The 53,943-nt window shown below is 65.0% G+C and carries 51 protein-coding genes, 1 tRNA gene and 1 pseudogene (1 of these 53 cut by a window edge); 36 read left to right on the top strand and 17 right to left on the bottom strand.

Going from position 1 to position 53,943, the window contains the following annotated elements:
* Positions 1–152: 152 nt before the first annotated feature.
* Positions 153–590 (bottom strand): MerR family transcriptional regulator, encoded by a 438-nt coding sequence (locus F0311_RS14435; protein WP_150462616.1) that lies wholly within the window; start codon positions 588–590, stop codon positions 153–155.
* A 52-nt stretch (positions 591–642) separates the two neighbouring features.
* Here F0311_RS14435 and F0311_RS14430 point away from each other — a divergent pair, with 52 nt between their 5' ends.
* The gene (locus F0311_RS14430) at positions 643–1,614 is read left to right on the top strand and encodes an oxidoreductase (RefSeq protein ID WP_150462615.1); all 972 of its coding nucleotides are present in this window, start codon (positions 643–645) and stop codon (positions 1,612–1,614) included.
* A 289-nt stretch (positions 1,615–1,903) separates the two neighbouring features.
* On the opposite strand, the gene F0311_RS14425 is transcribed toward F0311_RS14430, so the two are convergent.
* Positions 1,904–2,536 (bottom strand): LysE family translocator, encoded by a 633-nt coding sequence (locus F0311_RS14425; RefSeq protein WP_223881381.1) that lies wholly within the window; start codon positions 2,534–2,536, stop codon positions 1,904–1,906.
* Between the two features lie 111 nt (positions 2,537–2,647).
* Here F0311_RS14425 and F0311_RS14420 point away from each other — a divergent pair, with 111 nt between their 5' ends.
* Positions 2,648–3,100, top strand: a complete 453-nt coding sequence (locus tag F0311_RS14420; RefSeq protein ID WP_150462613.1) for an Lrp/AsnC family transcriptional regulator — start codon at positions 2,648–2,650, stop codon at positions 3,098–3,100.
* A 142-nt stretch (positions 3,101–3,242) separates the two neighbouring features.
* Here the strand turns inward: F0311_RS14420 and F0311_RS18160 are convergent, their stop codons facing one another.
* The 3 genes from F0311_RS18160 to F0311_RS14405 all read right to left on the bottom strand — a co-directional run bounded on the left by F0311_RS18160 (position 3,243) and on the right by F0311_RS14405 (position 6,860).
* The gene (locus F0311_RS18160) at positions 3,243–3,413 is read right to left on the bottom strand and encodes a hypothetical protein (RefSeq protein WP_191089943.1); all 171 of its coding nucleotides are present in this window, start codon (positions 3,411–3,413) and stop codon (positions 3,243–3,245) included.
* Positions 3,414–3,561: 148 nt separating this feature from the next.
* Positions 3,562–6,180 (bottom strand): DEAD/DEAH box helicase, encoded by a 2,619-nt coding sequence (locus tag F0311_RS14410; RefSeq protein WP_150462655.1) that lies wholly within the window; start codon positions 6,178–6,180, stop codon positions 3,562–3,564.
* 11 nt (positions 6,181–6,191) lie between these two features.
* On the bottom strand, positions 6,192–6,860 hold the full coding sequence (locus F0311_RS14405; RefSeq protein ID WP_150462612.1) for an MBL fold metallo-hydrolase: 669 nt from the start codon (positions 6,858–6,860) through the stop codon (positions 6,192–6,194).
* 82 nt (positions 6,861–6,942) lie between these two features.
* Between F0311_RS14405 and uvrA the strand changes: the two genes are divergently transcribed.
* From uvrA to F0311_RS14335, 14 genes are all read left to right on the top strand, one after another.
* Positions 6,943–9,828, top strand: a complete 2,886-nt coding sequence (gene uvrA / locus F0311_RS14400) for an excinuclease ABC subunit UvrA (RefSeq protein WP_223881369.1) — start codon at positions 6,943–6,945, stop codon at positions 9,826–9,828.
* Positions 9,829–9,860: 32 nt separating this feature from the next.
* Positions 9,861–10,589: a lysophospholipid acyltransferase family protein gene (locus F0311_RS14395; protein ID WP_150462610.1), complete on the top strand. Its 729-nt coding sequence runs from the start codon at positions 9,861–9,863 to the stop codon at positions 10,587–10,589.
* Entirely contained in the window at positions 10,582–12,465 is a 1,884-nt protein-coding gene (gene uvrC / locus F0311_RS14390) for an excinuclease ABC subunit UvrC (protein ID WP_150462654.1), read from the top strand. The genes F0311_RS14395 and uvrC overlap by 8 nt, the downstream gene beginning before the upstream one ends.
* Positions 12,466–12,474: 9 nt before the next feature.
* On the top strand, positions 12,475–13,365 hold the full coding sequence (gene rapZ, locus F0311_RS14385) for an RNase adapter RapZ (protein ID WP_150462609.1): 891 nt from the start codon (positions 12,475–12,477) through the stop codon (positions 13,363–13,365).
* A gap of 14 nt (positions 13,366–13,379) precedes the next feature.
* Entirely contained in the window at positions 13,380–14,405 is a 1,026-nt protein-coding gene (locus F0311_RS14380) for a gluconeogenesis factor YvcK family protein (protein WP_150462608.1), read from the top strand.
* Positions 14,406–14,472: 67 nt separating this feature from the next.
* A complete protein-coding gene (gene whiA / locus F0311_RS14375) occupies positions 14,473–15,450 on the top strand; it encodes a DNA-binding protein WhiA (RefSeq protein ID WP_150462607.1) in 978 nt (325 codons plus the stop codon).
* A gap of 355 nt (positions 15,451–15,805) precedes the next feature.
* Positions 15,806–16,429: a superoxide dismutase gene (locus F0311_RS14370; protein WP_150462606.1), complete on the top strand. Its 624-nt coding sequence runs from the start codon at positions 15,806–15,808 to the stop codon at positions 16,427–16,429.
* Positions 16,430–16,615: 186 nt separating this feature from the next.
* Positions 16,616–17,623 (top strand): type I glyceraldehyde-3-phosphate dehydrogenase, encoded by a 1,008-nt coding sequence (gap, locus tag F0311_RS14365; protein ID WP_150462605.1) that lies wholly within the window; start codon positions 16,616–16,618, stop codon positions 17,621–17,623.
* A 121-nt stretch (positions 17,624–17,744) separates the two neighbouring features.
* Positions 17,745–18,989 carry a phosphoglycerate kinase gene (locus F0311_RS14360; protein ID WP_150462604.1) on the top strand — a complete coding sequence of 415 codons (1,245 nt, stop codon included), beginning with the start codon at positions 17,745–17,747 and terminating at the stop codon, positions 18,987–18,989.
* Positions 18,990–19,031: 42 nt separating this feature from the next.
* Complete coding sequence (gene tpiA / locus F0311_RS14355; protein ID WP_150462603.1) at positions 19,032–19,844, top strand: triose-phosphate isomerase; 813 nt, start codon at positions 19,032–19,034, stop codon at positions 19,842–19,844.
* Positions 19,845–19,922: 78 nt separating this feature from the next.
* Positions 19,923–20,174: a preprotein translocase subunit SecG gene (gene secG / locus F0311_RS14350; RefSeq protein WP_150462602.1), complete on the top strand. Its 252-nt coding sequence runs from the start codon at positions 19,923–19,925 to the stop codon at positions 20,172–20,174.
* Between the two features lie 21 nt (positions 20,175–20,195).
* Positions 20,196–21,392 (top strand): serine hydrolase, encoded by a 1,197-nt coding sequence (locus F0311_RS14345; RefSeq protein WP_150462601.1) that lies wholly within the window; start codon positions 20,196–20,198, stop codon positions 21,390–21,392.
* Positions 21,393–21,666: 274 nt separating this feature from the next.
* Complete coding sequence (locus tag F0311_RS14340; protein ID WP_150462600.1) at positions 21,667–22,164, top strand: hypothetical protein; 498 nt, start codon at positions 21,667–21,669, stop codon at positions 22,162–22,164.
* The gene (locus tag F0311_RS14335; RefSeq protein WP_150462599.1) at positions 22,157–22,477 is read left to right on the top strand and encodes a transcriptional regulator; all 321 of its coding nucleotides are present in this window, start codon (positions 22,157–22,159) and stop codon (positions 22,475–22,477) included. The genes F0311_RS14340 and F0311_RS14335 overlap by 8 nt, the downstream gene beginning before the upstream one ends.
* A 103-nt stretch (positions 22,478–22,580) precedes the next feature.
* On the opposite strand, the gene pgl is transcribed toward F0311_RS14335, so the two are convergent.
* From pgl to serB, 6 genes are all read right to left on the bottom strand, one after another.
* A complete protein-coding gene (gene pgl, locus F0311_RS14330; RefSeq protein ID WP_150462598.1) occupies positions 22,581–23,399 on the bottom strand; it encodes a 6-phosphogluconolactonase in 819 nt (272 codons plus the stop codon).
* Positions 23,400–23,460: 61 nt separating this feature from the next.
* On the bottom strand, positions 23,461–24,930 hold the full coding sequence (zwf, locus tag F0311_RS14325) for a glucose-6-phosphate dehydrogenase (RefSeq protein WP_223881380.1): 1,470 nt from the start codon (positions 24,928–24,930) through the stop codon (positions 23,461–23,463).
* Positions 24,931–25,041: 111 nt separating this feature from the next.
* Complete coding sequence (locus F0311_RS14320) at positions 25,042–26,691, bottom strand: glucose-6-phosphate isomerase (protein WP_150462596.1); 1,650 nt, start codon at positions 26,689–26,691, stop codon at positions 25,042–25,044.
* Between the two features lie 58 nt (positions 26,692–26,749).
* The gene (tal, locus tag F0311_RS14315; protein WP_150462595.1) at positions 26,750–27,889 is read right to left on the bottom strand and encodes a transaldolase; all 1,140 of its coding nucleotides are present in this window, start codon (positions 27,887–27,889) and stop codon (positions 26,750–26,752) included.
* Positions 27,890–27,921: 32 nt separating this feature from the next.
* On the bottom strand, positions 27,922–30,030 hold the full coding sequence (gene tkt / locus F0311_RS14310; protein ID WP_191089942.1) for a transketolase: 2,109 nt from the start codon (positions 30,028–30,030) through the stop codon (positions 27,922–27,924).
* Between the two features lie 108 nt (positions 30,031–30,138).
* Positions 30,139–31,152: a phosphoserine phosphatase SerB gene (gene serB, locus F0311_RS18575; protein ID WP_223881368.1), complete on the bottom strand. Its 1,014-nt coding sequence runs from the start codon at positions 31,150–31,152 to the stop codon at positions 30,139–30,141.
* Between the two features lie 49 nt (positions 31,153–31,201).
* On the opposite strand from serB, the gene F0311_RS14300 reads away from it, so the two are divergent.
* The 4 genes from F0311_RS14300 (at position 31,202) to F0311_RS14285 (ending at position 33,446) form a co-directional block, all read left to right on the top strand.
* Positions 31,202–31,987: an ABC transporter ATP-binding protein gene (locus F0311_RS14300; protein WP_150462593.1), complete on the top strand. Its 786-nt coding sequence runs from the start codon at positions 31,202–31,204 to the stop codon at positions 31,985–31,987.
* Positions 31,988–31,989: 2 nt separating this feature from the next.
* Positions 31,990–32,886 (top strand): sulfite exporter TauE/SafE family protein, encoded by an 897-nt coding sequence (locus tag F0311_RS14295; protein ID WP_223881367.1) that lies wholly within the window; start codon positions 31,990–31,992, stop codon positions 32,884–32,886.
* 107 nt (positions 32,887–32,993) lie between these two features.
* The gene (locus tag F0311_RS14290; RefSeq protein ID WP_150462592.1) at positions 32,994–33,251 is read left to right on the top strand and encodes a type B 50S ribosomal protein L31; all 258 of its coding nucleotides are present in this window, start codon (positions 32,994–32,996) and stop codon (positions 33,249–33,251) included.
* A 107-nt stretch (positions 33,252–33,358) separates the two neighbouring features.
* Positions 33,359–33,446 (top strand) — tRNA-Leu (locus tag F0311_RS14285).
* A 58-nt stretch (positions 33,447–33,504) separates the two neighbouring features.
* Here the strand turns inward: F0311_RS14285 and F0311_RS14280 are convergent.
* The gene (locus F0311_RS14280; protein ID WP_150462591.1) at positions 33,505–33,915 is read right to left on the bottom strand and encodes a rhodanese-like domain-containing protein; all 411 of its coding nucleotides are present in this window, start codon (positions 33,913–33,915) and stop codon (positions 33,505–33,507) included.
* A 93-nt stretch (positions 33,916–34,008) separates the two neighbouring features.
* Here F0311_RS14280 and F0311_RS14275 point away from each other — a divergent pair, with 93 nt between their 5' ends.
* Entirely contained in the window at positions 34,009–34,476 is a 468-nt protein-coding gene (locus F0311_RS14275; RefSeq protein ID WP_150462590.1) for an Lrp/AsnC family transcriptional regulator, read from the top strand.
* A 109-nt stretch (positions 34,477–34,585) separates the two neighbouring features.
* Here F0311_RS14275 and F0311_RS14270 read toward each other — a convergent pair whose 3' ends face one another.
* Positions 34,586–34,774, bottom strand: coding sequence for a DNA-3-methyladenine glycosylase I (locus F0311_RS14270; protein WP_223881366.1), 189 nt, complete (start codon positions 34,772–34,774; stop codon positions 34,586–34,588).
* Positions 34,775–35,059: 285 nt separating this feature from the next.
* Between F0311_RS14270 and F0311_RS14265 the strand changes: the two genes are divergently transcribed.
* Complete coding sequence (locus tag F0311_RS14265) at positions 35,060–36,640, top strand: HNH endonuclease signature motif containing protein (protein WP_150462589.1); 1,581 nt, start codon at positions 35,060–35,062, stop codon at positions 36,638–36,640.
* A 174-nt stretch (positions 36,641–36,814) separates the two neighbouring features.
* Positions 36,815–38,104 carry a M20/M25/M40 family metallo-hydrolase gene (locus F0311_RS14260; RefSeq protein WP_150462588.1) on the top strand — a complete coding sequence of 430 codons (1,290 nt, stop codon included), beginning with the start codon at positions 36,815–36,817 and terminating at the stop codon, positions 38,102–38,104.
* A 1-nt stretch (position 38,105) separates the two neighbouring features.
* On the opposite strand, the gene F0311_RS14255 is transcribed toward F0311_RS14260, so the two are convergent.
* Entirely contained in the window at positions 38,106–38,312 is a 207-nt protein-coding gene (locus tag F0311_RS14255) for a DUF5703 family protein (protein ID WP_150462587.1), read from the bottom strand.
* 94 nt (positions 38,313–38,406) lie between these two features.
* Here F0311_RS14255 and F0311_RS14250 point away from each other — a divergent pair, with 94 nt between their 5' ends.
* Together F0311_RS14250 and mshC are read left to right on the top strand one after the other, a co-directional pair.
* On the top strand, positions 38,407–38,670 hold the full coding sequence (locus tag F0311_RS14250; protein WP_150462586.1) for a hypothetical protein: 264 nt from the start codon (positions 38,407–38,409) through the stop codon (positions 38,668–38,670).
* 59 nt (positions 38,671–38,729) lie between these two features.
* Complete coding sequence (gene mshC, locus F0311_RS14245) at positions 38,730–40,010, top strand: cysteine--1-D-myo-inosityl 2-amino-2-deoxy-alpha-D-glucopyranoside ligase (RefSeq protein ID WP_150462585.1); 1,281 nt, start codon at positions 38,730–38,732, stop codon at positions 40,008–40,010.
* Between the two features lie 13 nt (positions 40,011–40,023).
* Here mshC and F0311_RS14240 read toward each other — a convergent pair whose 3' ends face one another.
* Complete coding sequence (locus F0311_RS14240; protein WP_223881379.1) at positions 40,024–40,905, bottom strand: PAC2 family protein; 882 nt, start codon at positions 40,903–40,905, stop codon at positions 40,024–40,026.
* A 124-nt stretch (positions 40,906–41,029) separates the two neighbouring features.
* On the opposite strand from F0311_RS14240, the gene F0311_RS14235 reads away from it, so the two are divergent.
* The 11 genes and pseudogenes from F0311_RS14235 to tatC all read left to right on the top strand — a co-directional run bounded on the left by F0311_RS14235 (position 41,030) and on the right by tatC (position 52,533).
* Positions 41,030–41,728, top strand: coding sequence for an HAD family hydrolase (locus F0311_RS14235; protein WP_223881365.1), 699 nt, complete (start codon positions 41,030–41,032; stop codon positions 41,726–41,728).
* A complete protein-coding gene (locus tag F0311_RS14230; protein WP_150462582.1) occupies positions 41,725–42,789 on the top strand; it encodes a tRNA (adenine-N1)-methyltransferase in 1,065 nt (354 codons plus the stop codon). The genes F0311_RS14235 and F0311_RS14230 overlap by 4 nt, the downstream gene beginning before the upstream one ends.
* Positions 42,776–44,299, top strand: a pseudogene (gene arc / locus F0311_RS14225) (proteasome ATPase); the annotation flags it as partial. The gene F0311_RS14230 and the pseudogene arc, both read left to right, overlap by 14 nt.
* Positions 44,300–44,331: 32 nt before the next feature.
* A complete protein-coding gene (gene dop, locus F0311_RS14220) occupies positions 44,332–45,981 on the top strand; it encodes a depupylase/deamidase Dop (protein ID WP_150462580.1) in 1,650 nt (549 codons plus the stop codon).
* Positions 45,982–46,010: 29 nt separating this feature from the next.
* Positions 46,011–46,214 (top strand): ubiquitin-like protein Pup, encoded by a 204-nt coding sequence (locus tag F0311_RS14215; RefSeq protein WP_150462579.1) that lies wholly within the window; start codon positions 46,011–46,013, stop codon positions 46,212–46,214.
* 3 nt (positions 46,215–46,217) lie between these two features.
* Positions 46,218–47,720, top strand: coding sequence for a Pup--protein ligase (pafA, locus tag F0311_RS14210; protein ID WP_150462578.1), 1,503 nt, complete (start codon positions 46,218–46,220; stop codon positions 47,718–47,720).
* Between the two features lie 33 nt (positions 47,721–47,753).
* Positions 47,754–49,028: an FKBP-type peptidyl-prolyl cis-trans isomerase gene (locus F0311_RS14205; RefSeq protein WP_150462577.1), complete on the top strand. Its 1,275-nt coding sequence runs from the start codon at positions 47,754–47,756 to the stop codon at positions 49,026–49,028.
* 5 nt (positions 49,029–49,033) lie between these two features.
* Positions 49,034–49,438, top strand: a complete 405-nt coding sequence (locus tag F0311_RS14200; protein WP_150462576.1) for an FKBP-type peptidyl-prolyl cis-trans isomerase — start codon at positions 49,034–49,036, stop codon at positions 49,436–49,438.
* A gap of 13 nt (positions 49,439–49,451) precedes the next feature.
* Positions 49,452–51,398, top strand: a complete 1,947-nt coding sequence (locus tag F0311_RS14195) for a helix-turn-helix transcriptional regulator (RefSeq protein WP_150462575.1) — start codon at positions 49,452–49,454, stop codon at positions 51,396–51,398.
* A 44-nt stretch (positions 51,399–51,442) separates the two neighbouring features.
* Entirely contained in the window at positions 51,443–51,697 is a 255-nt protein-coding gene (gene tatA, locus F0311_RS14190) for a Sec-independent protein translocase subunit TatA (RefSeq protein ID WP_150462574.1), read from the top strand.
* Positions 51,698–51,774: 77 nt separating this feature from the next.
* Positions 51,775–52,533: a twin-arginine translocase subunit TatC gene (tatC, locus tag F0311_RS14185; protein ID WP_150462573.1), complete on the top strand. Its 759-nt coding sequence runs from the start codon at positions 51,775–51,777 to the stop codon at positions 52,531–52,533.
* On the opposite strand, the gene F0311_RS14180 is transcribed toward tatC, so the two are convergent.
* Positions 52,511–53,365, bottom strand: a complete 855-nt coding sequence (locus F0311_RS14180) for a transglutaminase family protein (RefSeq protein WP_150462572.1) — start codon at positions 53,363–53,365, stop codon at positions 52,511–52,513. The two genes, tatC and F0311_RS14180, sit on opposite strands and share 23 nt — an antisense overlap.
* Positions 53,362–53,943, bottom strand: partial view of an alpha-E domain-containing protein gene (locus tag F0311_RS14175; protein WP_150462571.1) — the 3' portion only. Its footprint extends 348 nt past the window's final position; only the last 582 of its 930 coding nucleotides appear in the window; its start codon lies off the right edge, out of view — the gene reads right to left on this strand; its stop codon occupies positions 53,362–53,364. Before F0311_RS14175 ends, F0311_RS14180 begins: the two co-directional genes overlap by 4 nt.

The following is a 53,943-nucleotide window of genomic DNA, read 5'->3' as shown; positions in this document are numbered from 1 at the left end:
GATCCCTAGCAGGGCACCCCGGATAGGTGGCCGAGCGTGTCTTGAGTCACGACCGGAATGAAGCGACCAACTCCCATCCTCGCCAGCCAGTCCCAGACCAGCTACCTCAAGACTCACAGCGTGTCTGCTTCTTCCGGTTTTGCTCTTCTTGTTCACGTTACTTGGTCGTCTTGCGGGGCCGTTGGGTCCCAGAGGCCGCTTGCGTCTCCAGCCCGTAGGTGCTGCTGGTACACGTTGGTTTTCCAAGCGATGATCTCCCGGGCTTCCTCTAACGCGGCGATCTGCTTCTCGACGCGGGCCTGATGCGCGTCGAGGAGGCGGAGCCGTTCGGCCTCGTTGCCAGGACCCTGCCGGATGAGGTCGGCGAAGCGTCGCAGCTCGGCCAAGGGCATGCCAGATTCGCGCAGTCGGGTGCAGATGCCCAGCCAGTCGATATCAACGGCACCGTACTGGCGTTGCCCTCCGGCGGAGCGCTGGATCGGGCCGATCAGGAGTTGCTCGCGCTCGTAGAACCGTAAAGCGTGGACGCTCATACCAACGGCGTGGGCGACCTCACCGATGGTGTACCTCCTGCGGCTGTCCGCTTCCATGTGTCCCCTCCCTCTTGACCTAGAGGACACTCTAGCTTGCAGCATGGCAGTTATGAGCGTTCACGATCAGCATCCCCTCGGGTCCCCGTTCGATGCGACGAGCACCGCCGATGAGGTGATGAATGGCATCGACCTGACCGGACACACCGCTTTGGTCACCGGCGGGTCATCTGGTCTCGGTGTGGAGACCGCCAGGTCGCTCGCGGCAGCTGGTGCCCGGGTGATCGTACTGTCTCGACGTGCAGACTTTCCCGAAACCGCGTGGAAAGGCACGGGCCGGGTCGAGGTGATCGGCGGAGTCGACCTGAGCGACCTGGGCAGCCTCGCCCGCCTTTCGGACCGGATCGCCGCTGTCGCCAGCGATGGGATCGATCTGATGATCGCGGCGGCGGGGGTGATGGCAACGCCTTTACACCGGATCGGTCCCGGCTGGGAGTACCAGTTCGCGGTGAACCACCTCGGCCATTTCTCCCTGGTCAGCCGGCTCTACCGGCTCCTGGTACGGCGGGGTGCAAGAGTCATTGTCTATTCCTCGGCAGGACACCACGTCTCCGACATTCGCTGGGATGACGTGCACTTTCTGCGTGGCTATGACAAATGGGAGGCTTACGGTCAGTCGAAGACCGCCAACAGCCTCTTCGCAGTTCACCTTGATCGGCTCGGCGCCGATGACGGGGTGAGAGCATTCGCTCTGCATCCGGGGAAGATCATCACCGGCCTGCAGCGCGACCTGCCACTCGCCGAACAAGTCGAACTCGGGTGGATTGACCCGGACGGGAACGTCATTGGCAAGGACTTCAAGACACCAGCGCAGGGAGCCGCCACCGGTCTCTGGGCAGCAACTACTCCCATACTCGACAACCGTGGAGGTCTCTACCTCGAAGACTGCGATGTGACGCATGTGTCGGAGCCCGGTGACTCGATCGACGAGGGTGGTGTGAAGCCCTACGCCATCGACGCCGTGAGTGCGGAGCGGCTGTGGCAACTCACTGCCGCGATCACAGCGACCAGCCTTCCTCGCTGAACCGCTGCTACCCCGAGCAGAGAACGCCGCCGGGGTGGATAGTTGGGAGTGGAGGAGTGGAAGGTGGGTGAGACCCGCAGGTCAGAGACCAAATCGGGGAGAGAGAATGTGGGTGGATATTGAGGCGAAAATGGCGAGTCTGGCCGTTGTCGTGGGGCCGGTGATTCAAAGGCTTATGGCACCGGGATCGGTGCACGTTCGCGGCTCCTTGGTCGGATGAAGGCTCCGGCGAAGGCGGCGAGGGCCGCTGCGGTGAACGCCGTCGGCGCGTCGATGCGCGTCCTTGCGGTCATAACAGCCCGCTGAGCCCTTCAGCCACGAGCAATGCACCCAGTGCAACGAGTGCGACGCCCGAGAGCCGCGAAATCAGACGGGCGATCCGAGGCCTTGTGTTCAATAATGCGTGTGCACTCCGGCCGAGCACGGCATAGAAGATTCCGCAACTAGCAGCAAAGACGGAACCCAGCACAGCGAGTTGCACCGGCAGTGGCCACGACGCAGCGGAATCTGCGAACTGCGGCAGCAGCGCCACCAAGATCAGGAGCCCCTTGGGGTTCAGCAGGCTGACTGCAGTCCCTCGCAGTGCCAGCGTGCGCCAGCGGATGGTGCCTGCGGATTGTTGTGCCATTGAGTCGCCCGCAGCCCAGGAGGGTGGGTGCCTCAGGACTGACACTCCGAGGAAGACCAGATAGCCGGCGCCGAGACTCGTCAGCACCGTCAGCAGTGCATCCGACTGGGCAACGACCGCGCCGACTCCGGCCGACACGAACACGGTGAGAACGAGGTAGCCGACCACGAGGCCGATCACCGCTGGAGCCACCGCTCTCGTGCGCGCCCCGATCGCGAGGATGAACGCCCAGTCAGGTCCGGGGATCGCGATCAACATGACGGCAGTTGCCCAGAACGCCAGCAGCAGGGTCATGTTCACGGCGATCACCTCCACGATCTCTGGGATCGAGGATATCCTCGATGATCCCGAAGGTGTTCCTGTTTCTACTGCCGCAGAGCCGTATTGATAGTAGTATCTACTACTATGGACGCGATCGATAGAAATATCCTCTCTGAGCTGCAAGGTGACGGTCGTCTTACGGTCACCGAGTTGGCTGATCGCATCGGATTGAGCGTCTCGCCTACCCACCGGCGTGTGCGCGAGCTTGAACAGACGGGTGCGATTCGGGGATACCGTGCACTGGTCGATCCGGAGTCGGTCGGTTTGGCCTTCGAAGCTCTCGTCTTCGTCACGATGAAGCAGGAAGACAGAGAGACCCTTCTCGGGTTCGAGAAGGCTCTGTCCGCCGTCCCCAACGTGTTGCAAGCACAACGGCTGTTCGGCGACCCCGACTATCTCGTCCGAGTCCGCACCGCCGACCTCGCGGCCTACGCTGAGCTGGAGGACAACACGCTTGCGGCGCTGCCCGGTGTGCAGCGGCTGAACTCGACCCTGGTGATGAAGCACGTCGTGACAGACCGCGCCATCCCAGTGTGAGGTGTGGCCGCGGACTCCACTCCCGTCGATAACGGCGCCGCTGGTTGCACGCAGCGCCTCGACCGATCGCTCGCATAAGTTGCGCAGGTCCGCATTGCGGTTCCACCTCTTCACCGGGGTTCTGATGCTGGTCGTTCGAGTGTCAGCCGCTACTGTTGGCCGGGAAATCCGTGTCGATGTGCGCCGATGGTTCTCCGACGATGGCCCCTGAGGAGAGGCCAAAGGCCAGCAGCACGGCGTCCACCCGTTGGCCCATGCCGAGTGGGGCGAGGAAGGGTGTTATGTAGGTGTAGAGGATGTTGTGCGCGAGCACGAACGTCGGGGTCCCCGTCAGGTCAGGTGCCACACCGGGAATCCGTAGCACCTGGCGTAGCGGCAGGCGGCTTGAAGGCTCGGGCGATGCAAGCTAGCCCATACCACAGGCGATAGCAGCCAGCGCCAGTGTGGCTAGTCGGGCGCTCTCACAGCTCTCCCACATGGTGGACTGCGATCACAGCGGCCTCGGCCTCATCAGATGCAGCGAGGTCCACCCAGGCGCGGATACCCCAATCGTGGTTGCCCTGGTCATCATCCAGCACCTGCACCGCGTGCCAGAACCCCGGCCTCTCCGCGGGGTTCTTCTCCAGTCGGAAATACTCGGCTGAGCGGGCCTTGGCGTCCACATAGACGTCCTGGTACTCGTCGAAGAACGCATCAAGCACCTGGCTCCAACGTTCCGGGTCAGCCCACTCCGAGCCCGGAGCGTGCTCACGCTCCAGAGCAGCAAGCGCACCCTCCTTCTCCCGGGCTAACAGCTCAGCCCGGCGGAACATCGCATTGCGCACCACCACAGCGAAAGCCCGCTCATTGGAAGTGAACCCTGAAACAGGTGCGCCGGCGGCGTCGTTCTCCTGCTGCTTGCGCTCCAGCTCGGCCAGCTTGGCCGGATCGTCCTCCGCAGCCAGACGCTCCCACTCCTCCAACAGCGATGAATCAGTCTGCCGGATCACCTCGCCCAGCCACTCGATGAGATCCTCCAGCTCCTCGCTGACCTTGCCCGCAGGCACTGTCTGGCGCAGGGCACGGTAGGCATCGGTGAGATAGCGCAGCAGCACCCCTTCACTGCGGGCCAGGCCGTAGAAGTTCACCGCATCGATGAAGGTGAAGGCCCGCTCCACCATGTCACGGACCACCGACTTGGGCGCCAGCCCCTGGTCGGCCACCCAGGGTGCAGCGGTGCGGTAGATCTCGAACTGCTGTTCCAGCAGCTCAGCCAGCGGCTGCGGGTGGGTCAGCTCGTCCAGGATCCGCATCCGCTCGGTATAGTCCACCCCCTCTGCCTTCAGTTCCGCCAGCCGCTCCGACTTGATCTTCTTCACCTGGGCGCCGGTCACCTGGTACGGGGTGTCCAGGATCGCCTCAATCACGCTGATCACATCCAGGGCGTAGGTCTCTGAGTCTGGATCAAGCAGCTCCAGGGCCGCCACCGCGAACGGAGCCAGCGGCTGGTTCAGCGCAAAATCATCCTGCAGATCAATGGTCAGATCCACGGTGCGGCCATCGGCATCAGGCTCATCCAGCCGCTCCAGCACTCCTGCGGCCAGTAGCTCGCGCAGAATGTCCAGGGCCCGGCGCTGCAGGATCGCCTGCCGGGGGCCGGACTCATCCGATGACGTGATCAGCCGGCGCATCGCCCGCACCGGATCCTCCGGCCGGTTCAGCAGGTGAAGCACCATCGCATAGGTGACCTGCATCTTGGAGGTCATCGGCTCCGGCTCAGCCTCAATCAGCCGCTCAAAGGTCTTCTCGCTCCAGGAGACAAACCCCTCCAGCGGCTTCTTCTTCGGCTTAGACTTCAGCGCCTGGGCGAGCTTGGCCTCATCCCCGGAGTGCTTAGCCGCCAGTTTCCGCTCCGCAGCCAGGTTCTCGATCACGTGCTCCGGGGCCTGGACCACCACGGTGCCCTCAGTGTCGAATCCGGCACGACCCGCCCGTCCGGCGATCTGATGGAACTCACGGGCATTGAGCTGGCGCACCCGGGTGCCGTCATATTTGGACAGCCCGGTCAGCAGCACGGTGCGGATCGGCACATTGATCCCCACACCCAGAGTGTCAGTCCCGGAGATGACTTTCAGCAGCCCCTGTTGGGCCAGCTGCTCCACCAGCCTCCGGTACTTGGGCAGCATCCCCGCGTGATGCACGCCCACCCCGGACTTCAACAGCCGGGCCAGGGTCTGCCCGTAGCCCTTGGCGAACCGGAAGCTTCTCAGCTTCTCGCCCAGCTGCTCGCGCTCCGCCTTGGATAGCAGGTTCAGGCTCATCAGCCCGGCGGCCTGCTCGGTGGCGGCCCGCTGGGAGAAGTGCACCACATACACCGGAGCCAGCTTGTTCTCCGCCAGTTCCTGCAGCTTCTCCACCAGGGGAGTGGTGGAGTACTCGAAGCTCAGCGGCACCGGGCGTTGGGCAGAAGACACCACGACGACGTCGCGGCCGGTCCGCTCCGCAATACGCGCCTCAAACCGGCTCGTGTCACCCAAAGTGGCCGACATCAAGAGGAACTGGGCTGTACTCTGCTGGCCGCCCTGCCCGCCCAGTTCGATCAGCGGCACCTGCCAGGCCCAGCCACGGTGCGGATCAGCATAGAAGTGGAACTCATCCATCACCACCGGGCCCAGGTCAGCCTCCGCACCGTCGCGCAGCGCCTCATTGGCCAGGATCTCCGCGGTGCAGCAGATAATCGGCGCCCCAGCGTTCACCGATGAGTCCCCAGTGATCATGCCCACTTTATCCGGTCCGAACACCTCCACCAGGGAGAAGAACTTCTCACTGACCAGAGCCTTGATCGGTGCGGTGTACACGGTGCGCTCACCCCGGGCCAGGGCGAAGAAATGCGCGGCCAGAGCCACCATGGACTTCCCGGAGCCGGTGGGGGTCGCCATGATCACATGGTGGCCTTCGGCCAGCTCGGCCACCGCATCCTCCTGGGCGGGATAGAGCTGCATGCCTCGGGATTCCACCCAGGAGGTGAAGGCCTCGAACAGCTGTTCCGGGCTGGGCGTGCCCCAGCTTCCGGGGACCTCGAGCCGGGCAAGTGCTGCCATGGTCTGCGGGCTCACCAGCCGCGCTCGCGCCACTCGGGCAGCTTGGGCCGCTCCGCCCCCAGGGTGGTCGGATCCCCGTGCCCCGGATGGATCACCGTGTCATCGGGGAACTGGTCGAACAGGCGGGCCTGCACATCATCAATCAGCTGCCGGAAGTCCTCATCGCTCCAGGTTTTCCCCACTCCGCCGGGGAACAGCGAATCCCCGGTGAAGATATGAGTGGGGTCGTCCTCCACTCGGTACACAAAAGCCACCGAACCCGGGGTGTGCCCGCGCAGCTGGATCACCTCCAGGCTGATCCCGTTGTAGTTCACCGTATCCCCGTGGGAGAGCCGTCGGTGAACAGTGACGTTCTTCTCAGTCTCGATGGCCGCGGCGTCCTCGTTCCCTGCCGCCAACTGGACCCCGGCAGTCTGGGCAAGCTGGGGCAGTGCCCGGATGTGATCCCAGTGCTGGTGGGTGGTCAGCACCGCCTGCAGGCCGGCGGAGCAAGGGGTGTCTGAGGCCGCTTCGGCGATCATCTCCCGGATCGACTCCGCCTCATCAGCGGCGTCAATGAGCACCTGGACTCCTGATTTCTTGGCGGTGAGCAGATACACGTTATTGCTCATCTCGCTGACGGCGATGCGCCGGAGGGTCACGGCGGGCAGGTCGTGGATCAGGGAACTTTCCGCAGACATGTGCTCCAGTGTATGTGCAGCAACCTGATCCGGCGCGTGTCGAACACATATTCGACTGACGTTCGGCCGTAGGATTATGCGCGTGCCTGAAACCAGAGCTGAAGCCACCACCATCGTCGTCCAAGGGGCGCGGGAGCACAATCTGAAGAACGTGGCCGTGGAACTGCCGCGCAATGCGTTCATCGTGTTCACCGGGCTCTCCGGCTCGGGGAAGTCCTCGCTGGCCTTCGACACCATCTTCGCCGAGGGGCAGCGCCGCTATGTGGAGTCGCTCTCCGCCTACGCCCGGCAGTTCCTGGGCCGGGTGGACAAACCGGATATCGACTTTATTGAGGGACTCTCGCCTGCGGTCTCCATCGATCAGAAGTCCACCTCCCGCAACCCCCGCTCCACAGTGGGCACCGTCACTGAGATCCACGACTACCTGCGCCTGCTCTGGGCGCGCATCGGAGTGCCGCACTGCCCCGAATGCGGGGAGAAGATCGACCGGCAGACCCCGCAGCAGATTGTGGACCAGGTGCTCAGCTTGGGCGAGAAGACCAGGTTTCAGGTGCTCGCCCCAGTGGTCCGCGACCGCAAGGGCGAATTCCGTGACCTCTTCCGCGAACTGGCCGGGGCCGGGTTCTCCCGTGCCTTAGTGGACGGTGAGCTCATCCAGCTCAACGATCCGCCCACCCTGGAGAAGCAGTACAAGCACACCATCTCTGTGGTCATCGACCGGCTGGTGATCCGCGAAGGCATGCGTCAGCGGCTCACCGACTCGATCGAGACCGCCCTCAAGCAGGCCGACGGCCGGGTGGTCATCGACCTGGTGGATGTCAAAGAAGACGACGACGCCGCAGGCCCACCCAAATACCGGGCTTTCAGCGAGAACCTCGCCTGCCCCAACGAGCACCCGCTGCCGATTGACGAGATCGAGCCGCGCACCTTCAGCTTCAACTCACCCTTCGGCGCCTGTGAGGTCTGCTCCGGCATCGGCTCCCGGCTGGAGGTGGACCCTGACCTGGTGATCCCCGACGACTCGCTGACCCTTCAGCAGGGCGCCATCGCTCCCTGGTCAATGGGTGTGGAGACCCGCAAGTACTGGCTGCGGATGGTAGAGGGGCTCACCGAGGAGCTGGACTTCGACCTCAGCACCCCGTGGAAGGAGCTGCCCAAGAAGATCCAGAAGGCACTGCTGCACGGGCGGAACTTCAAGGTCAAAGTCTCCTACCGCAACCGCTGGGGCCGGGAGCGCCGGTACACCAGCGGATTCGAGGGCGTGATCTCCTATATCGAGCGTAAGCACACCGAGGTGGAGTCTGACAACGCCCGGGAGCGCTTTGAGCAGTACATGCGCCAGATCCCCTGCCCGGCCTGCGACGGACAGCGGCTGAACCCCGCCGTGCTCTCCGTGCTGGTGGCCGGCAAGTCCATCGCTGAGGTGGCCCGGCTGCCCCTGGACCAGTGCGCGGCATTCTTCAAGCGGCTCGAGCTCTCCGCCCGGGACGCCAAGATCGCCGACCAGGTGCTCAAGGAGATCGACGCCCGGCTGCAGTTCCTGCTGGACGTGGGACTCACCTATCTCAACCTGGAACGCGCCGCCGGCACCCTCTCCGGCGGAGAGGCCCAGCGCATCCGGCTGGCCACCCAGATCGGCTCCGGACTGGTGGGCGTGCTCTACGTGCTCGACGAGCCCTCCATCGGCCTCCACCAGCGGGACAACACTCGACTGATCCAGACCCTGACCCGGCTGCGCGACCTGGGCAACACGCTGATTGTGGTGGAGCACGACGAGGACACCATCGCCGAGGCTGACTGGGCAGTGGACATCGGTCCCGGGGCCGGGGAGCGAGGTGGTGAGATCGTACACTCCGGCTCCGTGGCGGACCTGCGGGCCAACACCGAGTCCATCACCGGGGACTATCTGGCCGGCCGGCGCAGCATCGCGATACCCGCCCAACGGCGGGCCGTGGACCCCAAACGCAAGCTGCGGGTGGTGGAGGCCGAGGAGAATAATCTGCACAAGGTCAGCGTGGACATCCCACTGGGAGTCTTCCTTGCGGTCACCGGGGTCTCCGGCTCCGGGAAATCGACCCTGATCAACGAGATCCTTTCCAAGGCGCTGGCCAATAAGCTCAACAACGCCCGTCAGGTGCCTGGTCGGCACCGCCGGATCCAGGGGGTTCAGGAGCACCTGGACAAGATCATCCAGGTGGACCAGAGCCCCATCGGCCGCACCCCGCGATCCAACCCCGCCACCTATACCGGGGTCTTCGACCATATCCGCAAGCTCTTCGCCTCCACGCCCGAGGCCAAGACCCGCGGCTATCAGCCCGGTCGGTTCAGCTTCAACATCAAGGGCGGGCGCTGCGAGGCCTGCTCCGGTGACGGCACCCTGAAGATCGAGATGAACTTCCTGCCCGATGTCTACGTGCCCTGCGAGGTCTGCCAGGGTGCGCGCTACAACCGGGAGACCCTGGAGATCCTCTACAAGGGCAAGTCCATCGCCGATGTGCTGGATATGCCCATTGAGCACGCCGCCGAGTTCTTCTCCGCCTTCGCCCCCATCGCCCGCCATCTCAACACTCTGGTGGACGTGGGCCTGGGCTATGTGCGCCTGGGGCAGGCCGCCACCACCCTCTCCGGGGGCGAGGCGCAGCGGGTCAAGCTGGCCTCCGAGCTGCAGAAACGCTCCAACGGCCGATCCGTCTACGTGCTCGATGAGCCCACCACCGGACTGCACTTCGAGGACATCCGCAAACTATTGGAGGTGCTGCAGGGCCTGGTGGAGAAGGGCAACACTGTGCTGACCATCGAGCATAACCTCGATGTCATCAAATCCGCTGACTGGATCATTGACCTCGGCCCTGAGGGCGGCTCCGGAGGCGGCACCGTGGTGGCTGAGGGCACCCCGGAACAGCTGGCGGCGTCGTACTCAGAAACCGGTTCCCACACCGGCCGATTCCTGGCCCCCCTGATCAGCTGATTCCGCCCAGCAGTTGCTAAGCTCATTCTGCGATGAACACCACACCGGAGACTCCAGACACCACTGCTGTTGTTGAAAGCCGCACCGCGGCTCAGGAGCGGATTCGCCGCATCGGCGGACGCACCGTGCGGCTGCTCTGCCGGCCCACTGTGATCGGCTTGGAGCACGTGCCGGAGACCGGCGGGTTCATTGTGGCCTCCAACCACCTGAGCTTCCTTGACTCTGTGCTGATCCAGGGCATTTTCCCCCGGGCGGTCAGCTTCTTCGCCAAGGCCGAATACTTCACCCAGTCCGGTCTGCGTGGAAAGGGCATGCGCTTTTTCTTCGAGTCCTTCGGCTCGGTGCCGGTAGATCGCGACAAACAGTCCGGAGCCGTGGAGGCACTCTACGAGCTGACCAGCATCATCAGCTCCGGCCATGGCGTGGGGATCTACCCCGAGGGCACCCGCAGTCGCGACGGTCGGCTCTACCGCGGAAAGAACGGGGTCGGCTGGCTGGCCCTGGCCACCGGTGCCCCGGTGATTCCGGTGGGACTGCGCGGCACTGAGAAGCTGCAGCACCCGGATAAGAACATGATGCGCCCGGCCAAGTTCCAGATGCATGTGGGGCAGCCCCTGCAGTTCGAGAAGCTGGGCGAGAAGCACTCGATGAAGCCCCGCAAAGAGGCCACCAACGCCGTTATGGACGCCATCGCCGCACTTTCCGGGCAGGAGCGGGTGGATGAGTACAACGCCCGGCCTGCCAAGGAAGCCGATGGCTGACCCAGCCAACTACCGGCCCGCACCCGGTGAGATCCCCACCAGCCCCGGGGTCTACCGGTTCATCGACACGCACGGCCGCGTGGTCTACGTAGGCAAGGCCAAGAACCTGCGTGCCCGGCTGAACTCCTACTTCACCTCGGTCAACCAGCTGCACCCCAAGACCTACGCCATGGTGCACGCAGCCGCCAGCGTGGAATGGACCGTGGTGGGATCCGAGCTGGAGGCCATCCAGCTGGAGTACACCTGGATCAAGCAGCACACCCCACGGTTCAACATCATGTACCGGGACGATAAGTCCTATCCGTATTTGGCCGTCACCATGAACGAAAAGGTCCCCCGGGTTCAGGTGATGCGCGGGGATAAGAAACCAGGGGTCAAGTACTTCGGGCCCTTCCACCCGGCCAAAGCCATCCGGGAGACTGTGGACACCATGCTGCGGGTCTTCCCGGTGCGGTCCTGCTCCGCGGGGGTCTACAAGCGCGCTGAGGCCTCCGGGCGGCCCTGTCTGCTGGGCTACATCGACAAATGTGCCGCCCCCTGCGTAGGCAACATCTCAGTGGAGGACCACCGCAGGCTGGCCGAGGAGTTCGTGGAGGTCATGGCCGGCCGGCCGGGTAAGCATATGCGGCGCATCGAGGAGCAGATGAAGCAGGCGGTGGCCGAGCTGCGCTATGAGGACGCCGCTCGCCACCGCGACGACCTGGAGGCGCTGCGCCGGGTCTTCGAACGCAACGCGGTGGTGCTGGCCGAGGAGACCGAGGCTGACATCTTCGCCTTCGCCCAGGACGAACTGGAGGTCTCCGCCCAGGTCTTCCATGTGCGCCAAGGCCGGATCCGCGGCCAGCGCGGCTGGATCTCCGAGAAGGTGGAGGAGACCGACGACGCCGGGCTGGCTGAGCAGCTGCTCCTGCAGGTCTACGGCGATATGCCGGACACTGAGCGCATCCCCAGGGAGGTGCTGGTGCCCGCGTCTCCGGATAACCTCACCGAGCTCACCCAATGGCTCTCCGCCCGGCGGGGAGCAAAGGTCAGCCTGCGGGTTCCCAAGCGCGGGGACAAGGCAGCCCTGCTGGGCACGGTGGAGGAGAACGCTGAGGCGGCGCTGGCCCTGCACAAGGCCCGCCGCTCTTCCGACCTCACCACCCGTTCGGCCGCCCTGCGTGAGCTCCAGGAACACTTGGAGCTCACCGAGCCGCTGCTGCGGATTGAATGCTTTGACATCTCGCATACTGGCGGCACCAATGTGGTCGCCTCCATGGTGGTGCTGGAGGACGGGCTGCCCAAGAAGAGGGACTACCGGCGGTTCAGCATCCGCGGCGAGGCCGCCCGGGACGATACCTCCGCCATGCACGATGTGCTCACCCGCCGGTTCCGCAAATACCTGGAGGAATCGGCTGAGTTAGATGTGGACGAGCCGGGGAAGTTCGCCTATCCGCCCTCCCTGGTGGTGGTGGACGGCGGCCAGCCTCAGGTCAACACTGCCCGGAAAGCCCTGGACGAACTGGGGCTGACCGAGATGCCGGTGGTTGGCTTGGCCAAACGGCTTGAAGAGGTCTGGCTTCCCGACGACGACTTTCCGTTGGTGCTGCCGCGCACCTCTGAGGCGCTCTATATGCTGCAGCGGATCCGCGATGAGGCCCACCGCTTCGCCATCGCCTACCACCGTTCGGCCAGATCCAAGAAGATGACCGCCTCCGCCCTGGACGAGGTGCCGGGCCTGGGACCGAGGCGGCGAGCAGCCGTCGTCGCCCATTTCGGGTCAGTGGCGAACCTCACCAAGGCCAGTGCTGAACAGATCGCTGAAGTCCCCGGCGTCGGGTTGGAAACCGCCCAGCGCATCCTGGAGCATCTGTGCGCCGAGCCCGGCGCACAGTAGGGTTGGACTATGAGCGAGCTGTCACCGGTGAAGCCCCCTGAGAACGAACTGCTGATCGTCACCGGAATGTCCGGGGCCGGGCGGACCACCGCCGCCCATGCACTGGAGGACACCGGCTGGTACGTGGTGGAGGGCCTGCCACCCGAGCTGATCTCCACCATGATGGACCTGGTGGCCCGCAACCCCGGCTCGGTGCAGAAGCTAGCCGTGGTGCTCGATGCCCGCAGCCGCGGCCTCTACTCCTCCATGCAGGAGGGGCTGGCCCAGATTGCCGCTGCCGGGATCACCTACCGGGTGCTCTACCTGGAAGCCAGCGATGAGCTGCTGGTCCGCCGGTTCGAACAGGGCCGCCGCCCGCACCCGCTGCAGGGCGCTGGGAGAATTCTGGACGGCATCCACGCCGAGCGGGAGCTGCTGGCACCGGTCAAGGACCAGGCCGATATGGTCATCGACACCACCGACCTGAACGTGCACGGCCTGGCCAGCACCATCAACGAGCTGTTCAACGAGGACGGGCCCATCACCCTGCGGCTGAACGTGATGAGCTTCGGGTTCAAATACGGGGTGCCCGCCGATGCCAACTACGTGGCCGATGTGCGGTTCATCCCCAACCCGCACTGGGTGCCCGAGCTGCGCCCGCTGACCGGGCAGGATGCCAAGGTCCGCGACTACGTGCTGGTCAATGAGGGTGCCGGCGAGTTCGTGGATCGCTACGTGGAGGCGCTGAAACCGGTGCTGGAGGGCTACCGGCGGGAGAACAAGCACTACGCCACCCTCGCGGTGGGCTGCACCGGGGGCAAGCACCGGTCGGTGGCGATCAGCGAAGAGCTGGCCCGCCGACTGGCCCAGCTGCCTTCGGCCACGGTCAACGTAGTCCATCGGGACCTGGGCCGCGAGTAGCAGCTGAGGCTGAGATGACCCAGATGACCGGGCCGCTGCCCACCTTCACCTCTACCCAGCCGGTGGCGCCGCCGGTGAGTCGCTCATCGTTCCGGGTGACCGCCCTGGGCGGTGGTCACGGGCTCTCCGCAACCCTGAAGGCGCTGCGGATCGTGGCCGCCGAGCACCTCACCGCTGTGTGCACGGTGGCTGATGACGGCGGCTCCTCCGGCCGGCTGCGCCAGGACATGGACGTACTGCCCCCGGGGGACCTGAGGATGGCGCTGACCGCCCTTTGCGACGACACCGACTGGGGGCGCACCTGGGCTGATGTGATGCAGCACCGGTTCACCTCCAAGGAGGGCGTGACCGGCACCCTGGACGACCATGCCATGGGAAACCTGCTCATCGTGGCGCTCTGGGAGCTGCTGGGCGATCCGGTGGACGGCCTGCGCTGGGCCGGGGCGCTGCTGGGAGCCCGCGGCCAGGTGCTGCCGATGTCGCGGACACCGCTGACCCTCTCCGGGCTGGTGCATCCCAACGACGGCCAGCCTCCGCTGCGGGTCACCTCTCAGGCTGAGCTGGCCCGGGCGGGGAACCGCGGGGCGCTCACCGATGTGCGGCTGCACCCCGAGGAGGCCGAGCCCAGCGTAGAGGCGGTCACTGCCATCGAACTCTCCGATTGGGTAGTTCTGGGCCCCGGCTCCTGGTACACCTCAGTGCTCCCGCACCTGCTGCTGCCCGGGCTGCGCAGCGCAGTGGAGGAGACCGAGGCCAAACGGTGTGTGGCGATGAATCTCAAGCCGGACACTGAGGAGACATTCGGCATGAGCCCTGCCGACCACCTGGATGCACTGGCCCGCTATGCCCCGGGCCTGCACATCGATGCGGTGATCGCCGACCCGCGGTCAGTGGCGGAGTCCGAGCGGGAGGATTTCCAGGCTGCCGCTGCACGCCTGGGCGCCACCATCACCTATGCCAAGGTGCGCCGGGAGTCCCAGCCTGATGTGCATGATCCATTACGCCTGGCTATTGCCTTCAGCGAGGTGTTCCACGGCTGAGATACTCTAAGGGCCCACGCTCACAAGCACTGCTGACCACAACGACCCATACGAGGACCAGATACCCATGGCGCTGACCGAATCGGTCAAAGACGAACTCTCCCGGGTGGAGGTCACCACCACCTCCGAACGCAAGGCCGAGGTCTCCACCATGCTGCGTTTCTCCGGCGGACTGCACGTGGTGGCCAAGCGGGTGGTCATCGAGGCTGAGATCGATCACGCCCAGACCGCCCGCAGGCTGCGCACCGCCCTGGCCGAGATCTACGGCCATCGCTGCGAGGTGATCGTCGTGGCCGGCAACGGGCTCAAACGCGGCTCCCGCTATGTGGTGCGCGTGGTGCGCGAAGGCGATGCTCTGGCCCGGCAGACCGGCCTCATCGACGGCCGTGGCCGCCCGGTGCGCGGACTGCCCGCGGTGATCGTCAACGGCTCAGTGGCAGATGCGGTCTCAGCCTGGCGCGGCGCGTTCCTGGCCCACGGGTCACTGACCGAGCCCGGCCGCTCCTGCTCCCTGGAAGTCACCTGCCCCGGCCCGGAGGCTGCCTTGGCCCTGGTGGGTGCGGCCCGTCGGCTGGAGATCCTGGCCAAGGCCCGGGAGGTGCGCAATGCAGACCGGGTGGTCATTCGCGATGCCGAGTCCATCGCCAAGCTGCTCACCGCCATGGGCGCCCATAGGACGCTGAAAGTGTGGGAGGAGCGCCGCCAGCGCCGCGAGCACCGGGCCTCTGCTAACCGGCTGGCAAACTTCGACGACGCCAACCTGCGCAGGTCTGCCCAGGCCGCAGTGGCCGCCGGGGCCCGGGTGGAGCGGGCATTGGAGATCCTGGCCGATGAGGTGCCTGAGCATCTCGAGTACGCCGGAAAGCTGCGCCTGGAGCATAAGCAGGCCTCCTTGGACGAGCTCGGCCGGCTGGCCGACCCGCCGATGACCAAGGACGCCATCGCTGGCCGGATCCGCCGGCTGCTGGCAATGGCGGATAAGTGCGCCCAGGAGAAGGGCATTCCCGGCACCGACGCCAACGTCACCGAGGACATGCTGCATTAGAGATCCACCAACAGGTCATGCCTGGTTCGCTCGCTTCCCACCGCCCACCAGACCGCGGATCCCCGGCTCGCTCTCTTGGGCTGTACGCTGATACGCCCTGGTTCTGCGCCTGGCTCGGTCACACATGCCCCCGCCATGTGCTCCACTCCGCCAGACCTGCCCAGCACACACCCCCGCACATGCTCAAAACGGCAGCACCCGCCGGCGGACCCTCATTAGCCCCGACGGCGGGTTCATCTATTTGTGAACAGGGGGTGTCACACAGGTTCACCCCCTTATGCACAGCCGCACAGGCGCATAGGATTGTGGTCAGCGAGGCACTGACCTCGGACAATTCCGTCATAAGGAGGAAAGCATGGCTGAGTACACCCTTCCTGAGCTTGACTATGATTACGGCGCTCTGGAGCCGTATATCTCTGGTCGCATCATGGAGCTGCATCACTCCAAGCACCACAACACCTATGTGGGCGGGGCCAACACCGCCCTGGAGAAGCTGGCGGAGGCACGGGAGAAGGGCGACTACGCTTCCACCCCGCTGCTGCTGAAGAACCTGCAGTTCAACCTGGGCGGGCACACCAACCACTCCATCTTCTGGAAGAACCTGACCCCCAATGGCCAGGGGCGTCCCGAAGGTGAGCTGGCCGCTGCCATTGACGAGTACTTCGCAGGGTTTGAAAAGTTCCGCGACCAGTTCACCCAGGCCGCCCTGACTATCCAGGGTTCCGGCTGGGCGATCCTCGCTTACGAGCCGGTCGGCGGGAACCTGGTCATCGAGCAGTTCTACGATCAGCAGAACGGTGTGCCGGTGGCCACCACCCCGCTGCTGATGCTGGACATGTGGGAGCATGCCTTCTACCTGGACTACCAGAACGTCAAGCCCGACTACGTGAAGGCCTTCTGGAACATCGTCAACTGGGAGGATGTGGCCGCCCGCTTCGCCGCCGCCCAGGCCGGCGCAGCCAAGTTAGTAACGCCCTGAGCATGTGAGAGAATAACCACAGAAAACTGAACACGTTCTGCAGATACACCTGAGAACAACGATGTTGTTGGGGGTCGGCAGCGCAGGAGAGCACTCCGCGCCGCTGATCCCCAACTCGTTTCTCAGGGCCTTTTCCCCATCACCCGCACTGCAGGCACCTGAGCCGGAAACGGAAGGAAACACCCCATGGCAGCCAAGATCGCAATCAATGGATTCGGACGCATCGGACGCAATGTGCTTCGTGTCCTGGAAGACTTCAGCTCAGAGCTGGAGCTCGTGGCGATCAACGATCTCACCGACCCGGCCGCCCTGGTCAACCTCACCAAGTACGACTCCATCCTGGGCCGCTTCCCCGGCGAAGTCACCTTGGACGGGGACACTTTGGTAGCCGGTACTCGCCGGATCAAGCTGTTTTCCGATAAGGATCCGGCCAACCTGCCCTGGGGTGAGCTGGGGGTAGACATCGTCATCGAATCCACCGGCTTCTTCACCACCAAGGAATCGGCGGGCAAACACCTTGAAGCCGGCGCGAAGAAGGTCATCGTCTCGGCACCCGCCAAGGGCGTGGACGGAACCTTTGTGCTGGGCATCAACGAGGACAACTACGACCCCGCCAACCACACCGTGATCTCCAACGCCTCCTGCACCACCAACTGCCTGGCGCCCCTGGCCAAGGTGCTCAATGACGAGTTCGGCATCGTCGAGGGCCTGATGACCACCATCCACGCCTACACCGGCGATCAGCGTCTGCACGACGCCCCACACAAAGATGCCCGCCGCGCCCGTGCCGCCGGGGTAAACATGGTGCCCACCTCCACCGGTGCAGCTGCTGCGATCGGTCTGGTCATCCCTGAGGTGGACGGCAAGCTGGACGGCTTCGCGGTGCGCGTGCCCACCATCACCGGCTCGGGCACCGACCTCACCGTTACCGTAGCCAAGGATGGTGTGACCGTCGAAGAGGTCAACGCCGCATTCAAGGCCGCCGCTGAGGGCCCGCTGGCCGGCGCACTGGCCTACAACGAGGACCCGATCGTCTCCACCGATATTGTGGGCGACCCGCACGCCTCCATCTTTGACGCCCCGCTGACCAAGGTCATCGGCAGCACGGTGAAGGTCTTCGCCTGGTACGACAACGAATACGGCTACTCCTCCCGGCTGGTGAAGATGACAGAGTTCGTGGCGGGCAAGCTCTGAGTTTGTCTCGGCGCTGATTCCCAGTTCTCCGTTCGGTGGTCTCATGTGACGACGTATTGCGGGCTTTTCGCCCCGAAACGTCGTTGTACGGGGCCACCGAACTTTTAGATAGGCTGAACCTATGAGTGCTAAGACTGTGGACGATTTATTGTCAGAAGGTGTCTCTGGGAGGACTGTCCTGGTCCGCAGCGACCTCAACGTCCCGCTTAAAGACGGCAAAGTCACCGATGACGGCCGGATTCGGGCTTCCCTGCCGGTGCTGGAGAAGCTGGCCGGTGCAGGCGCCCGGGTCATCGTAGCCGCCCACCTGGGCCGTCCCAAGGGCGCCTTCGACCCTCAGTACTCGCTGGAGCCGGTGGCCTGGCGGCTGAGCCAGCTCATCTCCGCACCAGTCAAAGGCATCGACTCCCGGGAGCCGCTGGCCGGTGAGGCCGCCCGTGCCGCAGTGGTGGAGCTGGCCGAGGGCGAGATCTTCATGCTGGAGAACATCCGCTTCGATCCCCGCGAAACCTCCAAGGACGACGCCGCCCGGGCAGAATTCGCCGGCGAGCTCGCCGCACTCACCGGGGAGAACGGCGCCTATGTCAACGACGCCTTCGGAGCGGTACACCGCAAGCATGCCTCGGTGTATGACGTCGCTGCCAAGCTTCCTTCGTACCAGGGCGACCTGGTGGCCGCTGAACTGAAGGTGCTGCAGCGGCTCACCGAGTCCCCGCAGCGCCCCTACACGGTGGTGCTGGGCGGCTCCAAGGTCTCGGACAAGATCGCAGTGATCGAGAACCTCATCCCCAAGGCAGACACCCTCATTATCGGCGGCGGCATGGTTTTCACCCTGGCTAAGGCGATCATGGGCTATCCGATCGGCAAGTCTCTGGTGGAGACGGATCTGTTGGACGCCCCTTCAGTCACCGGGCTGGTGGAACTGGCCCAGAAGCACGGCACTAAGCTGGTCTTCCCCACTGACATCGTGATGGCTGCCAGCTTCGCCGCGGACGCTGAGCACCAGGTGCGCCCAGTTGATGATCTCGAGTCCGGGACGTACGGTGCCCAGGCGCTCGGCCTGGACATCGGCCCGGAGTCGGCCGCACTGTTCGCCGCGGAGATCGCGGCCTCGAAGACCGTGTTCTGGAACGGCCCGATGGGCGTGTTCGAGATGGAGCCCTTCGCCAAGGGTACTGAGGCGGTGGCCCGGGCGCTGACCGAGACCAGTGGCTTCACCGTGGTCGGCGGCGGGGACTCCGCGGCCGCAGTGCGAACCTTAGGCTTCGACGAGACCGCCTTCGGCCACATCTCCACTGGCGGCGGAGCCTCCCTGGAATACTTGGAGGGTAAGAACCTGCCCGGGATCGAAGCCCTAGGCGCTTGATATGAGGAGCCAGCCTCCACACCTCCATCTAAAGGAAAAGATATGACGTTGAAGCAAGACGGTAGCTTTGTGCGCCGCCCGCTCATTGCGGGAAATTGGAAGATGAACATGGACCATATGCAGGCGATCGCCCTGGTCCAGAAGCTGGCCTGGACGCTGGATGACGCCACTCACGACTACCAGCGTGTCCAGGTCTCCGTGTTTCCGCCATTCACCGACCTGCGCGGGGTGCAGACCCTGGTCACCGGTGACAAGCTGAGCCTCGACTACGGCGCCCAGGACCTCTCTCCGCAGGACTCGGGCGCCTACACCGGGGACGTCTCTGGCGCCTTCCTGGCCAAACTGGACTGCACTCAGGTGCTGGTGGGCCACTCGGAGCGCCGTGAGATCCACGGTGAGGGGGACGGCGTCGTCCGCTCCAAGATTGAGGCTGCGCTGCGCCACGAGCTGGCTCCGGTGCTGTGTGTGGGGGAGGGGCTTGAAGTCCGCGAAGCAGGCGAGCATGTCTCGCACACCCTCGCCCAGGTGGCTGCCGCCCTGGAAGGGTTCACTGCTGAGCAGCTGGCGCAGCTGGTGATCGCCTATGAGCCGGTGTGGGCCATCGGCACCGGTAAGACAGCCGGCCCGGAGGATGCTCAGGAGCTGGCTGAGGCTATCCGCGCCAAGCTGGCCGAACTCTACACCCAGGAATTCGCAGACTCAGTCCGCATTCTCTACGGAGGCTCAGTGAAGTCCGGGAACGTGGCTGCCATCCTGGCCGGCCCCGATGTGGACGGCGCCCTGGTGGGCGGTGCATCACTGGATGCTGAGGAGTTCGCCAAGATCGCCCAGTTCGAGAAGCACATCACCGCCTGAGTCTGCGCAGAAGCTGCCTGCCACCTGCTACGCTGGTAGCCGCGCAATCCGAAGTTGAACGTTTCTGAAAGGCCGCACGTGACCACACTGACCATCGGGCTCCAGATCGCCCTGCTGGTGCTCAGCCTCCTGCTGATCCTGCTAGTGCTGCTGCATAAGGGTCGCGGCGGCGGCATGTCGGATATGTTCGGCGGCGGCATTACCTCATCGCTGGGCTCCTCCGGTGTGGCTGAGCGCAACCTCACCCGGCTCACCATTGTGTTGGGCATCGTCTGGGGACTGATCATCGTGGCGCTGGCCCTGATCATCCAGACCGTTGGCAGCTGGTAGGCTGCGACCTCCCAGGCTGCTATGCGGAGGCTGACACTCGCAGTTCTGCTCGCAGCAACTCTGAGCCTGGGCGCAGCCGCACCGCTGGTCGCGGATGCTGAGGCAGAGACAGACGCTGAGCTGCAGCAGGCCCTTGAAGATGAGGTTGCCCGAGCAGAGGTTCAAGGCGTCAACGTCTCAGTAGGGGTCCAGGACCTCACTGATCCGGATGCCGATCCGCTGCTGTTCAACGCGGGGGAGACCTACCACGGGGCCAGCACGGTCAAAGTTGCTGTGCTGATCGCCCTGCTGCGCCAAGTGGACGCCGGAGTGATCAGCTTGGACGCCCCGGTCACCGTGCCGCCGGAGCTGAGCCTGCCGGGCACCGGCGATCTGGATCAGGGCCCGCTGCCGCTGAACTCCACAGTGGCTGAGCTGGCACATCTGATGATCACCGAGTCGGACAACACCGCCCAGCACACCCTGGTCTACTACATCGGGCTGGATCCCATCGAGCAGCTCTTTGCGGACCTCGGCGCCGAACACCTCTGGTACACCCGGGTGGCCGATTCCCAGAACCCTGCTGTCACTGAGGCAGAGAACATCGCTGAGGTTGAGGAGCTGCTGGCCCTGCTGACCGCTGCCTACACGGATGAGGACCTGCTCAGCGAAGAGAGCCGGGAATTTCTGTTGGAGACCCTGCTCGACCAGCGCATCAGCACCAAATTCGGCCAGATCCCGGCCCAGGAGGGCACGCTGGCCCATAAGACCGGGGAGATCGATAACCACACCCATGACATCGGCTACTTCCTGGTCCCCGGGCGCGAGCACGCCGTGGTGGTGCTGACTGAGGTGACCACCACCTGGGACTTCACCGAGATGGCGGCGATCGGCAACCCGGTGGTCACCGATATCGGCCAGGTGGTCTACGATCACCTCGAGTCTCTGCCCGAGCCGCAGGAGGAGAACAACGACGCCGTCCCCGAGCCCGAGGATCCCACCCTCACCGAGGAGCCGGATCCCACCGCCGAAGCTGAGGCCGAGGGCCGGGATGAGGTGCCCAGCGCCCCGGCCGAGGCTGAAGGAACCGACGACGCCGCCCCGCCTGCCTCGGACCCTGACCGCGCAGAACCTGCCGGCTGGTCCACCAGCGCACTTCTGCTCGCCGCGGCCGCCGGCGCCGCGGCGGCTTCGCTAATCACCTTCCTGCTCACCCGCCGGCCCTCCTCCCAGCAGTGAACCGTTCCGTCTGCTCCTCCACTTCGCAGTCCAGCCTGCCCCTCCGCCGGGCCGGCCGACCTGACCCTCCGATCAGCCTGCCCCTTCCCCGGAGTCACCCCTCCGCTGACTGCGCAATCTGTGCAGCAGTTTGGCCCCCAAAACACCGAAAGTACTGCACAACTTGCGCACTCGATGGGGCCGGCGGTTGACAGGCCCCTGGCAGCTGCTACGGTTGAAAATAGTTCAACTGATCGATGAGTGGATGGTACACAGGGCAAAAGGGTGAGCAGTTATGGAGAGCAGGAAGTCTGAACCAGCGCAGGAAGCACTGGCCATGGCCGAGCAGGCCAAGCAGAATATCCAGTTGATCTCACCGCGGGACTATGGTCGGCTGGTCTTCCGCAACAGCCGCAGCGAGATGGCCGGTATCGGAATTATGTGCATCGCCTTGGCGTTCGGCACACCTGGTCCGGCGATCGCGTTGATGTGCTTTCTCTTCGCCGTGATTCAATACCCCGCCCTGCAGGACGAACTCAAGCTGCGGCGCCGGATGCCACGGGGGACTGCCCGTGCTGAGAAAGGAGCGAAAGCCCTGCAATGGACAGGTGCCGGACTCTTTGCGGCGGTCATGATCTACGTGCTCTTCATCCAGCCTGACGGTGATCAGCTTCAGGCATGGGAGGAAGGCGTGGGCTGGTGGGCCCTGCTGGTGGCGGCAGTTGGGTGGCTCGCGCTGCTGCCGCGGCTGCTCTTCGGCCGCTGGATCCAGAAATCAGCTGCTGATGGGTGAACAGACCTGGGACAAGGTGCTGACCAATCCGCACCGGTACACGATCCTGGCTGCGCTGCAGGAGTCTGACCGGGTGGCGTATTCGACGTTCCTGGAGGTTCTGGGACTGTCCAAATCGCTGCTGAGCAAGCATATTGCTGCTTTGGAAGCTGCCGGATATGTACGCACGGTGAAGGTCAGCGGCGGCTACCGCTCGATAACGGAGCTGGAGTCCACTGACTTGGGCGCCGAACGGTTCTCAGCCCATCAGAGGATGCTGCTGACCATTGGTACGCAGGTAACGCACCCGGAGCGGAAGGTGCCAGGTAAGTGACTCATATCGCTGAGTGCGTGATTTGTGCAATAGTTTTGCCCTCACAGGTGTCAAAGTACTGCACAGATCACGCACTCAAGGGCGGAGGGCAGCGTGGGTGGATTCAGGACAGGTTCGCGGCGGCAGGTTTGTCGAGGTGCCAGATCGTTTCCTCGGAGCCGCGGGCGTTTGCCGCCGGGTATTGGGCGACATCAGCCCCGGGGGTCAGCGCTGCAGCTGCGGCCTCTGCCTTATCCGCTCCGGTCACCCCGGTCCAGACCCGGCGGGCAGTGTGCACCGCGTCAAAGGTCAGGGTCACCCTCAGCGGCGGGCCCAGCGCGGCCGGTGCATCAGACTCCCCAGTGGTGGCCTGACCGGTCACGTTCAGTGAGTCTTTGCCCGGGAACAGGCTGTTGACATGCCCGTCCGGGCCCACGCCGAGCAGCATGACATCGAACCGCGGCATCATCAGCTTGCCGTGCGGGCCGGCAATCCCATGCTCCGGCGCATGGGTCTCCAGCTGCCGGGCATAGATCTGAGCACCGGCCTCCGGATGCGCGGCCTCCTCAGAGGTGGGCATCGCGCAGATATTCTCCGCCGGCAGCCCCTGCTCCGCCACCAGAAAGTCCAGCAGCGCAGCCCGAGCCTGGGTCTCATTGCGGTCCTCATCACCGGCCGGGAGCAGCCGCTCATCGCCCCACCAGAAGTGCACTGATGCCCAGTCTGGCGCCTCAGCACCTTTCCGGACCAGTTCAGCCATCGCCTCCAGGGTCGCGATACCGGCCCCGCCACCGGTCAGCGACACATGAGCGATGCCCTGAGTATCCACGGCCTCCTTCAGCACCGCCAGCAGCCGGGCAGCAATGGTATGGGTCACCGCGGGCCGGTCTGCGAAGATCTCCACCTGCGGCTCAGCAGTCTCGGCATTGATCTGAACTCCCATGGCAATCACTCTCATCTCCGGCGTCGTCGTTATTATCCCTAGTCAGAGTAGGGTGGCCAACTTATGGAACCCTCCACGCCCGGCCGTCGCGAGCCAGCAGCTCATGGGCGGAAGCCGGTCCCCAGGACCCGGGCGCATAGGGCTCGGGCTGTAAGTCCAGGGACTCCCAGCGCTTGATGAACGGGTCCAGAATCCGCCAAGACAGCTCCACCTCGCGGTGCCTGGGGAACAGCGGCGGCTCGCCCAGCAGCACATCGAGGATCAGCCGCTCATAGGCCTCCGGGGACTCCTCAGTGAAGGAGCGGCCATAGCTGAAGTCCATATCCACATCCCGGATCTCCATCCCGGTGCCCGGCACCTTGGAGGCCAGCCGCAGCGTAGCACCTTCATTCGGCTGGATCCGGATGATCAGCGCGTTCTGCCCGAACTGCCGCTCATCAGCCTGGGTGAACAGCAGATTCGGGGCACGCTTGAACATCACCACGATCTCAGTGACCCGGGAACCCAGTCGCTTGCCGCTGCGCAGGTAGAACGGCACTGAGTCCCAGCGCCGGGTATGGATGCCCAGCTTGAACGCCGCATAGGTCTCAGTGGTGGACTTCGGATCGAAGCCCTCCTCCTGAAGGAAGCCGACGACGCCGTGGCCATCCTGGGTGCCCGCAGCGTACTGCCCGCGGGCGCTGGCCGCCCCGAGGTCCTCTGGAACCTGGACGGCCTCCAGCACCTTCTCCTTCTCCCGGCGCAGATGGTCGGCGTCGAAGCTGATCGGCTCCTCCATGGCGGTCAGCGCCAGCAGCTGCAGCAGGTGGTTCTGGATCACGTCGCGGGCTGCGCCCACGCCGTCGTAGTAGCTGGCCCGGCCCTCGATGCCGATGTCCTCGGCCATGGTGATCTGCACATGGTCGATGTGCTGGTTGTTCCACAGCGGTTCGAACAGTCGGTTGGCGAACCGCAGGGCCAGCAGGTTCTGGACCGTTTCCTTACCCAGATAATGGTCGATCCGGAACACGTCATCAGGGGCGAAGACCCGCTCCACCGCCTGATTGAGCTCATGGGCGCTGGTCTCATCATGGCCGAAGGGCTTCTCAATGATCACCCGTGACCAGGACTCATCGGCGGAGTTGGCGCGCCGGGCCAGCCCGTGCACGGAGAGCTTCTGGCTCACCGTCTCGAAGCTGTTGGGCGGGATCGAAAGATAGAAGGCGTGGTTGCCGCCGGTGCTGCGCTCATCCTGCAGATCCACCAGCACCTGGCCCAGCTGCTCATAGGCGGAATCGTCTTCGAATCCGGCGGCCTGCACGAAGCGCAGCCCGGCAGCCAGGCGCTGCCAGACCTGCTCGTCAAAGTCAGTGCGGGCCCGCTGCACCACATGTTCCCTGACCTGCTCCGCGAACTCCTGATGACCCCAGTTGCGGCGGCCGAAGCCCACTAGGCTGAAGCTCTCCGGCAGCCGGCCTCGGTTGGCCAGGTCGTAGAGGGCCGGCAGGAGCTTCTTGCGGGCCAGGTCACCGGTGACGCCGAACATCACCATGGTGCAGTCACCCGCCGGACGGGAACCGTTGCTGCTGGAACTCCGGCGGGCCAGTGCTGTCGCCAGGGGATCGCCGTGCGCTGCGCTGCTCATCAGTCTTCGCTGCCCCGATCAGTCCAGAGAGGCCACGGCATCGAGCACCTGCTGCAGGCCGGCCTTCCGGTCGGTGAGATGCAGCTGCAGCACCGGGCGGCCATGCTCAGCCAATACTGCGGCGTCGCCATTGGCCTGGGCGGAGATGAGCTGGTTCAGGGTGAACGGGCGCTCTGGGACCTGAAGGTCCTCCGCTGCCGCAGTGGTGACCTGCAAGAAGACCCCCACTGCAGGTCCGCCCTTGTGGAACTGTCCGGTGGAATGCAGGAACCGCGGGCCCCAGCCGAAAGTCACCGGACGTCCGGAGAGTGCGGCCAGCTGGGGGCGGATATCCTCCAGTTCGGCCTCAGTGGTGCGGTCCAGATAAGCCATCACCGCCACGTAGCCCACATCCGGTACCCGGGCCAGCAGGGCCTGCACCGCCTCGGCCACAGTGACCTGACCGTTGGTGAGCAGCGACTCGTCACCGGAGGTGCGGATCTCCACCGCACCGTCCACCACAGCCTCCCCGCTCTCCGGGGCGGGGGAGTCCAGCAGGCCGCGGGCGGCCACCTTGGCGGACTCCACATCTGGCTGGTCAAAGGGATTGATGCCCAGCAGGGAACCTGCCACTGCGGTGGCGAACTCCCAGAGCAGGAACTGAGCGCCCAGGCTGCCCCCGGTGCGCACCATATGAGGAGAGACCACTGATTCGGCCGGATCGGCGTCCACTGAGGCGCCCTCCTCAGCTTCGGCGTCGACGATCTCCACCACCAGCGCATCATCGGCATCCCGGGTCAGCTCCGGCTCCCCGTCGGCCACGATCACCGGCAGCAGGCCGGTGCCCTCCTTGCCGGTGGACTCGGCCACCAGCTGTTCGATCCAGGCGCCGATGCCCACCAGCGGGGAGCCCGCATCGGCGATCACCAGCTTGTCGCGCAAGGGGGAGGTGCCGCCGATGGCAGCACCGAGCTGCAGACCCGGGTTGGCGGCGTCGTCCTCGGTGAGCAGGTCCAGTGCGGACTCGGCCTCATCCAGCAGTGCCGCGATATCCACCCCGGCCAGACCCGAGGGAACCAGCCCGAAGGCAGTCAGCGCGGAGTAGCGTCCGCCCACCGAAGGATCGGCCTCGAACACTGCGCGCACGCCCTGTTCCCGGGAGGCTCTGTTCAGCGGGGAACCGGGGTCGGTGACCACCACGGTGCGGGTGGCAGCGTCGATCCCGGCCTGGGTGAAGGCCTGCTGCACAATCTGGCGCTGTGAGTCGGTCTCCACCGTGGATCCAGATTTGGAAGCCACCACCAGCACGGTGCGCCCAAGATCCGTCAGGGCTGCGGAGACCTGCTGGGGGTCAGTGGAGTCCAGCACCACCAGGTCCGCACCATAAGTGGTGGCAATGACCTCAGGGGCCAGTGAGGAACCGCCCATACCGGCCAGCACCACCCGGTCCACGCCCTCAGCCGCCAGCTCCTTGCGCAGGGCAAGAATCTGGTCCACCAGCGGGCGAGAGGACTCGAAGGGAGCCACCCAGCCCAGCCGCTTGGCAGCCTCATCCTCAGCGTTCGGTCCCCACAGCGTGTGGTCCTTGGCGGCCAGCCGTGAGGCGAACTCATGATCCACCAGTCCAGGGACCTGGGTGTCGGCGGCCTCACGGGCCGCACCGAACAGGGTCAGTGCCAGCGAGCTCATCTTCTCTTCCCTTCGGGCAGTATTGGAACAGCAGGAACAGCAGTGTCAGGCCACAGCCTCAGGCGTTGCGCTTGAGTCCCTCATCGACGGTGGACAGCAGCCCCTCCCAGGACTTCACGAACTTCTCCAAGCCCTCGGACTCCAGGGTGTCCACCACACCGCGATAACTGATCCCGGCACCGGAGATCCCGTCGAGCACCCGGTTGGAATCCACATAGGTGTCGGTCATGGTGTCCCCATCCACCTCACCGTGGTCAGCCAGGGCGTTCAGGGTCTTATCCGGCATGGTGTTGACCACCCCAGCCGCCGCCAGCTCGGTGACGTAGAGGGTGTCGGAGAGGCTGGGGTCCTTGGTGCCGGTGGAGGCCAGCAGCAGCCGTTGGGGGCGCCCGCCGCGTTCGGCCAGCAGCAGCCAGCGCTCAGAGCTGAAGGACTCGGCGGCGATCTGGTGGGCCAGCCGGGCGTTGGCGATGGCCGCCTTGGACTTCAGCTTCTCGGTGCTGGGCTTGCCCTCCTCTGCGGCCAGCTCCAGGCGCTTGTCCACCTCGGTGTCCACTCGGGAGACGAAGAAGCTGGCCACGGAGTGGATCTTGGAGATGTCCAGCCCGTCGGCATGCGCCTTCTCCAAGCCCAGCATGAATGCGTTGATCACCGCGCGGTAGCGCTCCAGGGAGAACACCAGGGTCACGTTGACGCTGATGCCCTCAGCCAGCACTGCGGCGATCGCCTCGATCCCCTCCACGGTGGCGGGGATCTTGATCATCACGTTTTCTCGGTCCACCGCCTCGTAGAGGCGTTTGGCCTCTTTGATGGTGGCATCGGCATTGCGGGCCAGCCGCGGGTCCACCTCGATGGAGACCCTGCCGTCCACCCCGTCAGTGGCGGCGTAGACTCCGGCGAAGACATCGCAGGCCTCGCGCACATCGCTGGTGGTGATCTCGAAGACTGCCTGCTCGGCGTCGGCCCCCTTGGCAGCCAGCTCGGCCAGCTGGGCCTCGTAGGAGTCCCCGGAGCCCACTGCGGACTCGAAGATGGTGGGGTTGGTGGTCACGCCCACCACGTGGTGGGACTCAATGAGATTGGCCAGGGACCCGGAATGAAGTCGCTCCCGGGAGAGGTCGTCCAGCCAGATGGAGACGCCCACATCAGAGAGCGCCTTGGTGTTCGGGTTGCCGGTAGTGGTGGTTTCGGCGGTCATCGTTGCTCCTATAGTCGTAAAATCTCGAGGTCTCAGCTGGAGGCTGCAGCAATGGATTCCTGCGCGGCGGCGGTGACAGCCTCAGCTGTGATGCCGAACTGTTCGTAGAGCACCTTGTAGTCGGCTGATCCGCCGAAATGGTCCAGTCCCACGATCCGGCCGGCATCGCCTACGTACTGGTGCCAGGACTGAGGGTGGGCGGCCTCCACCGCTACCCGGGCTTTCACAGCGGGGGGCAGCACATGCTCGCGGTAGGTCTGGTCCTGTTCGGCGAACCACTCCAGGCAGGGCGCAGAGACCACCCGAGCGGCCACACCCTGCTCCGCCAGGGTCTCACGGGCCTGTACGGCCAGCTGCACCTCGGAGCCGGTGCCGATGAGGATCACATCAGGATTGACCACGACGCCGTCGGCCACCGCTTCTGCCAGCACATAGGCGCCCTTGACAGCTCCCTCCACTGAGCCGAACTCCTCTGCCGTGGCCTCGCCCGTGCCGCGGGCAAAGGTCGGCACGCCCTGACGGGTCAGGGCGATCCCGGCCGGCTTCTTGGTGCGCTTGAGCACCTCGCGCCAGACCACAGCTACCTCATTGGCGTCGGCCGGACGGGTCACATCCAGTCCGGGGATAGCGCGCAGGCTGGCCAGCTGCTCCACCGGCTGGTGGGTGGGGCCGTCTTCACCCAGACCGATGGAGTCGTGAGTCCAGACGAAGATGGAGCCTATGCCCATCAGCGCGGCCAGCCGGACGGCCGGGCGCTGGTAGTCGGAGAAGATGAGAAAGGTGCCGTTGTAGGTGCGCAGCGGCACGGAGAGCTGGATCCCGTTGGTGATCGCAGCAGCGGCGTGCTCACGGATGCCGAAGTGCAGGTTGCGCCCGTAGGAGTTGGCCGGGAACTTCTTGGTGGACCGACCCTCCGGGGCGAAGGAGTCCTCACCGGCGATCAGTGTGTTGTTGGACCCGGCCAGGTCGGCGGAGCCGCCCCACAGCTCTGGCAGCACCGGGGCCACCGCATTGATCACCTTGCCGGAGGCAGCGCGGGTAGCCACAGCCTCCCCGGCGGGGAACTCAGGCAGGGACTCCTCCCAGTCGGCCGGCAGAGCACCTTCGAGCAGGCGGTCCAAAAGTTGGGCGGCGGCGTCGTTGTCCTTTCGCCACCCCTGGTAGGACTTCTCCCACTCGGCGCGGGCCTGCGCACCGCGGGCCTTGACCTCACGGGCATGGGCGATGACCTCATCAGCCACGTTGAAGTGCGCCTGCGGGTCGAAGCCGAGTATCTCCTTGGTGGCGGCCAGTTCCTCAGCACCCAGCTTGGAACCGTGGATGCCGCCGGTGTTCTGCTTAGCCGGAGCGGGCCAGCCGATGATGGTGCGCAGGTCGATCAGGCTGGGCCTGGTGGTCTCGGCCTTGGCCGCAGCCAGGGCGCGGGCGAGTTCGGCCACATCCTCCGCGTAGTTGCCGGTCTTCAGCCAGTCCACTCGCTGCACGTGCCAGCCGTAGGACTCGTAGCGGGCCAGCACATCCTCGGTGAAGGCGATGTCTGTGTCGTCCTCGATGGAGATCTTATTGTCGTCCCAGATCACGTTGAGGTTGCCCAGGCCCTGGTGCCCGGCCAGCGAAGAGGCCTCGGAGGTCACGCCCTCCTGCAGGTCGCCGTCAGAGGCGATCACCCACACGTGGTGGTCAAAGGGTGATTCTCCCGGGGCCGTCTCGGGGTCCAGCAGCCCGCGCAGCCGGCGCTGCCCATAGGCGAAGCCCACCGAGGAGGCCAGGCCCTGGCCCAGCGGCCCGGTGGTGATCTCCACGCCGTCGGTGTGTCCGTACTCGGGGTGGCCGGGGGTCTTGGAGCCCCAGGTGCGCAGCGCCTCAATATCCTCCAGCTCCACCCCGTAGCCGGAGAAGTACAGCTGCAGGTAGAGGGTCAGGGAGGTGTGACCTGGGGAGAGGATGAACCGGTCACGGCCGATCCACTCTGGGTCGGCGGGATCATGGCGCATGACCTTCTGGAACAGCAGGTAGGCGGCCGGGGCCAGGCTCATCGCGGTGCCGGGGTGGCCGGATCCGACTTTCTCGACGGCGTCTGCGGCCAGCACCCGCAGGGTGTCCACGGCCTTCTTGTCGAGGTCGGTGAAGATTTCGGTCACGGTGAATGTCCTCCAAAGTGGTGTTCGACATATATGCAGTGGCTCTCAGGGGTGGAGGCACACCCTTGTGCCGTGAGCTCCCTCACCACCCTACCGGCTGCCGCTGATTTAGTCCTGGTCCGGCGCTAAGCCGAGCGCGTAGCTGATCAGTTCCATACTGCGGTGCCTGATGACCAGATCCGCCTGCTCGGCCAGGGCCGGCTTGGCGCAGAACGCCACTCCCATACCGGCTGTTCTCACCATATCCAGGTCATTGGCCCCATCGCCTACCGCGACCACATTCTGAACAGGGACGCTGTGCTGCTGAGCCCATTCCAGCAGTCGCTGTTGCTTGACTGAGCGGTCCACCACATCTGAGGTGACCCGCCCGGTGAGCTGACCCTCGGCCAGCTCAAGGGTATTGGCCTGGAAGCCGGTCAGACCCAGCTCGGCGGCCAGCGGAGCCAGAATCTGCACGAACCCCCCGGAGACCGCATACACCGGCCAGGAACGACGCCGCCAGGCGCTGATCAGCTCCCGGGCGCCTGAGGTCGGGGTCACTTTCTGGAAGGTCTCTTGGAGCACCGACTCCGGAAGCCCGCCCAGGGTGGCCACCCGGGCGTGCAGGCTCTCGGTGAAGTCCAGCTCACCGCGCATGGCCCGCTCGGTGACCTCAGCCACCTCCGCCTGGCGCCCGGCATGGGCGGCGAGTAGGTCGATGACCTCTTGGTCGATGAGGGTGGAGTCCACATCCATCACGAGCATCGCGGGAGGCGTCGGTCCCGCCGGCGGGCAAACCCCGCTCGGCTCTCGGCCGGGTGCAGTGGCCCCGGCGTCCACGCCTAAAGGAGGCCGCTGGGCGGCGGGCACCACAGTGGTGGTGACGGTGGCGGCGTCGAGCTGGTCTGCGGCAGTCTCCAGCAGGGAGCCCAGCCAGTCACTTCCGGAGGGATCGTCATAGTCCGCCATGGAGACCGCCCACCGGGCAGCCTGCACAGTACCGCTGCCGGTGCTGAACTCGGCGGACTGGGCGGCGTGCATGTGGCCGCGGCGTTCGAACTCAGCGGTGAGGGAACGGATCAGGGCGGGGTTGAGCGTCTCAGCGGCGATCATCGCCACAGCTCCGGCAGGCAGATCAGGCATAGCGAGTCTCAGCCTATATCCGCCGGACCGGTTCGGTAGTGTTGAGCTCATGAGTCCCGTGCTGAATCTCCAGGGCGTCACCGTGCGCCGCGGCCGCAAACTGCTGCTGAACAACGTCAGCTTCCAGATCGAGGAGGGTCAGCGCTGGGTGATCCTGGGCCCCAACGGGGCGGGCAAGACCACCCTGCTGCAGATCGCTGCCGCCCGACTCTTCCCCACCACTGGTAGTGCCCAGGTGCTCGATGAGACCCTCGGCAAGGTGGATGTCTTTGAGCTGCGCCCGCGGATCGGACTGTGCTCCAATGCGGTGGCCAACTCCATCCCCGGCCATGAGACCGCGCTGAACACTGTGCTCACTGCCGCCTATGGGGTGACTGGGCGGTGGCGTGAGGCTTATGAACGGTTTGATGAGCGCCGCGCCTTCGGGCTGCTCAACGCCTGGGGAGTGGGCACCGTGTTCGACCGGCCCTTCTCCACGCTCAGTGAGGGGGAGCGCAAGCGGGTGCAGATCGCCCGGGCGCTGATGACTGATCCCGAGCTGCTGCTTCTGGACGAACCCGGTGCCGGGCTTGACCTGGCCGGACGGGAGGAGCTGGTCTCCTCGATCGCCGAGCTGGTGGACTGGGAGGAGGCCCCGGCCACTGTGCTGGTCACTCACCATCTGGAGGAGATTCCGCCGGGCTTCAGCCATGTGCTGCTGCTGCGTGACGGTGATTTGGTGGCCGCCGGCCCGCTGGGGGAGACCCTGACTTCTGAGAACCTGTCGGAGACTTTCGATCTGCCGCTGGAGCTGACGGAGCGCGAGGGCCGCTACAGCGCCTTCAAGAAGAGCTGAACGTGGAGGCGCTTCTCGAGTTTGAGCTGCATGGCTTGGGGTTGGGTCTGCTGCTGCTGATCCTGTTGGCTGGGGTGTGGGCTGGTGCGATTAATGCGGTGGTGGGTTCTGGGACCTTGGTGACTTTCCCGGTGTTGGTGGCTATGGGGGTGCCGCCGGTTTCGGCGACGGTGTCGAATGCGATGGGGCTGATCGCCGGGAACTTCACCGGGGCTTGGGGGTATCGGCGGGAGATCGTCCAGGTCCGTTCGGTGCTGGCCAAACTGGTGCCTGCCTCGTTTTTGGGCGGGGTGATCGGGGCGACGTTGCTGATTACTTTGCCGGAGGAGATTTTCGGGATGGTGGCCCCGGCGCTCATTGTGGTCTCCCTGGGGTTGGTGATCGTCCAGCCGAAGCTCTCGGCCTGGGTCAGGCGTCGGGCCGCTGAGCGGGTCGAAGATGATGATCCGGCGACTCCTCAGGAGGAGGATTCCCCGGAGGTGGTGGCACGTAAGGCTGCTGATTCGGTGGGTGCCCCGTTGATTCTGCTGGTGTTTGTGGCCGGGATCTATGGTGGGTATTTCGTGGCTGCCCAGGGGATCCTGCTGATGGGGATTATGGGGGTGTTGCTGGCTGCGACTATGCAGCAGGCCAATGGGGTGAAGAACCTGCTGGTGGCCTTTGTGAACCTGATTGCGGCGATCAGCTATGTGGTGGTTGATTATTTGATCCGTGATCCCGATGACCGGGTGATTCTCTGGGGTGTGGTGGCGATCATCGCGGTGGGTTCTACTGTGGGTGGGTTGATCGGCGCCTGGGTTGGCCGAAGACTCTCCCCGCTGGTGCTGCGCGCAGTGATCATCACCCTAGGCCTAGTGGCCCTGGGCGTGATGCTCAACAATCTCTTCACCATCGTGTAGGATAGATCGTTGGCCGTGCTGCGGCCCGCACACTTTTATGTCTCCCAAGCTTCTGGCAGCCTCGGGGTTCCGGGGATCAGCGGCGCAAGAAAAGGACACTGACACTAATGAAGACTGACATTCACCCGACCTATCAGCTGGTGATCTTCAACGACCTCTCCTCCGGCGAGAAGGTGCTCACCCGCTCCACCGCCACCTCTGAGAAGACCATGGAGTGGGAGGACGGCAACACCTACCCGGTGATCGATGTGGAGATCTCTGCCGCATCGCACCCGTTCTACACCGGTAAGCAGCGCATCATGGACTCCGCAGGGCGTGTGGACAAGTTCAACAAGCGCTTCGCAGGCTTCGGCGGCAAGAAGTAGCTTTCCGAGCACGACGCCGCCGGCTCAGGTTTGTGCCGGACGGTTCGGCTCATCGGCTGCTCACGTGCTAGAGTTTCCTGGCTCCAGAAGTGAGCAGCCAACCACCTGCGCGGGTGGCGGAATAGGTAGACGCGCTAGCTTGAGGTGCTAGTCTCCAACTTATCGGAGGTGCGGGTTCAAGTCCCGCTCCGCGCACAGCCGCTAAACCCGGCCTGATCAGGACTTTTCCTGGCCCAGACCGGGTTTCTGGCGTCTAGCTCACTGGGGCGGTCAGCTCGTCCACGGGGCGGCGGGTACGTCCCTTCGCTGTTTCGATGGCAAGGCCCTCCCTGGCCCAGTATTCGTAGCCGCCCAGCAGTTCCTTCACGCTCGTATAGCCCACCCTGGTGAGGTCCAGCGCAGCCTTGGTGCTGCCGTTGCAGCCCGGCCCCCAGCAGTAGAGAACAATCTCGGTGCTCTGCTCTGGGATTAGGGCAGGTAGGCGGTCAGGCATCTCAGCCCGCGGGATATGCAGCGCACCTGGGATGTGCCCCTGGTCCCAGGCTGCTTGGTTACGCACATCGACGACGACGGGCCCCTCGCCCCTCATCCGCGCTTCACCGAGATCCGAAGGGTCGGTCTTGAAGGCCAGGGAAGCAAGGAAAAACTCTTCAGCAGTCATCATGTTTCAACCCTATGACTCACGCTACACGGGATGAATAACCAATGCACGGAAGTTGGGCTCTGACGCCGTGGAATCCCCGCTAGTATCCACATTATGCCGTTGAATACCTACCCTGCGCTCGATGAGACAGATTCCCGAATCCTCAACGCTCTGCAGGAGGACGGCCGTATCAGCACTGCAGAGCTGGCACGGCGGATCAACCTGTCTGCCAGCTCCACAGCCGAGCGTCTGCGCCGTCTGACAGAGGGCGGAGTGATTCGCGGATTCCGTGCCGTGGTGGACCCCGAGGCGGTGGGGCTGCCCATCCTGGCCATCGTGCGACTGCGCTATCCCTCCGGGTACTACAAGCCGTTCTATGATCTGATGGAAAATCTGCCACAGGTCACCGAGGCGCATCATGTGACCGGAGAGGACTGCTTCATCCTCAAAGTCCATGCCGCCTCCATGGCCGAGCTGGAAAGGACGAACGCAAAACTGGCAACACTCGGGGCAGTCTCGACCAGCGTGGTCTACTCAACCCCGGTGGAGCACCGGGCCATCGTTCCACCCGTCAGCACATAGATCGTCAGGCGTTGCAGCATGTCACAAAGGGTGTCACAAACGGCTGCGGACGGAGCACGGACCAGGCCATCGGCATCCTCCACTTCGCGCGGAAGTGCTGTGGCCACCATCATGGGGAGAAGCTTTCATATCCCTCGCTTAACCTATTGGCGGTTGGTGGGTGTTTGGAAGTGGAGCGCGAGGGCTGGGTGAATCCGCCGTCGGCATCTTCTACAGCGGCGCGCACGGTGCAGTCCTGGATGTGGTCGCTGATCAGGCCCATGGCCTGCATGAAGGCGAAGACGGTAGTGGGGGTCAATGCATTAGATCGAGGTATGTCTCCGGTGGTCCGGCTGTGCAGGATGTGTTGAGCTGGCAGGTCAAGATCCGCGGCGGATTCAGGGGCTCTTCCCGGTGCTTCCGGTGGCGCAGCGGGTGATCAGGCGGAGAGGCTTCCTCGCGCTCTCTTGAGATTCAGGTACCACGCCGCCCTCTGAGCTCTATCGGATATTTAGCGTCTCCGTGCCTGCCGCTAGACTGGAACATAAGAAATATCACAACACCAAAAGACACAGAACACATACAGATTCGAAAGTATAGACCCATGAACACACGCCCCACCACAACACCCCAGATGCCGGTAACCCCCGGCGGTCCTGGGACGGGTACGGGGTCGAGGGGACATGACGACGACGTCGGCTCGTCTGTGTGCCCAGTGTTGCCTGAGGGGTATGCCCACCTGACCCGGGAGCCTGAACTGGTTGCCGCGTGGGAGGAAGAGGTGGTCATCCGTCGGGCTGAGGCTCGGAAGATCCAGCTGCTGGTGGACTATCGCGAGCGTCGGTTGCTTCAGGAGGAGCCGCAGCACACTTTCAGCCGGGAGGCTGTTCTGAAGGCCGTGCACCGTGAGGCTGCCTTGATGCTGGGTGTGCCCGAGGGGCAGGTGCGCCGGATGCTCACCACCGCTGAAACAGCCCAGGAATGGTTGCCGAAGACTTGGAAGGCCTACCAGGCCGGGCGCATCGATCTGGACCGGGTTCAGAAGATTGCTGAGGGCGTCCGGGACCTGATCGAGACCAACACTGGTAAGCCTGATGTGCAGCGGGAGCTTACAGGTGCCCTGGATGACGAGTGCGCCCAGGTGACAGCGGGGGAGAACCGGAACACCCTGGCCCGTAAAGTCCGCAACACCGTCGCAGGGTTAGACACGGAGGGGCATCAGCGACGCTACGAGATCGCGAAGACCAAACGTTATGTGTCTTTCACCCGGCATGATGACGGGATGACCACCCTGAAGGCCAAACTGTCCTGGGATGTGCTGGAGCCGGTGGAGCAGCAACTGCATACCCTGGCCGGTAACACATCACGTAAAAGGGAGAACGCCGAGGGGCAGTCGCAGGAAGCCACCTACTACAACAGGATGGCCGATATTCTCGCCGACTGGCTGACCATCGGAGCACAAGGAGAGACCGCCGACCCAGGGAGGATCACGAGTGGGGCGGGGAGGCGTGCGCCGGTCAAGGCTGCGGGCGTCAATATCACCATCCCCCTGGACACCCTCACCGGCGCTTCGGATGCCCCCGCGGTCAGTACTGATGGGCGGTTCATCCTTCCCGCAGCTGAGGCACGCCGGATCACTGGTGACCCGGAGGTGGAGAAGACCTTCTACCTCACCGGCACGAAGACCACCGCTGAGGGGAAGCCGCGGCCGGTGCGGATCGTGAAACTCGGTAAGTCCAACCCCCTGACCGGGGTGCAGGGCCTCGATGCCGCGGAGTGCGCGGAGGCCACCACCCGGGTCTTGGCCGGGAAGCTCACTCAGGGCAAGAACCTTCTAGAAGCAGAATCAGTTTCCCGGTTTGTCACCGGTAACCTGCGTGCCGCAGTGCTGCTGCGCGATGGGCATTGCCAAACCGCCGGGTGCACCGAGCCCGGGTTTCGGGCCGACATCGACCACAAAACCAGCTACGAAACCGGTGGTGCCACCAACGCCGCGAATGCTCAGGTGCTCTGCCACCACCATCATGAGATGAAAAGCCACGGACTCCTCCCAGAACTGCAGCCCAGTACTGATCGGTCAGAGGAACCGGAACAAGCCCGGGCCTCACCCACACCGACCCGCCACGACAGGGAGGGCACCCAGCCTGACCGGCCTCCCGACTGGGCACTCGGTGAAGCGGTCTGATCCCTGCGCCTTCATCGCTCCTGGTGAGCCGGAGGGGTGCCGGTTCAGGCTGCCCGAGGCTGCCCACCCAGTCAGAGCACTGACCCCACCGCTTCCTCAGCCCCCTGCCACGGCAGGCACGGGCACGCAGCTTGACAACTCAATAGCGCCCTTGGGCCAGATAAGGTGAGAAGCATGGAGAACAATGTTGTTGAATTCTGCCGGAACCTGATCCGATTCGACACCCAGAACTGGGGCGAGGGGAAGTCGAACGGTGAGCGGGACGCTGCCGAGTACTGCGCGGACATCATGCGTCAGGCAGGCCTTGAACCGGAGCTCTACGAGCGAAAGCCGGGCAGGACCAACGTGGTGGCGCGTATGCAGGGCTCCGACCCTGAGGCCGGTGCACTGGTGGTGCACGGACACCTGGATGTGGTCCCCGCCCAGGCCGCCGACTGGCAGGTGGACCCCTTCGCCGCAGAAATCGTGGACGGCATGATCTGGGGCCGCGGGGCAGTGGACATGAAGGACATGGACGCCATGATCCTCGCCTCCCTGCTGCAGATGGCCAAGGACGGCCATCAGCCCAAACGAGACATCATCTTCGCCTTCTTCGCCGATGAGGAGGACAACGGCGGCTACGGCGCCCGCTGGCTCACCGACACCCACCCCGAGGTGTTCGACGGCGCCACCGAGGCGATCAGCGAGGTCGGCGGATTCTCAGCTGATATCGCCGGTACCAGGACCTACCTGATCCAGACCGCGGAGAAGGGCATCCACTGGACCAAGATGATCGCCCACGGCACCGCGGGCCACGGCTCAGCGATCCACCGGGACAACCCTGTGGTGCACCTGGCGGAGGCCGTTGCGGCAATCGGTGCCCATCAGTGGCCCATCGAGTACACCAAGACCACCCGGGCGCTCTTCGAGCAGCTTGCAGAGGTCACCGGCATCCCCTTCAACCCGGAGGACCCCTCCGAGCTCATCGAAGCCTCTGGTTCGGCAGGGAAGTTCATCGCCGCCACACTGCGCAACACCTCCAACCCCACCCTGCTGGCCGCCGGGTACAAGCACAATGTGGTGCCCGGACAGGCCGAGGCGCTGGTGGACGCCCGCACCCTGCCCGAGCAGGACGAGAAAGTTGCCGCCACACTGCGGGAGCTTGCCGGGCAGAACGTGGAATTCCAACTGATGAACGAAGGCCCCGCCCTGGAGGTCCCATTCTCCGGAACCCTGGTGGAGCAGATGATCCAGGCGCTCAAGGAAGAGGACCCCGAGGCGGTGGTGGTGCCCTATATGCTCGGCGGCGGCACCGACAATAAGCACCTGGCCAAGCTCGGCATCACCGGCTACGGGTTCGCCCCACTGCAGCTGCCGGCAGATCTCGACTTCACCGGGATGTTCCACGGCGTCGATGAGCGAGTCCCCGTCGAATCGCTGAAGTTCGGTGCCCGCACCCTGCACCGCTTCCTGCTGGAACAGTGAGCTAGAACGTCCGTTCCACCTTCATGATCCGGCGGCGCAGCCAGTACTTGCGAATCCCACCCATGTAGATCGCCGAGCGGCGCAGCTCCCAGCGGCCGTACTCGGCATGGTCGATCACCTTCCGGCGCGCCTCAGCCAGCGACTCGCGCGGCTGGCAGGTGATCACCAGGTACTCCCACGTGCGTCCGCGCGTGTCTGTCTCGATCATGCAGACCACCTTACAAACACCCGTCAAGCGCTCCGCACCGAAGCCGTGCCAGCGAGGGGTACCGTGGCGGCTGGGGCGTTGATACTGTGAGGCTATGAACATCGATCCTCGCACCGCACTCAATGCGCTCACCGACGCCCTCGAGGAACACCTCTCCGCTGCGGTGAACCGCCGCGGAGAGGACGACCCAGCGGTGGAGACCACCTTCTACGGCATCGCCGATGCCTTCGAGGCTTATGAGGATGCCCTCTTCGCCGCCACCGGGGAAGTCACACCCCTGGATCTCTACGACGAGGACTCAGAGGATATAGATGAGGACCTCGACGATGATCTTGAAGAGGACCTCGACGAGGAATGATCCACCGCTTGGGCGGGTTGACCCCTGATTGGACCGTCCGCCCGTGAAAGGATCAATGCGTGCAATCGTGGAGCTTACCTGCAGTACCCGACCTGCCACCGGTGCCCGAAACGCTCGAGCTCTACGATACCCCTAGCGGGACCACAGCAGCTACCGCCTCCAGGGGCGGCATCGCCTCCCTCTACGTCTGTGGAATCACCCCCTATGACGCCACCCACCTGGGACACGCCAACACCTACGTGCACTTCGACCTGCTGGTGCGCTACTGGCGGGCCTGCGGATTGGATGTGCAGTACGTACAGAACGTCACCGACATCGACGACCCCCTGCTGGAGCGCGCCACCGCCACCAGAGTGGACTGGCGCCAGTTGGCAGAATCCCAAGTCCAGCTCTTCCGTGAGGACATGGAAGCGCTGCGCGTGATCCCACCCACCCATTACCTCGGCGCGGTCGAGATGATCCCCGCCGTAGTGGAGGACGTGGAAAGGCTGGTTGAGGTGGGTGTGGCCTATCCGGTCTCCGCTGACGCCGAGGGTGCTGGAACCCCGGACTACTACTTCGACATCGCCGCAGCCCAGCAGCACGCCGAATGGCGGTTGGGCAGCGTGGGCGGCTACGACCGACCCACCATGGAGGAACTCTTCCCGCAGCGCGGCGGTGATCCACAGCGCCCCGGTAAGCGCGACCCGTTGGACCCGCTGCTCTGGCGCGCCGCCCGTGCGGGGGAGCCGCAGTGGCCCGGCGGTGAGCTGGGGCCCGGCCGCCCCGGCTGGCATATCGAATGCTCCGTGATCGCCCGGCGTCATCTGCCTGCCCCCTTCACGGTGCAGGGCGGGGGATCGGACCTGCGGTTCCCGCATCATGAATTCTCCGCCGCACATGCCACCGCCGCTGATGGGGTGCCACTGGCAGAGCGCTATATGCACACCGGAATGGTGGGGCTTCAGGGGGAGAAGATGTCTAAGTCCCGCGGCAACCTGGTGCTGGTCTCCGGGCTGCGCGAGCGTGGAGTGGACCCGCAGGTGATCCGCACTCTCATCCTCTCCCACCACTGGCGGGCGGACTGGGACTACACCGAGTCCGAACTGCAGCAGGCCCAACAGCGGCTGGCAGGGTGGAAGCAGGCACTGACTCATACCCCAGAGAATCACGACGGCGCCGGCTCACCTGAGGACCTGCAGTATGCCCTGATGAGTGCTCTCGGCAATAATCTCAACGCACCGGCCGCCCTGGGCGCCCTGGATATGTGGGCCAGCGGGCACCTTGCCGCTGCCACCAGCGTCACCCGTGCCCGCGACGTCGTGCTGGCACTGCTGGGTCTGGACCTGGCAGAGCGCTAGCTAGCCCGGGTAGTCACCGCTCAGGCGGCTTGCGGCGGCGCAGGTAGCGCTCGAATTCCTCGGCGATCGCCTCCCCGGAGGCCTCCGGAAGATTAGTGGTGTCAGTGGCCTCCTCCAGGCGCTTGACGTAATCAGCGATCTCGGCGTCCTCTTCGGCCAGATCATCCACCCCGCGCTCCCAGGCCGCAGCGTCTTCGGCGATTTCCTCGGTCTCTTGTGGGTCCAGGGGAACGCCGAGCAGCTCCTCGAGTTTGCGCATCAGCGCCAGCTGCGCCTTGGGCGAGGGTGCCTGACCCACATAGTGCGGCACGGCCGCCCACAGTGAGATCGACGGTATCCCCACCTGGTAAGCGGTATGCGCCAGCACCCCCACAATCCCCACCGGACCCTCATAGGTGGGTTCGTCAACTTCTAGAAGCTCCTGGATCTCAGCGTCCTCGGAGGAGAACGACGCCGGGATCGGCCGGGTATGCGGCACATCGGCCAGCAGGGCACCCACCAGCACCACAGCGGCTACATTATGCTCCGCGGCTTTGGTGAGCAGATCGGCAGTATAGGCCTGCCAACGAAAGCTGGGCTCTACCCCATGGACGAACAGCAGATCGAACTCGGCAGAGGGCAGAGCGGCATGCAGAATAGTGGTGGAGGGCCAGATGATCTCCCGTCCGCTGGAGTTGCGCACCACCTTGGGGCGGGAGAACTGGAAATCGTAGTACTCCTCATCGGTGAGCTTCTCCACCAGCTCAGAGCTGAACGCCTGGGCCACAGTGCGCACCGCAGCCGAGGCCGCACCGCCGGCATCGTTCCAGCCCTCAAAAGCCAGCACCATCACCGTGGGCCTGCCTGCAGCATCACCATTGGCCGCTGAGAGTCTGCGCAGGTGAGCGGCCAGCAGCTCCGCCCGGTCCACACTCTCGGCGGGGGCGTCTGGGTCCGTGGGGTCCGATGCTCGGTAATCCTCGCTCACATTTCTCACACTAGTAGGAACACCGGGCAGGTGGAAGCGTACGATGGTGGGCATGTCAGAACTGCAGGCCGTTTTTTGGGATATGGACGGCACCCTGGTCGATACTGAGCCCTACTGGATCGAATCCGAATACAAGCTGGTCAAAGCACATGGCGGGACGTGGAACGAGGAGAAAGCCCACCTGTTGGTGGGCCAGGCGCTGAGCTACTCCGCCGGCATCCTCCAGGAGGCCGGGGTGCAGATGAGCGCCCAGCAGATCATCGACCATCTCACCGCCCAGGTGGTGGCTAAATGCGCTGAGAGCATTCCCTGGCGGCCCGGGGCCCGTGACCTGCTGGCCGAACTGCAGGCCGAGCAGGTCCGGGCGGCCCTGGTGACCATGAGCTTCACCCCGCTGGCCCGGGCCATCCACCAGGCACTGCCGGCCGGGCAGCTGGAGTTCATCGTCACCGGGGATATGGTCAGCGCAGGCAAACCGGACCCCGAGGCCTACCACCTGGCCTTCGACAAGATGGCCGCCGATCACGCCGAGCGCACCGGTGCACCGCTTCAGCGCAGCCGCTGCATCGCCATTGAGGACTCCGTGCCCGGCACCGCTGCCGCAACTGCCTCAGGCATGGTCACCCTCGCGATTCCGCACTACACCCCGCTGCCGGAGACTGGGCAGTGGCACGTCTTCGACACCCTCGACGGCGCCCGGGTGGAGCATCTGCGCCAGCTGCTGGTCCGCGACCCGGTTCCCGCCGTATGAGCGGGGGATCGGACACGGGCCAGCGGCCCATCGGCAAGCACATGCGCACCGGGCCGCTGAAGGCCGGCCAGCGGGTGCAGCTGACCGACTACAAGGGCCGAAAGTCCACCATCACTCTGACTGAGGGCGGTGAGTGGCACACCCATCAAGGCGTGCTGCACCACCACCAGCTCATCGGCCAGCCAGAAGGCATCGTGGTGGAGAACAGCGCGGGATACCGGTACCAGGTGCTGCGCCCGCTGCTGAACGACTTTGTGCTCTCCATGCCGCGCGGGGCGACAGTGGTCTATCCCAAGGACTCCGCCCAGATTGTGCAGGTCGCCGATGTCTTCCCCGGTGCCCATGTGCTGGAGGCAGGGGTCGGCTCCGGGGCGTTGAGCATCTCATTGCTGCGTGCGGTGGGGGACTTCGGCACCCTGAACTCCTATGAGCTGCGCGAGGAGTTCGCCGAGATCGCCCGCGGCAACGTGGAGGCCTTCTTCGGGCAGCCCCACCCCGGTTGGCAGATCCACATCGGCGATGCCGCCCAGAAGCCCCTGGAGGTTGAGAGCCCCGGGGGAGTGGACCGGGTGGTGCTTGATATGCTCACCCCCTGGGAGTGCCTGGATGCAGTGCGGACTGTGCTGACCCCCGGCGGGGTATGGGTCAGCTACGTGGCCACCGTGACACAGCTCTCCAGGCTCACCGAGGCCATCCGTTCCTCGGGAGGCTTCACCGAGCCGGAAGCTCATGAGACCATGCTGCGCACCTGGCACCTGGACGGTCTGGCCGTGCGCCCCGACCACCGGATGGTCGCCCACACCGGGTTCCTGCTCTCGACCCGCCGACTGGCCGATAGCCAATTGCCGCTTGAGCTGAAGAGGCGTGAGAAAGTCTCCGAGCCGGCGCCGGAGGACACCCGAGCCTGGCCCGGCACCGCTGATCAGGACGCCCCACCCACCTGGGATGAAGAAAGCCTGAAGACCCGCATGGTATCCAAGAAGAAGGCCCGCCGCGCCGCCGCCAACGCCATCAAGCACGCTGACGCAGCCAAGGAGGTCCCCACAGATGACCGACACTGACACCCAGAAGGACGCCGAAGCGCTGCAGAGCCGCCTGGAGCAGGCACACCGGCAGTTAGACACCATGCGTGCCCGCCAGCGGGACCTGGATCATCAGCTTCAGGCTGCCGGACGCAATAACGACCGGATGAAAGGCCTGCTGGAAGCCACCCGCGGCCAGATCGACCAGCTCAAGCAGGCACTGGAGGCCGACGGGCAGCCGCCCTTCACCTTCGCCACGGTGATCGGCTACCGGGAGGCCCGCGATCGCACCGAGGGCAAGGAGATCGCCGCGGCCACTGCCGCTGGCTGCGATGTGCTGCACTCCGGGCGCAAACTGCGCGTCTCGGTCTCCCCGCTCATTAAGCCTGAGCAGCTGGTCCCCGGCAACGAGGTGCTGCTCAACGAGAACTACACCATCATCGCGGTGCTGGAGCCTGAGGGCACCGGTGAGATTGCCCGGGTCAAGGAGGTGCTGCCCGATGGTCGCCTGGTGATCCTCTCCCGCGGTGAGGATGAGCGGGTGGTCCGGCTCTCCTCGGCAGCCGTGCAGGCCGCCGAGGGGGACCGGGCAGTGCGGATCGGCGATGCGGTAGTGGTGGACCTGCGCACAGGCACCGCCACCGAGGTGGTGCCGCTCTCCGAGGTGGAGGATGTGGTGCTGGAGGAGACTCCCGATATTTCCTACCAGCAGATCGGCGGGCTGGCCGAGCAGATCGAGCAGATCCGCGATGCCGTGGAGCTGCCCTTCCTGCATGCTGAGCTCTACCGAGAGCACGGGCTGCGAGCGCCCAAGGGCATTCTGCTCTACGGGCCACCCGGCTGTGGCAAAACCATGATCGCCAAGGCAGTAGCCACCTCCCTTGCGGATGACAGCGGCAATGGTGCCTTCTTCCTGAACATCAAGGGCCCCGAGCTGCTCAACAAATATGTGGGAGAGACCGAACGGCATATCCGGGTGATCTTCTCCCGGGCCCGGGAACGGGCTTCCGAAGGCTCCCCGGTGGTGGTGTTCTTCGATGAGATGGAGGCTCTCTTCCGCACCCGCGGCACCGGAGTCAGCTCCGATGTGGAGACCACCATCGTCCCCCAGCTGCTGGCCGAGATCGACGGAGTGGAGTCCCTGGACAATGTGATTGTCATCGGCGCCTCCAACCGCGAGGACATGATCGACCCGGCCATCCTGCGGCCCGGGCGGCTGGACGTCAAGATCCGCGTGCAGCGGCCCTCAGCAGATGGTGCCCGCCAGATCCTGAAGATCCACCTGGGGGCCTCGGTGCCGCTGCGGCCAGCCCTGATAGAGCAGCACGGCGGCCACGCCGAGGCCCGCAGTGCGCTGATCGACACGGTGGTGAAGCGACTCTACCCGGAGCAGGCCGGTTTCATGTCTGGGGCTGTGCTGAGCAATATTGTGGACCGGGCCAAGAAGCTGGCCATCAAGGAGTTCCTGGCCGGTGCGGAGCAGAATGAGATCAAGGGAATCACCGAGGCTCACCTGCACGAGGCCGTCGAACAGGAGCTTGCCGAGCAACGCGCCATGGCCGTCGGGATTGGGATGGCGCAGTGAGCGTGCGCCGCCTGATCGGCATGGAGACCGAGTACGGAATCCATGCCCCAGCCAACCCGCGGGCCAGCCATGTGGCCCTGTCCATCGAGCTGATCAACGCCTATGCCGCCCAGGTGACCGAGTCCGGGGGAGCGGTGGCCGGCACTGAATGGGATTACCAGTCGGAGTCCCCGCTGGTGGACGCCCGCGGCTGGGTGCTGCCGCGTTCGGCCGCCCACCCCAGCCAGCTCACCGATGATCCGCATGCCATCCGGGACGCGCTGGGCAATATCACCGGCGGGGACCCCAGCCCCGCCGACTTAGCAGAGCAGGAGTTCAACCCGCCGGGCTCAGCCCACTGGCGCGGAGACTTCTTCGAGCTCAAAGAGGGTCAGCCGCAGCTGCTGATGAATCTCGTATTGGGCAACGGTGCCCGGTTCTATGTGGATCACGCCCACCCCGAGTACTCGGCCCCTGAGACGGTGGGCCCAAAGCGGGCTGTGCTGTATGACGTGGCCGGCGACGTCGTAGCCCGTGCTGCCGCTGCCCGGCTCTCCCAGGAGCCCGAGGCGCCTGAGGTGCTGCTGTACAAGAACAACACAGACAACAAATCCGTCTCCTACGGGGCGCATGAGAACTATCTGGTGCCGCGCAGCCTGCCTTTCGACCAGCTGGTGGAGGGGCTGCTGCCGTTCTTCACCACCCGGCAGGTCATCTGCGGCGCCGGCCGGGTGGGCATCGGGCAGCGGAACCAGGTCACCGGGTACCAGATCAGTCAGCGGGCCGACTTCTTCGAGGAGCAGGTGGGCTTGGAGACCACGGTGCGCCGCCCCATCATCAACACCAGGGACGAACCGCACGCCCACTTCGACTCCTGGCGCCGGCTGCATGTCATCATCGGCGACGCCAATATGAGCGAGTACTCCGCCTGGCTGCGGGTGGGTACCACCGCCCTGGTGCTTGACCTCATCGAGGCGGGCAAGGCGCCCGGAATCCGCCTCTACGATCCGGTGCAGGCGCTGAGGACCATCTCCCATGACCCCACCTTGACCGCCACGGTGCACACCAACCACGGGGCGATGACCGCACTGCAGATTCAGCAGGAGTATTTGGAAGCTGTGCTGGACCAGCTGCCGCCCACCGCCCCGGACACTGAGACTGCTGAGGTGGTTGAGGCCTGGCAGCAGCTGCTCAGCGACCTGGGCCAGGATCCGGCTCTGGGGGCTGACCGGGTGGACTGGGTGGCCAAACTGCAGCTGCTGGACTCCTACCGACGGCGCGACGGCCTGGACTGGGACTCGCCTCGATTGGGCATGATCGACCTGCAGTACCACGACCTTCGGGAAGAGAAGGGGCTCTACTACCGGCTTGCCCGGGCCGGACGGATGCGCCGGCTGTTCACCGATGATCAGATCGCCTGGGCCGCGCAGCATCCGCCGGAGGAGACCCGAGCCTGGCTGCGCGGTCAGCTGGTCAGCCAGCACTCCCAGGCAGTGGCCGGGGCCTCCTGGGACCAGGTGCTGCTGCGACCAGACCCGGCCGCCCCGCCGGTCCGTCTGCATCTTTCCGACCCCTTCTCCGGCACCCGAGCACAGGCCGAATCCGTGTTGAACGAGGCCACCGGGGACGCACAGCTGGTGGCAGGCCTGCAGAACCTGCTCAGTTGAGGTTCACCTTCCCACGATAAGATAGAACCATGTCAGCACAGCCGCAGAAGCAGCCGAACCGCCCCGGCGGGGAGGAGACCCCCGAATCCGCAGACTCTGGCCAGGTCAAGGGAAACCCGCAGTCAGCCGAGCGGGCCCAGGAGCTGGACAGTCTGCTCGATGAGATCGACACCGTTCTGGAGGCCAATGCCGAAGAGTTCGTCAAGGGCTTCGTGCAGAAGGGTGGCCAGTAGGGCGTGGACCGCCGGATATACGGGGTCGAGACCGAATTCGGCCTCATCCACCGGCCAGCCAGCGACCAGCTGCCCGGCCGAGGACTGCCACCGGACGAGCTGGCCCGTTACCTCTTCCGCCCAGTGGTGGAGTTTGGCCGCAGTTCCAATATCTTCATCCCCAACGGCTCACGGCTCTACCTGGACGTGGGCTCGCATCCGGAGTACGCCACCGCTGAGTGTGATGACCTGATCGACCTCATCGCCTCCGACCGGGCCGGTGAGATGATCATGCACCACCTGGCGCTGGCCGCTGAGCAGCGCATCGCCGCCGACGGGTTCACCGGCCAGGTCTACGTGCTGAAGAATAATGTGGACTCCGCCGGCAACTCCTACGGCAGCCATGAGAACTACCTCATCCCGCGCACCACCCACTTCCGCAGACTCTCCGGCATCCTGCTGCCCTTCCTGATCACCCGGCAGATCATCGCCGGGGCCGGCCGGGTGGTGCCGGGGGATGAGGAGACGCCGCCGCACTTCGCCTTCAGCCAGCGGGCAGACCATATGTGGGAGGGCATCAGCTCGGCCACTACCCGCTCCCGGCCGATCATCAATACCAGGGACGAGCCGCACGCCGACGCTGCCACCCACCGCAGGCTGCACGTGATCGTCGGGGACTCCAATATGTCCTCCACCACCAGCCTGCTGCGCTACGGCTCCACCGACCTGGTGCTGCGGATGATTGAGGCCGGTGTCCCGGTGGGGGATTTCGAGCTGGAGAACCCGATCGGCGCCATCCGGCAGATCAGCCATGACCTCACCGGTCAGGCCCGGGTCCGTATTCGCGGCGGGGAAGAGATGACCGCGGTGCAGATTCAGCGTGGCCTGCTGGAACGGATCCAGCGCTTCGTGGCCGAACAGGGCGACCACCACGAGCACGTGGGGCAGGTCCTGGAGCTCTGGGAACGGGCCCTGACCGCGGTGGAGACCGGCGAACACCATCTGATCGATACCGAAATTGATTGGGCCATCAAAAAGCGACTGGTGGACGAAGTCGCCGCCCAGCGCGGGTTGGCCATGGGCCACCCGCGGCTAGAACAGCTGGATATGGCCTACCACGATGTACATCCGGAGCGCGGACTCTTCCACCTGCTGGTCCGCCGCCGACGCGCCCAGGAGATCCTCACCGAGGCGAAGGTAGAGGAGGCGCTGATCACCCCGCCGTCCACCCGGGCCGCGGTGCGCGGGGAGTTCCTCTCCACCGCACGGGCCTTCGGTGCGGAGACCACGGTGGACTGGGTGCACCACAAACTCATTGACCGGCCCTTGGAGGCCGTGATGGTCAAAGACCCTTTCCCCGTCCGCGATGAACGCGTGGAGAGCCTGCTGGACAAGCTCGGCGACCGCAGCACCCAGCTGCGTGAGCTGAGCATCCAGGAACGCAGCCAGCGCGCAGTGAGCCTGGCTCTGAGTGATAAGTACGCCCTTGCCGCCCAGGCTGAGCCTGCCGAGCCCCCAGTAATCTGACAAATCAGCAGACAGCAGAGTAGAGTTCCCCCGATGCACAACCACCGTACCGCCAGAGTCCCCCTCGCCCTCTCAGCCGCAGCAGCACTGCTGCTCACCGCCTGCGGTGAGGACGGTGGGACCGGCTCAGAAGGAGGCCTGGGGGACACCAGCGTCTTCGACAGCCTGGAGATCAACGCCCCCGGTGACGGTGAGCAGCCGGAGGTCACCATCTACGAGGAGCTCGAGGCAGACGAGAACTCCGCCGAAGTGGTCAACCAGGGCAGCGGCGAGCAGCTCAACAACGACTGGTTTATCGACTACCACCTCACCGTGGTGGACCCTGAGGATGCCTCCGTACTGCAGAGCACCCATGAGGAGCCGCTGGCCCCGTTCCTCTCCCTGCCGGCACTCAGCGCCTCCGAGGCGCAGACCGAGCAGTTCTTCGCCGAGGGGCTCACCTCCCAAGGAGTGACCGTCGGATCCGAGGTGGCCTTCTACCTTCTGGCCAACCCGGCGGAGGGGGTCAACGCAGACACCCTGTACATCTTCGAGATCCTGGACCAGAGCCCCACCTACGCCGACGGTGAGGAGCAGGAACAGTCCGGGGACCTACCGGAGATCGATTCGGAGATCGGCACCGCCCCCGAGCTGGGTGACCACGATCCCGAGTCTGAGCCCCCCGAGGAGCTGACCTCCGAGGTGCTCATCGCCGGCGAGGGCGAGGAGATCGGTCCTGAGGACTTTGTCTTCGCCCAGTACCGTGGCTGGCAGTGGACCAACGGGGAGGAGTTCGATGCCTCCTGGAGCGATGACGGCACCGCCGGCAATCCCTTTGAGTTCGCTGTCGGAGAAGAGCTGGCGCAGATGCTGCAGCGCGGTGTCATCGACGGCTGGAGCCAGGGCGTGCAGGGCCACCATGTGGGTGACCGGATCCTGCTGATCGTTCCCCCGGAGCAGGCTTATGGAGAGATCGATGATGAGGAGACCGGCCTCACCGAAGGAGGCAGCCCCGGCGGCACCCTGATCTTTGTGATCGACATTGTCCGGGTCATCGACGGTGAGGCGATGATGGCCAACCTCGAGGCTCAGATGGGCGCCCAGCAGCCGGAGCAGCCGGTAGCCCCCGAGCTGAGCGAAGAGGAACTCGCCGAACTGGAGGACCTCGCCCAGGAGCACGGAGTCTCGGTGGAAGAGCTGGAGATGTTCATACAGATGGGGATCCCGATTGAGGAGCTGGAGGGCATCCTCCAGGGCGAGGAACCGGAGAACGACGCCGGCGACGAAGACGACCCCCAGGACAGCGACACCGAAGAGGACGAGGACTGAGCCAGATGAGTTTCGGACAGCGCAGCTATGACCGCACCCGTCCCGAGGTGGACTTCCCCGGCGACACCCCGCCCGAGGAGCTGGTCATCGAAGAGATCATCCCCGGCGGCGGGCCTGAGGCAGCACCCGGGGACCAGATCTCCTGCCACTATGTAGGAGTCTCCTGGTCCACCGGTGAGGAGTTCGACGCCTCCTGGAACCGCGGTGCGCCCCTGGACTTCACTGCAGGCATCGGCCAAGTCATCCAGGGCTGGGACCAGGGCCTGATCGGCATGAAGGAGGGCGCCCGGCGTCGTCTAGAGATCCCACCCCACCTGGCCTACGGTGAAACTGGTGCCGGGGCTGCCATCGGGCCCAACGAAACCCTGATCTTCATTGTGGATCTGGTGAAGGTGAACAAGACCGGCTGATACCTTAGACAGCATGCCGCAGGGGGACGCCGAACCGTACTGGCCCGAGCAGACCGCCCACGCCGAGGACGGTGTGGTCCGTGCACTCTCCCTGGCCGCCACCCTGCTCAATCGGCCTGGCGGCCTGACCCGCACCGAGATCTTCGAGCAGGTGGAGCTCTACCGCAGCAGACACCAGGCCCTGGAGCAGCTGCACGGCACGGAGCGGCAGCGAGCACAGGATGCCTTGGACAAACTCTTCGGACATGACAAGGAACACCTGCGCAGCTGCGGGATCGAGTTGGCTGAACCCACCGCTGAGCAGGACTACCGCTACCGGGTCTCGCGCAGCCAGTACGGGCTGCCGGATCTCCGCCTCAGTCCGGAGGAGCAGATGGCCCTCTACCGGGCACAGCTGCTGTTTGCCAATAACAACATTGCCGGACTGCAGCACGCCCTCTGGGCGGTCAACCCGAATGCGGAGGGGATCAGCTCAGCTGATGAACCCCAAGCCCTGCAGGCCTCCATCGGCTCCGATGCGGAGATTGCCACACTGATCGATCTGGCCCGGAGCGGCACCGGGACTCCGGTGACCTTTCGCTATACCGGCTACGGACGAGAATCCGCCGAACCCCGCCGGGTGGTGCCGCTGGGCACCGGGGCCCGCGCCCATTGGTATCTGGTGGGCCATGACCTGGACCGGGGTCAACGCCGCCTCTACCGACTGGACCGGGTGCACGGCTCGGTCACTACGCTTCCCAGCAGCCGGCTCAGTTCTGAAGATGCCGTGCAGCTGGAACAGATCCGGCAGGGGCTCTACCAGGATCTGGATATCAGCGAAGTGTTGAACAGCACCGGACGCCGCCCAGATGCCCGGGCAGCGCTGGAAGGCGCCAGGCAGGCCCACCAGCGCACAGCACCGCACACCCTGCCCAAGCTCACCACCCTGCCGGCCAATCTGCGCAAGGACGACGCCGCCACCAAGACTGAACGGGTCATCAACATGGTGGCCCTGCTGCTCTCCAGGCCGGAGGGTGTGCCGCCCAGCCAGCTGCTGGTCAAATACGCCATCACCCCTGCGCAGCTGCTGCGTGACCTGCTGAGCATCGCCCAGGTCAACACCGACGGGTTCCCCGATACCTTGGACCTCCATCCCTACCCGGAGCCCAATGACGAGCTGTTCGTCGCCGAGTATCTCGCAGCCGATGAGCCGATCGTGCTCCGCGCCGGGACTAACAGCCTGGACAAACCGGTCTCGCTGACCAAACCTGGGGCGCTGAGCCTGATGATCGCACTGAAGGCACTGATCGATGTCTGCCCGCCGGGGGAGGAGCATATAGCGGCAGCCGCTGAGCAGCTCCAGCAAAAGATTCTCGATATTGTTCCAGAGTCCATCGCCCAGGCCGCGAACAGCATGTCACTGGCCCGCACCCCGGCCGACGGCAGCCTGCTGCGCATCGCTCAGCAGGCCATCGCCGCCCAGCACGCGGTGAGCCTGGACTATGAGGACGCCTCCGGCAACATCTCTTCAGACAGGACTATTGATCCGGTGCAGATCCTCTACGACGGACCGCATACCTATCTGCGCGCCTGGTGCCGCCGGGAGCAGGGCGAACGGTTCTTCCGTCTGGACCGTATCCTGCAGCTGAACCTCCTTGCTGATGAGGAGCAGTCCGCGCAGGCCACCCAGATCGAGCTCAGCGAGGCACCTAGGCCGCAGGTTCCGGTCACGGCGGGCTCAGTGCAGGTCATCCTGCGCTTCGCCCCCTTCGCCGCTGGCCAGGCTGCCTTGTACCAACCCGTCAGGCAGCATACGGATAAGCGGACCGGTGCGCGGACCATCTCCACCCATTTCAGCACCCGTGAGGCAGTCATCCGCACCTGCCTGGGCGCCGGCGGGGACATCGAGCTCATCCGTCCGGTGGATCTGCGCCGGGAGATCGCCCAGCGTGCCGCGGAGCAGCTGGTTTTCCCCCGCTGAGCCAGGCCAGGTATCCTTGTGCAGGATCAGGAAAGGACTTTCTCATGGGAATTCAAGGCTGGCAGTGGCTGATCATCCTCGGTATCCTGCTGCTGCTCTTCGGCGCGACCAAGCTGCCCAAGCTGGCCCGCTCGCTGGGCGAGTCCGCTCGGATCTTCAAATCAGAGGTGAAGACCATCCGCGAGGAGGACCAACCTGCAGATGACCGCGCCTCCGAGCCCCGGGCTATCGAGCAGACCGATCCCACCGCGGATGTGCATAAGAGCCGGGAACGCCGCGACCACCCCAATAATTCGTAGCCTGCATGACTCTGGCCGAACGGGAGCGGCCGGCGCCGCGGGGATCCAGACGGAAGAAGCGTGATCCTGAGGGGCGGATGTCGCTGAGGGATCATCTGCGCGAGTTGCGCCGGCGGCTGCTGATCGCTGTTGCTGGCATTGTGCTGGGTGCTGTCGCTGGGTTCTTTCTCTATGACTGGCTGGTGGCCACCCTGGCTGCCCCAGTGCTGGAGCATGGTGGTGGGGAGGATGCCCGGCTGACCTCGATTGCGTTCAACGCTGTCGGCCAGCCACTGGATCTGCTGATCCGGCTCTCCCTGTTCGTGGGTCTGGTGATCTCCTCCCCGGTGTGGCTGTATCAGATCTGGGCCTTCATCATGCCGGGGCTGAAGAAGAAGGAGAAGCGGTATGCGATGGGGTTCATCGTCGCCAGTGTGCCGCTGTTCCTGGCCGGGATCTTCATGGCCTATACGTTGTTGCCGCGGGCGGTGGAGTTCTTCTTCTCCCTGAACCCAGAGGGCACCTCCAACATTATTGCCCCGGATGTCTACTTCACCTTTGTGCTGCACCTGTTCATCGCCTGCGGGATCGCGATGGTGATCCCGGTGATCCTGGTCGGGGTCAACTTGATGGGCATCATCACCGGGCAGCAGGTGCTGCGCTCCTGGCGGGGGGTGGTGATGCTGATCGCGGTGATGTCAGCCCTGGCCACCCCCGGCGATATGGCGATCTCGATGTTCTTCATCATGATCCCGCTGACCCTGCTCTTCGCCGTAGCCATCGGATTGTGCCTACTCAACGACAAACGCAGGGAGCGCCGGCAGAAGGCGCTGCTCAGGCCTGACGCACAATCCTGACATCGACTTCGAGGGTGGTCTCCGGGCCGCCCCCGGAGAGAATGCCCTTCAACGGGGTGACATCGGCATAGTCCCGGCCCCGTGCCACCAGGATGTGATGCTCTCCGGCAGGTTTATGGTTGGTGGGGTCCCAGGAGTGCCAGCGTCCGTCCCACCACTCCAGCCAGGCATGCGATTGCCCGGCCACCTCAGTGCCGATCGCAGCCTCCGGGTCCGGGTGGATGTACCCGGAGATATAGCGGGCCGGCATCCCCAGTGAGCGCAGTGCGCCCACTGCCACATGGGAGAGGTCCTGGCAGACTCCCTTGCGCGTCTTGAAGGATGTCTCCGCGTCCCAGCTGACCTGACTGTGCCCGGGCTGGTACTCCATCTCCTCCCGCAGCCAGGCGAACAGGGCCAGGGCGGTCTCATGCGGGGTCTTTCCGGAGGCAATGTCACGTGCGGCCTCAGCAAGCTCGTCCCCGGGAGCGGAGAGCTTGGACTGCGGCACATAGTCGCTGAACTGCTCAAAGTTCTCATCAGCTGCCAGGTCAGCCCAGTCCAGCAGACCCTCGGCAGCGTGCGGCTTCTCAAACCGGTGAACCTCCACCAGGGCCTGGGCGGTGACCTGCAGCGTCTCATGCCGGGAGTGCAGGTCGAAGGTGTGCACTTTGGTGCCCCAGTAGTCCCGGTAGTGGGAGAGGGTGGTGGCATAGGGGGAGATCTTCAGGTCGGTCTCCAGCACCACCTGGGCGGCATCGGTCTGCGGGGTCATCCGCGCCTCGTTGTAGGAGACGGTGGCCGGGGCCCCGTAGCGATAGTCGGTGGTGTGGGTGACATGCAGCCGGGTCATACCTGCTCTCCTGTCCAGGCCTGCTCAGCGGCCTGCGCGAAGTACTTGCTGGTGATCGCATCGGAGGCCCCCGCGCAGGCGGCCTGGACACGCTCCAGGTGCTCAGGAAGCTCTGCGATGAGGTCCTGGGAGTGGTGATACTCCAGGAAGGTGCGGGCCTGTCCTACCAGCCTGCGGGCCTGGTCCATCTTCCCGGTGCGGGTGTACTCCGGGTCCAGGGCGATCAGCGCCTGCTCCACCTGGCGCAGCGAGGAGACCACTGAGCGGGGGAAGAGCCGGTCCAGCAGCAGGAACTCCACCGCGTAGGAGTCCCCGAACGCGGCGCGGCGGCTGCGCAGGAAGGACTCATAGGCTCCGGCGCAGCGCAGCATATTGGCCCAGGAGAGCCGGAAGGCCTCCTCATCACCGGTGGCCAGCATCCGGGCAGTCATATCGGCCCGTTCCAGGGCCCGGCCCAGGGCCATGAACTGCCAGGAATCGTCTCGGCTCATGGTGGAGTCGGCCAGGCCCTGCACAGTGGCGGTGCGCTCAATCACCCAGGTGCAGAACCGGTAGGTGCCCACCACGTCCTGACGGTG

This window comes from Nesterenkonia ebinurensis (assembly GCF_008711175.1).
Taxonomy (GTDB): domain Bacteria; phylum Actinomycetota; class Actinomycetes; order Actinomycetales; family Micrococcaceae; genus Nesterenkonia; species Nesterenkonia ebinurensis.
This window is presented reverse-complemented; position numbering and strand designations above follow the sequence as displayed.

Coding starts and splice junctions, on each gene's coding strand:
- F0311_RS14435 (WP_150462616.1), bottom strand. CDS start 590: ATGGAAGCGGACAGCCGCAGGAGGTACACCATCGGTGAGGTCGCCCAC.
- F0311_RS14430 (WP_150462615.1), top strand. CDS start 643: ATGAGCGTTCACGATCAGCATCCCCTCGGGTCCCCGTTCGATGCGACG.
- F0311_RS14425 (WP_223881381.1), bottom strand. CDS start 2,536: ATGACCCTGCTGCTGGCGTTCTGGGCAACTGCCGTCATGTTGATCGCG.
- F0311_RS14420 (WP_150462613.1), top strand. CDS start 2,648: ATGGACGCGATCGATAGAAATATCCTCTCTGAGCTGCAAGGTGACGGT.
- F0311_RS14410 (WP_150462655.1), bottom strand. CDS start 6,180: ATGGCAGCACTTGCCCGGCTCGAGGTCCCCGGAAGCTGGGGCACGCCC.
- F0311_RS14405 (WP_150462612.1), bottom strand. CDS start 6,860: ATGTCTGCGGAAAGTTCCCTGATCCACGACCTGCCCGCCGTGACCCTC.
- F0311_RS14395 (WP_150462610.1), top strand. CDS start 9,861: ATGAACACCACACCGGAGACTCCAGACACCACTGCTGTTGTTGAAAGC.
- uvrC (WP_150462654.1), top strand. CDS start 10,582: ATGGCTGACCCAGCCAACTACCGGCCCGCACCCGGTGAGATCCCCACC.
- rapZ (WP_150462609.1), top strand. CDS start 12,475: ATGAGCGAGCTGTCACCGGTGAAGCCCCCTGAGAACGAACTGCTGATC.
- F0311_RS14380 (WP_150462608.1), top strand. CDS start 13,380: ATGACCCAGATGACCGGGCCGCTGCCCACCTTCACCTCTACCCAGCCG.
- whiA (WP_150462607.1), top strand. CDS start 14,473: ATGGCGCTGACCGAATCGGTCAAAGACGAACTCTCCCGGGTGGAGGTC.
- F0311_RS14370 (WP_150462606.1), top strand. CDS start 15,806: ATGGCTGAGTACACCCTTCCTGAGCTTGACTATGATTACGGCGCTCTG.
- gap (WP_150462605.1), top strand. CDS start 16,616: ATGGCAGCCAAGATCGCAATCAATGGATTCGGACGCATCGGACGCAAT.
- F0311_RS14360 (WP_150462604.1), top strand. CDS start 17,745: ATGAGTGCTAAGACTGTGGACGATTTATTGTCAGAAGGTGTCTCTGGG.
- tpiA (WP_150462603.1), top strand. CDS start 19,032: ATGACGTTGAAGCAAGACGGTAGCTTTGTGCGCCGCCCGCTCATTGCG.
- F0311_RS14345 (WP_150462601.1), top strand. CDS start 20,196: ATGCGGAGGCTGACACTCGCAGTTCTGCTCGCAGCAACTCTGAGCCTG.
- F0311_RS14340 (WP_150462600.1), top strand. CDS start 21,667: ATGGAGAGCAGGAAGTCTGAACCAGCGCAGGAAGCACTGGCCATGGCC.
- F0311_RS14335 (WP_150462599.1), top strand. CDS start 22,157: ATGGGTGAACAGACCTGGGACAAGGTGCTGACCAATCCGCACCGGTAC.
- pgl (WP_150462598.1), bottom strand. CDS start 23,399: ATGGGAGTTCAGATCAATGCCGAGACTGCTGAGCCGCAGGTGGAGATC.
- zwf (WP_223881380.1), bottom strand. CDS start 24,930: ATGGTGATGTTCGGCGTCACCGGTGACCTGGCCCGCAAGAAGCTCCTG.
- F0311_RS14320 (WP_150462596.1), bottom strand. CDS start 26,691: ATGAGCTCGCTGGCACTGACCCTGTTCGGTGCGGCCCGTGAGGCCGCC.
- tal (WP_150462595.1), bottom strand. CDS start 27,889: ATGACCGCCGAAACCACCACTACCGGCAACCCGAACACCAAGGCGCTC.
- serB (WP_223881368.1), bottom strand. CDS start 31,152: ATGCCTGATCTGCCTGCCGGAGCTGTGGCGATGATCGCCGCTGAGACG.
- F0311_RS14300 (WP_150462593.1), top strand. CDS start 31,202: ATGAGTCCCGTGCTGAATCTCCAGGGCGTCACCGTGCGCCGCGGCCGC.
- F0311_RS14290 (WP_150462592.1), top strand. CDS start 32,994: ATGAAGACTGACATTCACCCGACCTATCAGCTGGTGATCTTCAACGAC.
- F0311_RS14280 (WP_150462591.1), bottom strand. CDS start 33,915: ATGATGACTGCTGAAGAGTTTTTCCTTGCTTCCCTGGCCTTCAAGACC.
- F0311_RS14275 (WP_150462590.1), top strand. CDS start 34,009: ATGCCGTTGAATACCTACCCTGCGCTCGATGAGACAGATTCCCGAATC.
- F0311_RS14265 (WP_150462589.1), top strand. CDS start 35,060: ATGAACACACGCCCCACCACAACACCCCAGATGCCGGTAACCCCCGGC.
- F0311_RS14260 (WP_150462588.1), top strand. CDS start 36,815: ATGGAGAACAATGTTGTTGAATTCTGCCGGAACCTGATCCGATTCGAC.
- F0311_RS14255 (WP_150462587.1), bottom strand. CDS start 38,312: ATGATCGAGACAGACACGCGCGGACGCACGTGGGAGTACCTGGTGATC.
- F0311_RS14250 (WP_150462586.1), top strand. CDS start 38,407: ATGAACATCGATCCTCGCACCGCACTCAATGCGCTCACCGACGCCCTC.
- F0311_RS14235 (WP_223881365.1), top strand. CDS start 41,030: ATGTCAGAACTGCAGGCCGTTTTTTGGGATATGGACGGCACCCTGGTC.
- F0311_RS14230 (WP_150462582.1), top strand. CDS start 41,725: ATGAGCGGGGGATCGGACACGGGCCAGCGGCCCATCGGCAAGCACATG.
- F0311_RS14215 (WP_150462579.1), top strand. CDS start 46,011: ATGTCAGCACAGCCGCAGAAGCAGCCGAACCGCCCCGGCGGGGAGGAG.
- F0311_RS14205 (WP_150462577.1), top strand. CDS start 47,754: ATGCACAACCACCGTACCGCCAGAGTCCCCCTCGCCCTCTCAGCCGCA.
- F0311_RS14200 (WP_150462576.1), top strand. CDS start 49,034: ATGAGTTTCGGACAGCGCAGCTATGACCGCACCCGTCCCGAGGTGGAC.
- F0311_RS14195 (WP_150462575.1), top strand. CDS start 49,452: ATGCCGCAGGGGGACGCCGAACCGTACTGGCCCGAGCAGACCGCCCAC.
- tatA (WP_150462574.1), top strand. CDS start 51,443: ATGGGAATTCAAGGCTGGCAGTGGCTGATCATCCTCGGTATCCTGCTG.
- tatC (WP_150462573.1), top strand. CDS start 51,775: ATGTCGCTGAGGGATCATCTGCGCGAGTTGCGCCGGCGGCTGCTGATC.
- F0311_RS14180 (WP_150462572.1), bottom strand. CDS start 53,365: ATGACCCGGCTGCATGTCACCCACACCACCGACTATCGCTACGGGGCC.